The organism is Kribbella koreensis (assembly GCF_039525325.1).
In the GTDB taxonomy this organism is placed as follows: Bacteria; Actinomycetota; Actinomycetes; order Propionibacteriales; family Kribbellaceae; genus Kribbella; species Kribbella koreensis.
This window is the reverse complement of record NZ_BAAAHK010000012.1, coordinates 79534-136991: the sequence shown is the minus strand read 5'-3', so window position 1 is coordinate 136991 and position 57458 is coordinate 79534. Positions and strand designations below refer to the sequence as shown.

Annotated in this window: 48 protein-coding genes (1 of these 48 running past the window's edge); 13 read left to right on the top strand and 35 right to left on the bottom strand. The window is 68.0% G+C overall.

What is annotated here, in order from left to right:
* The 6 genes in view from ABD116_RS23895 to ABD116_RS23870 are tightly spaced (at most 39 nt apart) and all read right to left on the bottom strand, a layout consistent with a single transcriptional unit that may run on beyond the window.
* Window positions 1-1087: the 5' portion of a glycoside hydrolase family 43 protein gene (locus tag ABD116_RS23895; RefSeq protein WP_343974290.1), read on the bottom strand. 845 nt of this gene lie to the left of the window's left edge; the window shows 1087 of its 1932 coding nt (coding positions 1-1087); the start codon lies at window positions 1085-1087; the stop codon falls past the left edge of the window.
* A 10-nt stretch (window positions 1088-1097) separates the two neighbouring features.
* On the bottom strand, window positions 1098-1769 hold the full coding sequence (locus tag ABD116_RS23890; protein WP_343974287.1) for a hypothetical protein: 672 nt from the start codon (window positions 1767-1769) through the stop codon (window positions 1098-1100).
* Window positions 1769-2584 (bottom strand): carbohydrate ABC transporter permease, encoded by an 816-nt coding sequence (locus tag ABD116_RS23885; RefSeq protein WP_343974284.1) that lies wholly within the window; start codon window positions 2582-2584, stop codon window positions 1769-1771. Before ABD116_RS23885 ends, ABD116_RS23890 begins: the two co-directional genes overlap by 1 nt.
* Complete coding sequence (locus tag ABD116_RS23880) at window positions 2581-3510, bottom strand: carbohydrate ABC transporter permease (protein WP_343974281.1); 930 nt, start codon at window positions 3508-3510, stop codon at window positions 2581-2583. The genes ABD116_RS23885 and ABD116_RS23880 overlap by 4 nt, the downstream gene beginning before the upstream one ends.
* Before the next feature lie 3 nt (window positions 3511-3513).
* Window positions 3514-4782: an ABC transporter substrate-binding protein gene (locus ABD116_RS23875; protein WP_343974278.1), complete on the bottom strand. Its 1269-nt coding sequence runs from the start codon at window positions 4780-4782 to the stop codon at window positions 3514-3516.
* 39 nt (window positions 4783-4821) lie between these two features.
* Window positions 4822-5850 (bottom strand): hydroxyacid dehydrogenase, encoded by a 1029-nt coding sequence (locus ABD116_RS23870; RefSeq protein ID WP_343974275.1) that lies wholly within the window; start codon window positions 5848-5850, stop codon window positions 4822-4824.
* Between the two features lie 91 nt (window positions 5851-5941).
* Between ABD116_RS23870 and ABD116_RS23865 the strand changes: the two genes are divergently transcribed.
* Window positions 5942-7030 (top strand): substrate-binding domain-containing protein, encoded by a 1089-nt coding sequence (locus tag ABD116_RS23865; protein WP_343974272.1) that lies wholly within the window; start codon window positions 5942-5944, stop codon window positions 7028-7030.
* Window positions 7031-7051: 21 nt separating this feature from the next.
* Here the strand turns inward: ABD116_RS23865 and ABD116_RS23860 are convergent, their stop codons facing one another.
* The 8 genes from ABD116_RS23860 to ABD116_RS23825 form a co-directional block, all read right to left on the bottom strand.
* The gene (locus tag ABD116_RS23860; protein WP_343974269.1) at window positions 7052-7801 is read right to left on the bottom strand and encodes a class I SAM-dependent methyltransferase; all 750 of its coding nucleotides are present in this window, start codon (window positions 7799-7801) and stop codon (window positions 7052-7054) included.
* A 12-nt stretch (window positions 7802-7813) separates the two neighbouring features.
* Window positions 7814-9712: a DUF2264 domain-containing protein gene (locus tag ABD116_RS23855; RefSeq protein ID WP_343974266.1), complete on the bottom strand. Its 1899-nt coding sequence runs from the start codon at window positions 9710-9712 to the stop codon at window positions 7814-7816.
* Window positions 9712-11553, bottom strand: a complete 1842-nt coding sequence (locus tag ABD116_RS23850) for a heparinase II/III domain-containing protein (protein WP_343974263.1) — start codon at window positions 11551-11553, stop codon at window positions 9712-9714. Before ABD116_RS23850 ends, ABD116_RS23855 begins: the two co-directional genes overlap by 1 nt.
* A gap of 86 nt (window positions 11554-11639) precedes the next feature.
* Window positions 11640-14804, bottom strand: a complete 3165-nt coding sequence (locus ABD116_RS23845) for a family 43 glycosylhydrolase (protein ID WP_343974260.1) — start codon at window positions 14802-14804, stop codon at window positions 11640-11642.
* A gap of 173 nt (window positions 14805-14977) precedes the next feature.
* Entirely contained in the window at window positions 14978-15547 is a 570-nt protein-coding gene (locus ABD116_RS23840; RefSeq protein ID WP_343974257.1) for a hypothetical protein, read from the bottom strand.
* Window positions 15548-15724: 177 nt separating this feature from the next.
* Window positions 15725-16540: a carbohydrate ABC transporter permease gene (locus tag ABD116_RS23835; protein WP_343974254.1), complete on the bottom strand. Its 816-nt coding sequence runs from the start codon at window positions 16538-16540 to the stop codon at window positions 15725-15727.
* The gene (locus tag ABD116_RS23830) at window positions 16537-17469 is read right to left on the bottom strand and encodes a carbohydrate ABC transporter permease (RefSeq protein ID WP_343974251.1); all 933 of its coding nucleotides are present in this window, start codon (window positions 17467-17469) and stop codon (window positions 16537-16539) included. The genes ABD116_RS23835 and ABD116_RS23830 overlap by 4 nt, the downstream gene beginning before the upstream one ends.
* Window positions 17470-17518: 49 nt before the next feature.
* Window positions 17519-18880, bottom strand: coding sequence for an ABC transporter substrate-binding protein (locus ABD116_RS23825; RefSeq protein WP_343974248.1), 1362 nt, complete (start codon window positions 18878-18880; stop codon window positions 17519-17521).
* A gap of 257 nt (window positions 18881-19137) precedes the next feature.
* Here ABD116_RS23825 and ABD116_RS23820 point away from each other — a divergent pair, with 257 nt between their 5' ends.
* Window positions 19138-20169 (top strand): helix-turn-helix domain-containing protein, encoded by a 1032-nt coding sequence (locus ABD116_RS23820; RefSeq protein ID WP_343974245.1) that lies wholly within the window; start codon window positions 19138-19140, stop codon window positions 20167-20169.
* A gap of 258 nt (window positions 20170-20427) precedes the next feature.
* On the opposite strand, the gene ABD116_RS23815 is transcribed toward ABD116_RS23820, so the two are convergent.
* The 8 genes from ABD116_RS23815 to ABD116_RS23780 all read right to left on the bottom strand — a co-directional run bounded on the left by ABD116_RS23815 (window position 20428) and on the right by ABD116_RS23780 (window position 32669).
* Window positions 20428-21486 (bottom strand): hypothetical protein, encoded by a 1059-nt coding sequence (locus tag ABD116_RS23815; RefSeq protein WP_343974242.1) that lies wholly within the window; start codon window positions 21484-21486, stop codon window positions 20428-20430.
* A gap of 11 nt (window positions 21487-21497) precedes the next feature.
* Window positions 21498-22004: a SigE family RNA polymerase sigma factor gene (locus ABD116_RS23810; RefSeq protein WP_343974239.1), complete on the bottom strand. Its 507-nt coding sequence runs from the start codon at window positions 22002-22004 to the stop codon at window positions 21498-21500.
* 68 nt (window positions 22005-22072) lie between these two features.
* The gene (locus ABD116_RS23805; RefSeq protein WP_343974236.1) at window positions 22073-25480 is read right to left on the bottom strand and encodes a sugar-binding protein; all 3408 of its coding nucleotides are present in this window, start codon (window positions 25478-25480) and stop codon (window positions 22073-22075) included.
* A gap of 11 nt (window positions 25481-25491) precedes the next feature.
* Window positions 25492-26556 carry a LacI family DNA-binding transcriptional regulator gene (locus ABD116_RS23800; RefSeq protein ID WP_343974234.1) on the bottom strand — a complete coding sequence of 355 codons (1065 nt, stop codon included), beginning with the start codon at window positions 26554-26556 and terminating at the stop codon, window positions 25492-25494.
* Window positions 26557-26662: 106 nt separating this feature from the next.
* The gene (locus ABD116_RS23795) at window positions 26663-28348 is read right to left on the bottom strand and encodes a type 2 periplasmic-binding domain-containing protein (RefSeq protein ID WP_343974232.1); all 1686 of its coding nucleotides are present in this window, start codon (window positions 28346-28348) and stop codon (window positions 26663-26665) included.
* 33 nt (window positions 28349-28381) lie between these two features.
* A complete protein-coding gene (locus ABD116_RS23790) occupies window positions 28382-29278 on the bottom strand; it encodes a carbohydrate ABC transporter permease (RefSeq protein WP_343974229.1) in 897 nt (298 codons plus the stop codon).
* The gene (locus tag ABD116_RS23785) at window positions 29275-30267 is read right to left on the bottom strand and encodes an ABC transporter permease (protein WP_343974226.1); all 993 of its coding nucleotides are present in this window, start codon (window positions 30265-30267) and stop codon (window positions 29275-29277) included. The genes ABD116_RS23790 and ABD116_RS23785 overlap by 4 nt, the downstream gene beginning before the upstream one ends.
* A 26-nt stretch (window positions 30268-30293) precedes the next feature.
* Entirely contained in the window at window positions 30294-32669 is a 2376-nt protein-coding gene (locus tag ABD116_RS23780) for a glycoside hydrolase family 95 protein (RefSeq protein WP_343974223.1), read from the bottom strand.
* Window positions 32670-32812: 143 nt separating this feature from the next.
* Here ABD116_RS23780 and ABD116_RS23775 point away from each other — a divergent pair, with 143 nt between their 5' ends.
* Together ABD116_RS23775 and ABD116_RS23770 are read left to right on the top strand one after the other, a co-directional pair.
* A complete protein-coding gene (locus ABD116_RS23775; protein WP_343974220.1) occupies window positions 32813-34132 on the top strand; it encodes an L-fuconate dehydratase in 1320 nt (439 codons plus the stop codon).
* Entirely contained in the window at window positions 34129-34908 is a 780-nt protein-coding gene (locus tag ABD116_RS23770; RefSeq protein ID WP_343974218.1) for a FadR/GntR family transcriptional regulator, read from the top strand. Before ABD116_RS23775 ends, ABD116_RS23770 begins: the two co-directional genes overlap by 4 nt.
* Before the next feature lie 126 nt (window positions 34909-35034).
* Here the strand turns inward: ABD116_RS23770 and ABD116_RS23765 are convergent, their stop codons facing one another.
* Window positions 35035-35553 carry a winged helix-turn-helix transcriptional regulator gene (locus ABD116_RS23765; RefSeq protein WP_343974215.1) on the bottom strand — a complete coding sequence of 173 codons (519 nt, stop codon included), beginning with the start codon at window positions 35551-35553 and terminating at the stop codon, window positions 35035-35037.
* A 79-nt stretch (window positions 35554-35632) separates the two neighbouring features.
* On the opposite strand from ABD116_RS23765, the gene ABD116_RS23760 reads away from it, so the two are divergent.
* The gene (locus tag ABD116_RS23760) at window positions 35633-37120 is read left to right on the top strand and encodes an MFS transporter (RefSeq protein WP_343974212.1); all 1488 of its coding nucleotides are present in this window, start codon (window positions 35633-35635) and stop codon (window positions 37118-37120) included.
* Between the two features lie 254 nt (window positions 37121-37374).
* Here ABD116_RS23760 and ABD116_RS23755 read toward each other — a convergent pair whose 3' ends face one another.
* The 4 genes from ABD116_RS23755 to ABD116_RS23740 are packed head-to-tail and all read right to left on the bottom strand — an operon-like array spanning window position 37375 to window position 39982.
* Window positions 37375-38322 (bottom strand): metallophosphoesterase family protein, encoded by a 948-nt coding sequence (locus ABD116_RS23755; protein ID WP_343974209.1) that lies wholly within the window; start codon window positions 38320-38322, stop codon window positions 37375-37377.
* Complete coding sequence (locus tag ABD116_RS23750; protein ID WP_343974207.1) at window positions 38319-38744, bottom strand: cupredoxin domain-containing protein; 426 nt, start codon at window positions 38742-38744, stop codon at window positions 38319-38321. The genes ABD116_RS23755 and ABD116_RS23750 overlap by 4 nt, the downstream gene beginning before the upstream one ends.
* 21 nt (window positions 38745-38765) lie before the next feature.
* Window positions 38766-39479 (bottom strand): Rieske (2Fe-2S) protein, encoded by a 714-nt coding sequence (locus tag ABD116_RS23745; protein WP_343974419.1) that lies wholly within the window; start codon window positions 39477-39479, stop codon window positions 38766-38768.
* Between the two features lie 2 nt (window positions 39480-39481).
* Entirely contained in the window at window positions 39482-39982 is a 501-nt protein-coding gene (locus ABD116_RS23740; protein WP_343974204.1) for an RNA polymerase sigma factor, read from the bottom strand.
* Between the two features lie 207 nt (window positions 39983-40189).
* On the opposite strand from ABD116_RS23740, the gene ABD116_RS23735 reads away from it, so the two are divergent.
* Window positions 40190-41494: a vanadium-dependent haloperoxidase gene (locus ABD116_RS23735; protein WP_343974201.1), complete on the top strand. Its 1305-nt coding sequence runs from the start codon at window positions 40190-40192 to the stop codon at window positions 41492-41494.
* 9 nt (window positions 41495-41503) lie between these two features.
* Here the strand turns inward: ABD116_RS23735 and ABD116_RS23730 are convergent, their stop codons facing one another.
* On the bottom strand, window positions 41504-41968 hold the full coding sequence (locus ABD116_RS23730) for a VOC family protein (protein ID WP_343974198.1): 465 nt from the start codon (window positions 41966-41968) through the stop codon (window positions 41504-41506).
* Window positions 41969-42073: 105 nt separating this feature from the next.
* Between ABD116_RS23730 and ABD116_RS23725 the strand changes: the two genes are divergently transcribed.
* Window positions 42074-43111, top strand: a complete 1038-nt coding sequence (locus ABD116_RS23725; RefSeq protein WP_343974195.1) for a helix-turn-helix transcriptional regulator — start codon at window positions 42074-42076, stop codon at window positions 43109-43111.
* A gap of 13 nt (window positions 43112-43124) precedes the next feature.
* Window positions 43125-43748, top strand: coding sequence for a TMEM175 family protein (locus ABD116_RS23720; RefSeq protein WP_343974192.1), 624 nt, complete (start codon window positions 43125-43127; stop codon window positions 43746-43748).
* Here the strand turns inward: ABD116_RS23720 and ABD116_RS23715 are convergent, their stop codons facing one another.
* Window positions 43749-45344, bottom strand: coding sequence for a molybdopterin-dependent oxidoreductase (locus ABD116_RS23715; RefSeq protein ID WP_343974190.1), 1596 nt, complete (start codon window positions 45342-45344; stop codon window positions 43749-43751).
* 65 nt (window positions 45345-45409) lie between these two features.
* Here ABD116_RS23715 and ABD116_RS23710 point away from each other — a divergent pair, with 65 nt between their 5' ends.
* Complete coding sequence (locus ABD116_RS23710; RefSeq protein ID WP_343974187.1) at window positions 45410-46402, top strand: DNA glycosylase AlkZ-like family protein; 993 nt, start codon at window positions 45410-45412, stop codon at window positions 46400-46402.
* A 47-nt stretch (window positions 46403-46449) separates the two neighbouring features.
* On the opposite strand, the gene ABD116_RS23705 is transcribed toward ABD116_RS23710, so the two are convergent.
* From ABD116_RS23705 to ABD116_RS23690, 4 genes are read right to left on the bottom strand one after another with little or no spacing between them, the layout of a single operon-like run.
* Window positions 46450-47142: a response regulator transcription factor gene (locus tag ABD116_RS23705; RefSeq protein ID WP_343974185.1), complete on the bottom strand. Its 693-nt coding sequence runs from the start codon at window positions 47140-47142 to the stop codon at window positions 46450-46452.
* Entirely contained in the window at window positions 47139-48422 is a 1284-nt protein-coding gene (locus tag ABD116_RS23700) for a sensor histidine kinase (RefSeq protein ID WP_343974182.1), read from the bottom strand. Before ABD116_RS23700 ends, ABD116_RS23705 begins: the two co-directional genes overlap by 4 nt.
* Window positions 48419-50605, bottom strand: coding sequence for an MMPL family transporter (locus ABD116_RS23695; RefSeq protein WP_343974179.1), 2187 nt, complete (start codon window positions 50603-50605; stop codon window positions 48419-48421). Before ABD116_RS23695 ends, ABD116_RS23700 begins: the two co-directional genes overlap by 4 nt.
* 49 nt (window positions 50606-50654) lie before the next feature.
* On the bottom strand, window positions 50655-52883 hold the full coding sequence (locus ABD116_RS23690; protein WP_343974176.1) for a carbohydrate-binding protein: 2229 nt from the start codon (window positions 52881-52883) through the stop codon (window positions 50655-50657).
* A 153-nt stretch (window positions 52884-53036) separates the two neighbouring features.
* Between ABD116_RS23690 and ABD116_RS23685 the strand changes: the two genes are divergently transcribed.
* Together ABD116_RS23685 and ABD116_RS23680 are read left to right on the top strand one after the other, a co-directional pair.
* The gene (locus tag ABD116_RS23685) at window positions 53037-53927 is read left to right on the top strand and encodes an endo alpha-1,4 polygalactosaminidase (protein ID WP_343974174.1); all 891 of its coding nucleotides are present in this window, start codon (window positions 53037-53039) and stop codon (window positions 53925-53927) included.
* Window positions 53928-53968: 41 nt separating this feature from the next.
* Window positions 53969-54580: a SecDF P1 head subdomain-containing protein gene (locus tag ABD116_RS23680; protein WP_343974171.1), complete on the top strand. Its 612-nt coding sequence runs from the start codon at window positions 53969-53971 to the stop codon at window positions 54578-54580.
* A gap of 13 nt (window positions 54581-54593) precedes the next feature.
* Here the strand turns inward: ABD116_RS23680 and ABD116_RS23675 are convergent, their stop codons facing one another.
* Window positions 54594-54926, bottom strand: a complete 333-nt coding sequence (locus tag ABD116_RS23675) for a MarR family winged helix-turn-helix transcriptional regulator (protein WP_343974417.1) — start codon at window positions 54924-54926, stop codon at window positions 54594-54596.
* On the opposite strand from ABD116_RS23675, the gene ABD116_RS23670 reads away from it, so the two are divergent.
* Window positions 54808-55242, top strand: a complete 435-nt coding sequence (locus ABD116_RS23670) for an SRPBCC family protein (protein ID WP_343974415.1) — start codon at window positions 54808-54810, stop codon at window positions 55240-55242. The genes ABD116_RS23675 and ABD116_RS23670 overlap by 119 nt on opposite strands.
* On the opposite strand, the gene ABD116_RS23665 is transcribed toward ABD116_RS23670, so the two are convergent.
* A complete protein-coding gene (locus tag ABD116_RS23665) occupies window positions 55162-56184 on the bottom strand; it encodes a WxL protein peptidoglycan domain-containing protein (protein WP_343974168.1) in 1023 nt (340 codons plus the stop codon). The two genes, ABD116_RS23670 and ABD116_RS23665, sit on opposite strands and share 81 nt — an antisense overlap.
* A 245-nt stretch (window positions 56185-56429) precedes the next feature.
* Between ABD116_RS23665 and ABD116_RS23660 the strand changes: the two genes are divergently transcribed.
* The gene (locus ABD116_RS23660) at window positions 56430-57395 is read left to right on the top strand and encodes a hypothetical protein (protein WP_343974165.1); all 966 of its coding nucleotides are present in this window, start codon (window positions 56430-56432) and stop codon (window positions 57393-57395) included.
* Window positions 57396-57458: the final 63 nt, after the last annotated feature.

Genomic DNA, 57458 nt, shown 5'->3' with positions numbered 1-57458 from the left:
TGTTCTCCTGGTCGTACGGGATCACGTTGGTGCTCTGCGAGCCGAAGGTGGTCGCCGCGCCCGGGCCGCTGATCGGGCTGCCCTGGTCGGTGAACTGACCGAGGACATTGTCCGAGGTCGCGTACCTGGCCGGGTTCGGGTCCCAGCCGGTCGCACCCGAAGTGAGCAGGTAGTACCGGCCCTCGGACTTGAACATGGCCGGCGCCTCCCGCTGGTTGCAGGCCAGTGTGCGGACGAAGTCCTTGCCCTGTACGGCGTTCTCTGGCCGCGCCGACAGATAGGTGTAGTCCCGGTCGAGCTTGGAGATGTACATCGACCGGTTCTCCTCCGACGAGTAGATGATGTAGGCCGTGCCGTCGTCGTCCACGAACAGGTTCATGTCCCGCGCCATCCCGCCGGCCGGGTCGAACGAGGACCCGGTGCCGCACCAGGGCACGGAATCGCTCGGCACATGGTTCAGCCGGTACGAGTCGATCCAGCGGAACGGTCCCATCGGCGAGTCCGCGATCGCCACACCGGCTTCGGCCCGCGCGTACGTCGACGTACTGGCCGGCGACGAGGGCCCGTCGGAGTGCACCCACATCACCCACTTGCGCGTGGACTTGTTGTAGATCACCTTCGGCCGCTCGAGGATCGACGGCCGCGCCCAACCGTCCGTGCGCACGCTGTTGGTCGACAGGTCGCGCCAGACGACCTCCTTCTGCGCCGGGGTGTAGTGCTTGTAGACCTTGGCGAAGTACCGGTCGCTCTCGAACTGGCCGGGCGAGCTCATCGCCCGCAACGCGAGCCCGCGGTCCTTCCAGTTGTAGAGGTCGTACGACGAGTACACGTGCACGCCAGGGCTGTCGTAGTAGCCGTTGCTGCGGTCCTCGCCGTACCAGTACCAGACCCGCTTCCCGCCGCCATCGGTCGAGGCGACGATCTGCCCACCATGGGCCTGGATCACCTGCCCGTTGTTGTCGAGCCATTGAGCACCTGGGCGGAACGACGTGTACCGCTCGGTGTGTGCCGCGACCGCGGTGGGAGCCAGCAGGGTGAGCGCGGCGGTCAGGACGGCAAGGATTCGAACTGGTCTGAGCAGCCTCATCGGATTCTCCTCATCGGGCGGGCGGATTCCTGATTCGAGCGAGCTGGGCATTGGTGTTCGTGTGCACGACCCACAAGGCACACCCCGGGACGGTGGCCAGGCCCGCCACCGGCACCTGGCTGACGATGATCAGTACGGCCGTCAGGACACCGAGTGAGAGCAGGCTGAGCGGCCAGGCGCGGACGCCGGTGTAGACAGCGAGCCGCAGCAGCGCTCGCAGACCTAGCGCCGGCTCGGTGCCGGCCAGCACCAAACCGGTGAGGCCTGCGTTGAGTACCAGCACCAGAAGCACCACCAGCAGGGGTGCAGCGACCGGAAATGCACCGGCCAGCACCTTGAGGTCGGCCAGCAGAACTCCCGCCAGGCCTGCCGTGAGCGAGGCAACGACGAGCGACCGACGACCGGTGGCCCGCACCAATCGGATCAGGTCACCCATCGGAGGACGGGCGTCGTCGATGGCGAGATAGCCGAACGCGGCGGCCGCTGCCGGGCCGAGTGGGAGGACGAGCAGGCCGAAGAAGAACGGGTAGCGCCACGGCGTGGCGACGGTGCCGAGGGCAAGCATCAGCGGCGTCCCGGCGACGGCCAGTACGAGGTTGACCGCCAGAACCCGATGGGCGAAGGACCAGAGCAGTTCCCAGGCGTCCGCCCGGACGTTCACCCGGGACAGTGGCGACGCCATCACTTCATCCCGCTCGTCGCGATGCCCTGCACGAAGTACTTCTGGCCGAGCAGGAAGATCACCAGGATGGGTAGTACGGACAGTACCGAGCCGGTCATGATCATCGCGTACTCCGCGTCGTACAGGCCGACGAACGAGCGCAGTCCCAGCTGGATCGTCCACAGGTTGTTGTCGGTCAGGTAGATGAACGGACCCATGTAGTCGTTCCAGGTGTTGACGAAGGTGAGCAAGGCGAGACTCGCCAGCGCGGGCTTCGACAACGGCAGGATGATCCGGGCCCAGATGCCGTACTCGCTCAGCCCGTCCAGCCGGGCGGCCTCGCTGAGCTCGTCGGGGATGGTCAGGTAGTACTGCCGCATCAGGAACACCCCGAAGGCGCTGAACGCCTGCAGCAGGATCAGCGACAAGTGCGTGTTCACCAGGCCGGCCTTCTGCATGATCACGTACTGCGGCACCATGTACGCCTGCCAGGGCACCGCGATCGTCGCGATGTAGGCGAGGAACAACGCGTCCCGGCCGGGGAACCGCACCTTGGCGAACCCATACGCCGCGAAGCTGCCCGTGAGCACCTGCAGGGCGGTGATCGTGACGCTGAGGAACACCGAGTTGCGCAGGTAGGTGAGTAGCGGGATCCGGCCCCAGATCGCGCTGAAGTTGCCCCAGTGGAACTCGGCCGGGATCCACCGGACCGGCACGCTGAAGACGTCCGCGTCGGCCTTCAGCGACGACGAGACCATCCAGGCGAACGGCACCAGCACCGCCACCGAGAGCAGCCCCAGCAGCAGGTACGCCGACGTGCGGCGTACCCGGATCATCGCTCGCTCCTTCGCTGCAACCGGAACTGGACCACGGTGATCGTCAGCACGATGACGAACAGCACCATCGACACGGCCGAGGAGTAGCCGAACCGGCCCTGGACGATGCCCTCGCGGTAAATGACCTGGGACAGCACCAGCGTCGCGCGCCCCGGGCCGCCCTCGGTCATCACCTGGATCAGGTCGAACACCTTGAAGCTGGAGATGGTCAGCATGATCAGCACGAAGAAGGTGGTCGGCCGCAGCCCCGGAACGGTGATGTGCCGGAACCGCTGCCAGCCGCTCGCCCCATCCACCTGGGCAGCCTCGTACAGCTCGGCCGGGATCGTCTGCAGGCCGGCGAGATAGAGGATCATGTAGTAGCCGAGATCACGCCACACGCTGGCCACGATCACAGCGGGCATCGCCCAGGTGGTCGACGTGGTCCAGCCCGGCGGGTGGTCGATGCCGACGGCCCGCAGGAACTGGTTCACCGGGCCCGACTCCGGGCTGAGCAACATGTTCCAGACGACGGCGACCGCGACCAGCGAGGTGATGTACGGGAAGAACAGCGCGGTCCGGAAGAACCGCGCTCCCTTCAGTTTCTGGTTCAGCAGCACCGCGAAGCCGAGTGCGGCACACAGCGTCAGCGGTACGTGCCCGACGGCGTAGTACGCGGTGTTCTTCAGTGCGGTCCAGAAGGTGTCGTTGTGGATCATCCGCTCGAAGTTGTCCAGGCCGACCCAGCGAGGGGTGCTGTAGGAGTCCCAGTCGAGGAAGGACAACGCGAGTGAGGCGATCACCGGCACCAGCGTGAGCGCGGCGAAGCCGATGAAGTTCGGCAGGATGAAGCTCCAGCCGACCCAGGTCCGGCTGCGGCGCCGGACCGGCCGCGGCGCGGGCACAGGCGGCCGGACCTGCCGCGGTGCGGACACGGTGGCGGTCATCGGTCAGCGGACCTCGTTCTTGACCCGCTTGGCCATCTCGGCCAGGCCGTCGTCGAGCGACTTCTGCCCGGTCATGATCAGCTCGTGCTCCTCGGTCAGGATCTGGTCGACGTCGGAGGACTTGTCGCCGACCGGCATCTCGAGCACCACGGTGTCGGGCTTGAAGGCCTTCTTCGCCACCGCGTCGCCGGGCACCCCCGGCAGGGCGAAGTACGTGTCGAGGATCTGCTGGCTCTGCAGCGACGGCGTGACGCCGGCCTTGGCGACCGTGGTGGCCCCTGCTTCGCTCGAGGCCCACTCGACGAACTTCTTCGCCGCGTCGGCATGCTTGGAGTTCTTGTTCACCGCGAACGCGGTCGGCGAACCGAAGGTGGTCACCTTGCCGTCCGCGGTGCGCTGCGGGAGCGGCGCCATTCCCCACGCCACCTTGGTCTTGCCCGACTTCGTGTCGGCCAGCAGCGTCGAGGCGTACCAGGTGCCCATCGGCATCAGAGCGGCCTTACCGGTGGAGAACATCGTGTTGTACGTGACCTTCTGGCTCCTGGCGGTTGCCCAGGGCAACAGCGCACCGTCCTTCTGCAGATCCAGCGTCATCGTGTACTGGTCCTTGAAGAAGCCGTAGTCGCCACCGAGCAGGTCACCGCCGGTCTGGGCCGCCGCGGTGGCCTCGACCACCGAGCGCCAGGTGTGCTGGTACGCGCCGTACACCTTGGCCGGGCCATCGCCCTTGGTCAGGCTCTTCGCCAGCGTGGCGTAGTCGGCCCAGGTCAGGTTCTGCAGCTTCGACTCCGGCACGCCGGCCTGCTCGAGCAGCGTCTTGTTGTAGTAGAGCACCCAGAAGTCCTGGCGATACGGCAGGGCGAAGTACTTGCCGTCGAGTTCGTAGGCCTTCAGGCCCGAGTACTTCGCGGGGTCGAGTGCCTTGGCCTGGTCGGTCAGCGGCAGCAACTGCCCGCGGGTGCCGAACCGGGCGTAGTCGATGACGTTCTTCATCGTCAGCACGTCGGTCGAATCACCGCCGGCCAGCATCGTGGTGACCTTCTCGGCGTAGTCGTCGGCCAGGATGTCGACCGGCTCGACCTTGATCTGCGGGTTGGCCTGCTGGAAGCCGTCGATGATCGCCTTGAACTCCGGTGTGGTGGCGTAGTTCCAGAGCGCGACCTTGATGGTCTGCGGCCCGTCGGCGGCCGGACCGTTCGAACTGCCTCCGCAGCCGGCCAGCAGGGCCAGCGCGGACGCACCGGCCAGGATGCTCACGAGGTGTCGCTTCACGGGCGTTTCTCCTTGTACTTCGTACTGCGTGGGTGGCGGTCAGGCGGTGAGCGGGAAGAGGTCGGCCGTGATCCGGTGCCGCAGCGGTTCGCCGGCCAGCCACCGGGTGAGCTCGGCCAGCATGTGATCGGTGAGCCGATGGATCTCGGTGCCGAGGGACCCGGCGATGTGCGGCGTGATCATGACGTTGGGGGTCGAACGCAGCGGCGAATCGGCCGGCAGCGGCTCCGGATCGGTGACGTCGAGGATCGCGAACAGCCGTCCGGCCCGGCACTCGGCAGCGAGGGCGGCCGAATCGATCAGGCTTCCCCGCGCGGTGTTGATCACGGTGGCGCGGTCGGGCAGGCCGGCCAGTTCCCGGGCGCCGATCATCTGGTACGTGCTCGGCAGTGCCGGCGCATGCAGGGAGAGCACGTCGACGCGGGGCAGCAGTTCGTCGAGACCGACCAGTCGCGCACCCGCCGCTTCCACCTCCGCCGGGTCAGCATGCGGATCGGCCACCAGCACGGACGGGCCGTCGAGCACGCGGAGCAGGTCGACGACCCGGCGCCCGATCCGGGAGAAGCCGACCACACCGATCGTGCGCCGGAAGTTCGACAGGTCGCCGAAACCTTGCGACTGACCCCAGCCCCGGTACGCCGTCGCGGCGTCCGCGGCCAGGAACGGCGCCTTCTTCCCGGCCAGGATGATCGCGGCCAGCGTGTACTCGGCGACCGGGATCGCGTTGGCGTCGGCCGCGCTGGTGAGCACGATGTCGCGGGCCCACAGGACGCCGTCGGCCACCGAACGGACGCTTCCGGCCGCATGGAAGACGGCCTTGAGCCGCGGCGCGGCGGCCAACCGGTCGGCTGTCAGCCGGGGCACACCCCAGGAGCTGACGATCAGGTCGGCGGTGGCGAGGCGGGCCCGGGCCCGCGCGGAGTCGAGCTCGTCGGTCCAGATCGGATCGGGCAGCGCCACCAGCGAGCGGAGCCGATCGAGCCGGGGCCGATCGAAGTGAGCGTCGAACGACTCGCGGTTCATCACGAGCAGCGCCTCACTGCAGTAAGCGGTTACCGTTGCGGTCATGTGAACATGAGATGACGCAGACGTTCAGACCATCTACGGCTCATCCGTGATCATTCACAAACGTTCAGACTCGAACAACGGAGGTTGGCGGATGCCGGACGACCGGCTGTTCGGCCTGCAGCGGCACGAACGCGTGATGGACGAGCTGCGCCGCGAAGGCGCCGTCCGGGTCAAGGACCTGGCCGAACTGCTCGGCGTCAGCGAGCTGACCGTCCGGCGCGACATCGCCGCGCTCGCCTCACAGAACCTGCTCACCAAGGTCCACGGCGGCGCGACTCTGCCGACCGACCTGGCGCCTCCGGCGCGACGACGCGGCCCGGCCGCGCCCCGGTTCACCATCGGGATGGTGGTCCCCTCGCTCGACTACTACTGGCCGCCGATCGTCTCCGGGGCACGGACGACCGCCGCCGCACTGGGAGTGGCGATCCAGCTGCGCGGATCGAGCTACGACTGGGCCGAGGACCGCCGGCAGATCACCCGGTTGATCGAGGCGCAGCAGGTCCAGGGTCTGCTGCTCGCGCCGAATCTGGAGGGAGCCGCCGTCGACGAGATGATCGACTGGATGGCCCGGCTCCCGGTACCGGTGATCCTGGTCGAGCGGCAGCCGCCGCGCTGGACACCCACGAAGTACCAGGTCGAATGGGTCCGCAGTGATCACGCCCTGGGGGTCGAGCTGGCCGTCCGCCACCTGCACGCCCAGGGCCATCGCAACCTGGCGCTACTGCTGTCGAAAGGAAGTCCGACCTCGGCCCATCTGGCGGCCGGCTGGAATCTCGTGTGTGCCGATCTCGCGATCCCGGCAGGCCTGGTGATTCGCGAGTCCGTGAACATGGACCAGCCGGGGCACCGCGACATCATCGCCCAGGTACTCGACCGCTGCCGGACCGCCGGCACGACGGCGCTCGTCGTGCACTCCGACCCCGACGCGATGGCAGTCGCCCAGTACTGCGCCGAGCAGGACATCGCGATCCCGGACCAACTGGCGATCGTCGCCTACGACGACGAGATCGCCCACCTGGCCGAGCCGGCCCTGACCGCGATCCGTCCGCCGAAGTCCATGGTCGGCCGGACCGCGGTCGAGCAGATGGTCGCCCGCCTCACCGAAGGCCGCCGGCGGCCGCCACAACGCGTCCTGATCGTGCCCGAGCTGGTCATCCGCGATTCATCGATGCCGCACTGACCGCCCTGCCGCCTACGGCACTTACTTGTGAGCCAGTAGGGCATAGGCGTTCGGCAGGCGACCGGACCAGGCGGCAGCCTCGTATCCGTCGTCGGGACGCCAGAACGGCTCGGCGTACTCCTCCAGCACGTCGAGTCGCAGCCCCGCGCGCATGACGGCAGTCACGAGTTGGCCGAGCGTCCACTGCCATTCGCGCGCGCCGTTGCCGGGGAAGCTGTCGTTGACGTGCGACTCGGCGAAGTAGCTACGGTCCGCACGGATCCGCGGCTCGTCCTCGTCCCAGGTCCACAGCGGTACCGCCGGATGTGCTTCGTACACGAAGAGACTGCCGCCCGGCCGCAGTACTCGCGCCGCATCCCGCGCCCACGCGTCGATGTCGCGCATCCAGATCACTGCGCCTTTGCCGGTGTACACAAGGTCCACACACCCGTCGCGCACGGGCACGGCAGGCACCTCGGCCGCAACGTACCGACACGGTGCGCCGACCTCGACGGCCCGCCGCTGTGCCGCAGCCGCGGTGACCACGCTGTAGTCGATCCCCAGTACAGTCCGCGCCCCAGCCCGGACAAGTGCAGTGTCGTCCAATCCATGCCCACTCTGGAAATGCACGACGGTCGGAGCAGCCGCGAGCACCGGACCCAACAGTTCCAGCTCCCGAGGGAACAGTTCCCACTCACCGCGAGCCTGCTCCAGGAGTTCGTCGTACTCGTCAACGTACTTCGTCGCCGCCTGGTCCCAGACCGCCTGGTTGGTCCGCACCGACTCGTCCATCCGGCAAGTCTGTCAGCACGCCGAACAGGGGCGCGAACGAAATTCGCACAAGATCTCGTCGATGCCGTCCGACCAGGTGACCCGGATACAGCCGCCATCCACCGCAAGGCTCGGAACAGGCTCGGGGCGACCGCCGGACAGGGAGACGATGGCCACTAAGATCTGACCCGGTACGGCGGCCGCGCGCACGACGGGTATCGCGGTGTGGTTGCCCAGGGCCTCCGATTCGTCGGATCGGCGGACGTCGACCGCGTCGAAGCCGATGCGGCCTTCGACGGAGGACAGCAACTCGGCGGCACGGACGTCGGCCCGCGCTTCGAGTACGGCCGACGGCGGGGTGTCGGAAGTGAGCGGCCAGCCGGACATCTCGAGCAGCAGGCCGGGCTCGACGACTGCGTCCGGATCGATGCGTGCGGCCCGCACTTCGTGGCTTCCGCGCAGCGAGGACACCATCGCGACCGTCGGCCCGGTGACGACCGCTCCGCCGCGGCCCGATCCGTGCTCCGGTCCGGTGTCATCGGTCGTCCGCACCCAGTGCGTCACCGCGATCGATGCGTTCGAACCGGTCGTCGTGAAGCCGTTGCGATGCGACCGGCCGAGCTCGGGGTGCACGATGCTGACGCTGTTCTCGAGCGGTTGCGCCCAGTACGGCGTACTCAGCGGTGGCATGGTGTGGGTCGAATACCCCAGCCGGGCGTACAACGGTGAGTCGGCGCGTTCGTCGCCCGGGACCGAGTGGTCGGTGCCGTGGTTGACGACGCGGACGATCCCGTCGGCCCGGGTTCCGCTGATCAGCCAGCCGGGCTCTGCGAGTTCGCGGACGAAGTCGGAACGCTCGACAGGCAAGGGCTCCTCGGCCGCGGTCCAGACCGGATGGCTCGCCGGCAGCATCAGCCCGAGCATGCCTTTCACCGCCCAGTACGGCGATCCCGGTCCGGAGTACGACTGGGCGATCGCCGGCCATTCGCCGTGCCAGCCGAGGGTGAGCAGACCGCGCCGATCGGGGGCGCCGTGGTCGAGGAAGTACTTCAGCATTCCCGACGTCGTCCGCCGCAGCAGGCCAGGGGCGAGATCGGTGGCACCGGTGATCGCACCGATCCAGAACGGCGCGGCGGCGGCGAACCGGTAGGTCAGGCTCCGGCCCTGGATCAGCGGTGCGCCGTTGCCGCCGACCAGGTGGACCGCCGAATCCAGGAAGGCCGTCAGCCGTTCGCGCCATCGGGTCACCAGCGCGGGATCACACAACCCGGCGTCCATCGATGCCCACAGCAACGGATAGACATGCAGCGCCCAGCCGTTGTAGTGGTCAAACGCGCGCTCCGGGCCGTCGGCGTACCAGCCGTGTCCGCGATACAACGACTCGTGCACCGCGAGGCCGCTGTCGATGTCGTCGCGGGACCACGGTCCGCCGACCGACTTGAGGAACGTCTCCACGACGATCTGGAACCAGACCCAGTTGATCGGTGGATACTTCTCGCCGACCACGGTCGCCAGCCAGGCGACGATCTGCTCGCGATCACGGTCGTCGAGCCGGTCCCACAACCACTGCCTGCTCAGCTGCAGCCCGAGCGCGATCGAGCAGGCCTCGACCTTGGCCTGCCCGAGCTGGTCCGGGCGCGGCCAGGCGTGCGGTGACCTCGGATCGGTCCCGGCCCGCAGGCCCTCGGCGTACCACCCGGCGAGATCGTGTGGGTCGTTGCCATCGTCACCTTTCAGCCGGATCGCTGCCAGCAGGAAAGACCGGGCGAAGGCCTCCAAGGAGTCGCTGGCGGGTCCATACGCACTCTGTTGTCCAGGCAGGTCGATCCGGGCGTGCCCGGGCGAGGCCCAGCCACGCAGCGAGAGCAGCAGGTGGTCGGCGACCGCCGCCCAGGAGTCGCGGCTGAGGCCGGTGAAGCGGGCGTCGTTCATCAGCGAGGTCCTCGGGTCAGGGTGAGTTCGAAATGATTGTTGCCCGCTGCAAGGATCAGGCGGTGGACGGCCGATCCCCAGACCCGCTGGAGCAGTTCGTCGTCGACGGATCGCTGCTCCAGCCGACCGGTGCCGAGGCCGGCATCCCACCGCAGCTCCGCGACGCTGCAGCCAAGGGTCTCGACCACGAGGCGGCCGGGCTGGTGAGCAACAGGTCGTCCGGCGATCACGAAGTGCTCGGCGATCTCGGTCCCCCGCGGCCACGTGTCGACGATGCGGACGGTCTGACCGATCCGGTCCAAGGTCGCCGTCCGGCGCAGGTTCCCGCCGGGATAGGCGCCCGACAGATCGAGCTCGGCCCGGTCGGTATCGCCAGGACTGTGGACGGCGAAGTCTGTCGCCCGCCACTGCCGACCTGCTTGCTGTTCGCGACCGTTGACGACGGGGACGTTGTGCCACTCGCTGCGGACCACCCACTGCTCGTACCGGCGATCGGAGAACGAGATCGCCGTGTACGTCGACTGCCCCAGGTCCACCAGCACCGGCGTCGCGTCGAGTGCGGCGACGAACGAGCCGACATCGTTGTGATTGTGGTTCTCGTCGTTGTGCCCGCCCTTCACGGCCAGCGCCCAGCCCGCGGTGGAGCCGCCGTCTTGCCGGGCTACCAGCAACTGCACCTCGGGCAGCCAACTCGATCGAGGCAACGGCAGCGGTACGGCGGTCGCCCGCCACCAGTCGTCGTCGGCGAGTGCGACCAACGCTCGTCCCAGACCGGCGACGAACCCCAGCGCCTCACGGTGTGCCGCCGCCTGGGCCATGACGTCCCCGTCACCGATCCGGCGGCCCCAGCGGTGCAACACGTCCCACGGCTGGTCAGGTGCGGGCCTGGCCGGTCCGTCGCCGACGTTCACGAACCAGCCGGAGCCCAACGTCATCCGCTGGGGGTACCGGGCCAGTTCCTCTAGCGGCGCGCACTGCCAAGGATCGAAGGCGCCGAGGGTGATCCGGTCGAGGAGCTCCAGCGCGGCGGCAAGTCGCGCCGGCCCGTTCCACCAGTATGCGTAGCCCTCATCGCACCCGCCGTCGGCCGGGAGCGCGCGGAGGTAGCGGTCGAGACCGTCGACGACGAGCTCGACCACCTGCGTACGGCGTACCGGATCGGTCTCCAGGAACAGCGCGGCGACCAGTACATGCCCGTGAATCCACGGGTTCCAGTTGTGCAGGTGACCGTCGAGTCCGAGCCAGTGCCAGCGACGGTCCTCGACGAACGGCCGCAGTACCCGCCGCTCGGCCTCCTCCCGCAGGCGTCGGCGAAGACCCGGCACGCGTGCATCCAGTGCCGGGCCGAGCACGAGATCGGCCCACGCCAGGATCTCCACGGTCTCGGCGGCGCCCAGATCGAGGTACGGCGTACCGGGATCCGCCACGACCTCTCCTCGCGCTGCCGCGAACGACTCGTGAGCTGCCCAGCACCAGGTCGTCTGCTCGCAGAGCAGCAACAGTCCGTCGGCGGCCTCGTCGACATCCTGCTGGTCTCCGGTCAGGACAGCCGCGAGCACCGCCGTACTGGTTCGCTGCCGCAACTCCCCCGCCGGACCTTCGTACGCCGTCCGTACGCCGTCACGCCAGTACCGGGCGAAGTCCGACAGCAGCAGCCGGGGCCACGGCCGCGAACGATCCCCCGCGGCACGGTCCAGCACCGCGGCCGAGGCAGTCGGGGGCCGTGATTCCCAGACCCCGCGCTGCCCGAGGTCGGGGACACCTGCACGATCCCGTGCCAGGTCGAGAGCCTCCCTCTTGGTCGCCGGGTCGAGTGCGTGCCAGCGCTCGGCAAGGGTCATCCGGCCATGCTCCCGCGTGCCTCGGCAGGCCACCAGACAGCGATCACATTCGTACAGATCCGCAACGATCCGGAACCTCCCCCGGTTCAGCGATGGGGATGGATCCGGAGTGGGGCGACGCTGCTCAGGGTCGGCTTGACCTTCGTGATCGTGCCGTCGGCGGCGAAGTACAGGCGGTCGATCGTGGTCTCGCGATGGGTACCGTCACCACCGGGCATACCGAAGCGGTGGTACGCGATGTACCAGTCGTCCGTGCCCGGTACCTGGATGATCGACTGATGGCCGGTCGCCAGAATGCCCTGCGCCGGATCCTTCTCGAGGATGACGCCACGGTAGGTCCACGGTCCGTTGACGCTGCTCGCCGTCGCGTAGCCCACCCGATAGTCGGGCGAACCGGTGTCGTCGATCGAGTACGTCAGGTAGTACGTCCCCTTGCGGTAGTTGACGAAGGACCCCTCGCGGAAACTCGTCAGCCCGCTGATCGGCTTCAGTGTCTCCGGCTTGATCGTCAGCATGTCGTCGCTCAGCTCGGCGTACACCGGCGAACCGTTGCCCCAGAACAGGTAGTACCGCCCGGTCACCGGATCGCGGAACGCGGCCGGATCGATCGCCTGGCCGGACGTGACCGCCTCGTTGTTGAGGATCATCGCGGCCGGCTGCGCGGTGAACGGGCCCTCGGGGCTGTTCGCCACCGCGACGCCGATCGTCTTGCGGTTGTAGGCCGGGTTGTGCCCGGAGAAGTAGAAGTAGTACTTGCCGGCCCGTTCGATGATGGTCGGCGCCCAGGCGTTGCCGCTCGCCCAGGGCACGGTGCCGTTCGCGCCGTCGAGCGTCAGGAAGGGCTTGGCCGATCGCTGCCAGTCCACCAGGTTCTTCGACTTCCAGACGTAGAAGTCCTTGCCGCCCCAGCCGGCGGTTCCGTCGGTCGTCACGTAGAGGTAGTAGGTGTCGCCGAACCGGGCGATGTTCGGATCGGCGTTGTACCCCGGCAGCACCGGCGATCGCATCTCGACGGCCTTGACCGTCCACGCCCGTTCGGTTCCGTCCTGGGCGGTCACGGTGTAGGTCCTGGGCTTCGAGAGGTTGACCCGCCCGGCCGGCGACACCTTGGAGGTGGAGACGACCTTCAGTACCGGCGCCAGCTTCTTCAGATCGGTGCCGGGGACAACCGGCAGGGTGATGGTCGAGGAGGCGTCGTCGATGATCGCCGGCACCTTCAGACTCGCCAACTCGACGCCGATGACCGCTCTCGGGTCGGCGTCCTGGTCGCTTACCTCACCGGCTGACAAGGCCCGGTTGTACAGCCTGAAGTCGCGCACTTTGCCTTTCAGGTACTTGTCAGAGGTGTACGTCGAACGCCCGATGTAGTTGGCCGTCGTACGGCCGCCGCCGATATCTCCAGGGTCGATCGTGACACCGGCCTTCCGGCCGACCTGCACGCCGTCGAGGTAGATCGTCGCGATGCCGTCGGGGGTCAGGGTGTAGGTGAGCGCCTTCCAGACACCACGCGGTACGGGGCTGCCCGAGGTGGCTGTCTGCTCGGTCGACCAGTTGCCGGTGGCAATCGACGTTCGGTAGGCGTCGCCGGTGGTGAACAGGTAGCCGTTGCCGATATCGCTCGCGGTGTTGCCGAGTCCCCAGATGAAGTACGGCGTCGCCTGGCCGGCATCGATCCAGACATCGGCCGAGACGGTGATCGCGTCGAGTCCGGTCATCAGGTTGTCGGGCAGCTTCACGTGACCATTTGTGCCCCCGAGGTCGAGTGCACCGTCGGCCCAGGACGCGTCACCGGTGACGACACCGTCGTACCCGTGACCGGTGACGTCGGTCGCCGTACCGCCGGTGGTCTGGTTCAACGGATAGTGCGCGACCAGCCCGTTCGCATCCGCCTTCACCGGAGGTGGCAGCACCAGACCGTTACGCAGCCGGTCGAGCTCGGCCTGGGTCACTGGGAGCACCGTGCCATGGCGCGGGCTGGCCGGCAGCGAGTACGTCGCCGGCACCTGCCAGTTCGGCGCCTCGAGATCATTCGTGCCGAGCGGGATGTACCCGCGGCCGCCGTACTCGTCGACGAAGAGGTTGTACCTGGAGCCGGACGTGTCGCCCGGGTTGGACTTGAAGACGGTCGGTCCTTCGACCGCGGACGTACCGGCGTCGCGGCCGATGCACGAGTCCTGCATCGCCCACGCCGGTTGGCCGGGCAGGTCGACCGCGGTCAGCGACGAGGACTTCTCCTGGATGATGTCCGAGCAGCCGGTGCCGCCGCCACCCTCGTCCTTGGTGAAGCGGTAGTACGCGCCGTTCTCCTTGATCACCGTCGAGTCGATCCGCGACTCGCCCCGGTCCTGCCAGATGGCCGGCGCGCTGAAGGTCCGGAAGTCGCGAGTCGTTGCATAGAGCATCCGGTTGTACGTCGAACCGGTGTGTCCCGGATCGTCGGCGGCGTACAGCTTCGACGCCCAGAACACGACGTAGGACTGAAGTTCGTCATCCCAGTAGGCCTCGGGCGCCCAGGTGTTGCCGGCTGTCTCGGGCGATACCAGGACATGGCGCTGCTCCGACCAGGTCACCAGGTCGGTGGACTCCCAGACCTCCAGATAGCGGCTTCCCTGGCGTTGCGCGGCATCCCAGTCACCGTTGCGGCCGATGGACAGGTCGGTCGCGATCAGGAAGAACCGGTCACCCTCAGGCGAGCGGATCAGGAACGGGTCCCGCAGACCGAGAGTGCCCTTGATGGACTCGAGCACGGGCCGGCCGTTGTTGAGCTCGTCCCACTTGAGTGCCGTGTTGCCACGGCTGGCGGCGAAGTAGATCTTCTCCCCGGCGATCGAGTTGCCGGTGAAATAGCTGAACGCATATCCGGTGTACGGCTCGGCCGCCGGGAGTTCGCGCACGGTGAGGCCGATCTCCCGGCTGGCCTCGGCCATTCCGACCTCGGTCGTGGCGGTGAGCGTGACGCCGGCATCGCCACTTCCGTGCGCGGGCCGGTGGACCACGCCGCCGCTGTCGACCACCGCCGGGGCCGATGACACCCAACTGACCGCGGCGCCGTGCTCACCAACCGCCGGCAAGCTCAGGTTGCCGCGAACATCGTCGGCGTGCACGACGGCCAGCGCCGCCGCGGCGTCGTCAGCCTTCACCTGGTCGGTCAACGTGACGCCGGCGACTGCTGTCGCCGGCACGATCTGCCCACCAAGCACGGCGAAGAGCGCCGCGGCGACCACCAGGAACGAGCGCATACTGATCTGCATCGCAACCTCACCAGGATTGTTAGCGCTAACAGTCCCGATAGTCTGACCAGGCCAACACGGTCCGTCAAGAGCAGTCGCCATCGACACAGCAGCGCCTTCGCGGCAAACGGCGATGGCACGCAGCACGGGTGACCAGATCCTGAAGATCGGACCCCGACTGGTTCATGTCGTCGTCAGGTGAATTTCACTCCCTTGAGCATCGTCTCGAACTCGGTGAAGAAGGTCGCCACGTCGACGGCGCCCTTCTCCGCCCGAGCCCACGCGAGCAAGGTCTTCCCGCTGACGTCGATCACGGCGATGCGCAGGGTGAGATCAGGCTGGAGTCCGAAACAGTCGTCGGCCGGCATGTTGGCCTCCGGGCACCCGAGGACCCCGTCGAGCGGCCCCGCGGCATCGCCCGTCATGACGGTTGCGTTGTGGCCGTCGACGGTTGTCGTCACCTCGTCCGTAAATGTCGCGCCTTGCGCGGTGAGTCCCCGAAGGTAGGTCAGGTAGTCCTGAGGAGGCGCGGCCGGCTTGAGCTGTTTCGGCTTGTACAAGTTGACCGGCAGCACGAAGCGGACCTTGTTGTTCTCGGCGAGATTCGAGTCCCAACTCAGCAGCGTGGCGCTGTCCGGATCCGCCTCGACCTTGAGGTCATCGGGCAGCGTGGCGATGAGCGGTATCGAGAAGGCGTGGCTCGTATAGGTCCGAGCGCTGACAGTCGGGCTCGGAGGCGGGGTCGTCCTCGACCCTGCGCCCATATCGCACGGACTGCACGGCCCGGGCCCTCGCTCGTTCCGTGAACATGTACGAACCGGCGGCGCACCGCCCAGTCCCGCAGACTCCGGGCCGGCTGATCGGCAGGCCGTCTGCCTGGGCCCGGAGCACGAGACCACCGCAGCATGGTCAGCCGCCCTGTCCGCATCGTCGTCAGGGCGCTATTTGATGGCCCCCATCGACAGCCCACGGACGAGCTGTTTCTGCGCGATCCAGCCGGCCAGGATCACCGGCAGTGCGGCGATCGTCGCCGCCGCCGACAGGACGGCGAGGAACTGGCCCCTCCCGTCGACGAAGCTGCCAAGGAACGGCGGAGTGGTCCGCGCAGCGTTGCTCGTCAGAAGGGTGGCGAAGAAGTACTCGTTCCAGCTGAAGATGAAGCTGATCAGAGCCGCGGCCGCGACGCCCGGCAGCACGAGCGGCAGGACGACCCGCACGATCTCATGGAACAACCCGGCCCCGTCGACCCGCGCCGCCTCGACGATCTCGAACGGCACCTCGAGGAAGAACGACCGCATCATCCACACCGTCACCGGCAGGTTCACCGCACCGTAGACGATGGCCAGCATGTAGATGTTGTCGAGCAGGCCGAAGCTCTTGAGGATCATGTACAGCGGCAGGACGACCGCGGCCATCGGCATGAACCGCGTCGAGATGAAGAACGACAACGCCCCTTGGACGTTCTTCACCCGGCGGATGCTCAGGGCGTACGCCGCCGGGATGGCCAGGACCACCGAGATGACGGTCGCTGTCACCGCGGCCGTGAGGGAGTTGATCAGGTACCCCTGCATCCCACGGTCCATCGCCAACTGGTAGCCGGTGGTCACCGGCTTGAAGAACACTCTGGGATTGATCGACGACGCAATCGACTCCGGCTTGAAGCCGTTGATGACCATCCAGAAGACGGGGAAGAAGAAGAGCAGGACGAGCACCCAGGTGAGAGCGGTCACCAGGCTTGTCTTGACAGTGCGACTCATCGGCTTCCTCCGGCCATGAACACTTTGAACAGGGTCCGCAGCGCGACGGTCGCCACGATGATGGTCAGTACGACGGTGATCACGCCGTACGCCGCGGCCTGGCCGACGTCGAGCCCGATGAACGCCCGCTCGTACAGCAGATACGCAAGCGTCTTGGTGCCGCCGGTGCCCTTGGTCAGGATCGCGATCGGGTCGAAGACCTGGATGATGATGACCGCGCCGAGCAGGACGCCGATCTCCACGTACATCCGCAGGTGCGGCAACGTGATCCAGGTGAAGGTGCGCCACGAGCCGGCGCCGTCGACCTGCGCCGCCTCGAGGACGCCGCGGTCCTGGCCCTGCAGGCCGGCCAGCAGGATCAGCATCATGAACGGGGTGAACTGCCACGTCAGCACGATGACGACCGCCATCAGGGGATGCTCGGTACTCCACGAGACGACCGGCAGGTGCAGCGTCCGCGAGAGCCAGTTGAGCATGCCGATGTTGGTGTCGAACATCGAGTACTTCCAGATCAGTGCCGAAGCCGCGGGCATGATGAGAAACGGCGTGATCATCAGAGTTCGCGCTACCGCCCGGCCGCGGAAGTTGCGGTCGAGCAGCAGCGCGAACAGGAGTCCCAACAGTAGCGACAGCACCACGGCCAGCGCGGTGATCACGACGGTGGCGACGACGGACGGCCACAGGTCGCCCGACGACAGTGCCGAGAGGTAGTTCCTGAAACCGGTGAAGCCACGATCCGCCGGGTAGAGCAGGTTCCACTTGATCGTCGAGTAGCCGACGGTGACGAGGAACGGGACCTGGGTCAGCAGAATGAGGAACAGCACCGCCGGCAGCAGCAGCCACCGCGCGGTCCAGACGTCATTGCTCCTGACCCGACGCGGGTCGCTCGCCGTCGCGGCGTCGACGGTGTCGAGTTCGGTGACAGCCATGAGGGGACTTTCCTGATTGGTGGGGTTGCGGACGCGGAGGCGACGGTCGCTACTTGTGCGCCTCGCCGGCCTTCTTCGCAAGGCTCTGACACTTGCCGAGGGCATCGTCGACCGAGCCACGGTTGGCCAGGTAGTTCGCGATGAGTTGCGCACACTGGTTGCCGACGTCCTGGAACTCGGGGATGGAGACGTACTGGATACCGACCCACGGCTGCGGATTCACCCCTGGCTGCTGGGGCTTGACCGAGGTCATGGCGTCCAAGGTGATCTGCGCGTAGGCCGCAGCGGCCTTCTTGTACTCCGGCAGGTCGTACGTCGACTGGCGCGTCCCCGGCGGAACGAGGGACCAGCCCAGCTTCTCGCCGACGAGCTTGTGGTAGTCCTTGCTCGTAGCCCATTTCACGAAGTCGATCGCGGCGTCCTTGCTCTTCGTGGTGGCAGGGATCGCGAGGTTCCAGCTCCACAGCCAGCCCGACTCCTTGGTCTTCTCGACCGGCATGTGGGCGTAGCCCATCTTTCCCTTCACCGGGGAGTCGTCCGCCTCGAGCATCGAAGCCGCTACCGAGGCGTCGGCCCACATGGCCGCCTTGCCCTCTTTGAGAGCGGTCAGGCACTCGTTGAAGGAGTAGGAGACCGGGTCTTTCTCACCGGAGGTGTCGAGCAGGGTCTTGTAGAACGTGACTGCCTGCTTCCACTCTGCCGAGTCGACCGTGGCGTTCCAGTTGTTGTCGTACCAGTTGCCCCCGAAGGTCTGCACCACCGTTGTCAACGGGGCGAAGAGATCACCCCAGCCGGGCTTACCGCGCATGCAGATTCCGGCCCTGGTGGAGGTGTTCACCTTCTTCGCCGCGTCGGCGACCTGCTGCCAAGTCGGGTTCGAAGAGAGAGTGACGCCGGCCTTGCCGAGGATGTCCTTGTTGTACATGAGGATCGAGGACTCACCGTAGAACGGCACTGCATACTGCTTGCCGCTGTTGGAGATCGCCTCACGCACCGGCGGCAGCAGGTCGTCGACGTCGTAGTTGGCGTCCGACTTCAGCGGTTCGGTGAGGTCGACGAGCCAGCCGTTGGCGCCCCACTGGGGCGTCTCGTACGCACCGATCGTGACGATGTCGTACTGGCCGGCCTTGCTGGCGACGTCGGCGGTGACCGCCGCGCGCAGGTCTCCCTCTTCCATGACCTGGAAGTTGATCATGGTGCCGGGGTGCGCCGTCTCGTACTCCCCCTTGAGCTTCTCCATGTCCTTCATCTGGCCGTTGTTCACGGTAGCCAGGTTGAGCGTGACGTTCTTACCGTCGCCACCGTTGCCGGCGGTGCCGCTGGATACGTTGCCCGACGAGCAGGCCGCCACGGCGAGCGCGGTTGCCACCACGCCGGCTGCGGCGGTCAAGGCGCGCTTCGAACAGAGCATGCCTAACTCCCTAGATAGTTTGTTGCCGGAATGTCGGACAGCGTGTCCCTGTCGGTGTCGGCCGGACAATGACGTCTTCGCCAGCCTTTCGATACTTTTCTCTTCCGCTCATTCGAGCGCTCCGCACGGTCGGAATCCCTGAACATCTCCCGGGCCGCTCATCTGAGCGAAGGTCTTCACGCCTGAGCGTCGGTGTGACACACTTGAGCGTCACCGCGGTCTGACCTACGACCCAGCCGGTGGAGGTGAGGACTTCGATGCCAACAACGAGCACTGCCCACGGTCGCCTCGCGGGGTTCCCATCGACCAAGATCGGTCGGCTTCCGACCGGCCGCCTCCCGGGCATTCCGGACCTGCCTGCTCCCCGCCGTGAGGTGATCCCGCCGCACCCCCAGCACGCGTTTCGTGCCCTCACCCACGACTTCCCCAGCGAGATCTGCGGCTGGGGCGCGCACCCCGAATACGAGATCCACCTCATCACCAAGACCCACGGCAGCTTCATCGCCGGCGACCACGTCGGCACCTTCGCCCCCGGCCAGGTCAGCCTCATCGGCCCGTTCCTGCCGCACGACTGGGTCAGCGAGCTACCTCCGGGACAGATCGCAGTCGACCGCGACGCGGTCATCCAGTTCACCGACGAGTGGATCCGCGACTGCATGCGGCTGATCCCGGAACTCCAGGAGCTCGACGACGTTCTGACCCAATCGGCCCGAGGGATCGTCTTCTACGGAACGACCGCCTGGCAGGCCGCGGAGACCATCCTCGACGTTGTCCGCGGCGATGGTGCCGAACAGGTCGCCGGCCTCTTCCGTCTGCTGGGCATCTTCGCCCGAGCCCCTCGAGACGAGCGTGAGATCGTCGCGAGCGAATGGCTCGGCCGGCCGGCCGACGGCAATTCGCAGAACGCCGTCGAGCTGGGTCTGGCGTACATCTTCGAAAACCTCACCGACGACATCCGGCTGTCGACCGCCGCCCGGCTTGCGCACATGTCCGAATCGACCTTCTCCAAGTACTTCCGCAGTGCCGCCGGCATGACCTTCAGCGCGATGGTCAAGAAGCTGCGCATCGCCCACGCACGCCGCCTTCTCGACACCACCGACGCCTCCATCGGCCAAGTGGGCCAGCGGAGCGGTTACCGGAACATGGCCAACTTCAACCGCCAGTTCCTGGCCGAGGTCGGGGTCACACCGACCGCCTACCGCAAACTCGAGTCATCACAAAAGCCGAAGGCAGACCTCTTCAGCCTCGGCCTCCGCGCACGAGCCACGGCATCCACCACCCACAGTTGACCGCGGGTGGTCGCCCATGGGAGGGCACCGCCGATGGACTCGTAGGTGGGCCAGCTGGGCCCGCTGGCCTTGGCGGTGACGGATACGTCGGCGGTATTGCTCGGGGAAGTAGTGCCCCTGGTGAGGAGCACAGCGGCCAGGCATACCACTAGGCCGACAGCCCCCGACGCTGTGCCGCTTGCGAGTACTGAGGACCAGATACGGTGTCAGTGTCTTGAAGAAGGGGCCGGCCCGGGTGGTCCCGGGCCGGCTGCTGGATCACTTCTCGGGGTAGAGCTTGGCGAGGAGCTTGCCGGTTTGGTCGTAGGCCCTGACCTTCAGGGGGTCGGCGGCGGAGTGGGGGGTTTTGTCCAGGGCGGTGAAGGCGAACCAGCCGTCTGCGAGGGGCGCCTCGTAGGTCGGGCCGGAGCCGATCTGTACTACGATCTTCGCGGTGTTGGCCGGTGCCCGGCCCCAACCGGTCGGGAGCGAGCGGCCGCAGGCCGTGCCTTGGCAATCGGTGCCCGCGGGGTGGATCGCGGCGATGTCCTTGCCGCGGGTGCCGTCAGGCCAGGGGACTCGCGGGTAGTCCGTGCCCAGGTCGCCGAGGCGTAGGGCGGTGACGCCCCAGCCGTAGCCGCCGCCCCGGATCTCGTCGATCGGCAGCTGGCAGGCGATCACTGTCTTGCCGGACGGTGAGGTCGCGATCAGCAGGGCGCCGCTGAAACCGGTGTAGTTCTTCTCGGTCAGGCTCAAGCGGTCGGAGACCTGGATGTGCCAGTTGGTCATGTCGACCCAGGCGTTCACCGAGCAGTTGCGCAGCTGGCCGGCCGGGTTGTCCGGGAACGGATCCGCCTTCGCGGCGGCCACCAGTGCGGCCGACGGCTTGTCCCCGCCGGGAATGATGCAGAAGAAGGGGCCCGTGGAACCGTTCTTCAGTGCGTAGGCGCGCGAGCTCACGGACCGGAAGCCGGACGTCTTCATCAGCGGCTTCTTCGCGCCGGGGTACCGGAGCGCGCAGCGGCGTTCGGCCTCCTGCTTGGAGATCCGCTGGGCGGCGCCGTCCTCGCCACGAGGTACGCCGGGGACCGGGCTGAACTGGGAGTTCTCGGCCGCGGCCACACCGGGATTGTTGCCGGTGGTGCCCGGATTCGGGATGAGGGTGACGGCGAGGGCTGCCGCGGCGACGCCGGCGACGGCACCGCCGGCACCCAGCAGACGCCGGCGGCGCAGGCCGCGGTGGCCCCGGGTGACGACCGTCGCGGTGTCGAAGTGGTCCAGTGATTCGGCGTCGGCCAGGCGGCGTAGTTCAGCGCTGACCTCGCGGGTGTCTTCCATCTCGTTCTCCTTCACAGCGCCGGGCTCCGGCGCCGATCGATGGCCTTGCGGAGAGTGTCGAGGCCACGCGCGGCCTGGCTTTTCACCGTGCCTTCCGAGCAGCCGAGGATCTCCGCGGTCTGCTCGATCGAGAGGTCCTCGTAGTACCGCAGGACGACGCAGGCACGCTGGCGTGGCGCGAGTGCTCGCAGCGCTTCGAGCACTTCGTCACGCTCGGCGTGCCCGGTCGCGAAGTCGCCGCTCTCGACGGCGCGCTCCGGGACCTCGGCGCTGGTGACCTCCCGGCGCCAGGGCCGCCGGCCACCGTCGTACGCGACGTTGACCAGCGTCCGGCGGGCGTAGGCGAACGGGTTGCCGGCCCGTTGCACCTTCGGCCAGGCGAGGTACAGCCGGTAGAGCGTCTCCTGGACGACGTCGTCCGCCTTGTGCCGGTCGCCGCCGATCAGGTACGCCGTCCTCCGTAGCGACGGACTCGCCGCCTCCACGAACTCGACGAACGCCTTGTCACGCTCCGCCATCCTCGCCTCCGCTCTCCATGTCTCCCCCAAGACGGAAAGCCCGCTCCTTCAGGTTGCACCCGATGCGGTCAGGGGCGTTGCAAGGTGATTGTCGCGTAGGTCGTGCCGGCCGGGAGGACGACGGTGCCCGCGGACTGGTCGACCACGGCGCCCTTGATCGAGACGGTGGCGATGTTGTTGCGCAGCGCCGGGAGTTCGATGCTGTACGCCGTAGCGGAAGCGCCGGTCAGTTCGAGCGACAGGTACTTGCCGTTGGTGGTCAGCCGGAAGCCGGCGCGTTTGCCGTCGGAGGTCGGGTAGTTGTCGACGGCGATCTTCTGGCGGCCGGCGAGCCATTCGCCCGGTACGCCGCGGCCGATGATCAGCGTGCCATCGGACTTCTCCGCGATCAGCGAGTCGAACAGCACCTTGGTCGCCGTCGACTGCCCCCACATGTGCTGGTTCGAGCCACCGCCGCCGAACGCGTGGTCGATGTCCCACGGCGAGTTCGCGCTCGGATAACCGACACCTTCCCACCAGCCGAAGGGCCCGCTCTGCGACTTGGAGATCATGAACTGGTACGCCTTGATCCCCAGATCGCGGTACTGCTCACCCCGCAGCGCGGAGCTCCCGTACCCGGCGTTGTACGCGCTCGAGTAGTAGCCGTGCGGATAGCCGCCGAAGTTGTAGATGGTGTCCGAGATGTCCTTGCGACGGTCGAAGCCGTGCGTGTAGGTGTCGTCGATCTTGTCGAGCATCACCCCGCTCTGCTCCGCGCCGAACAGATACCCGTCCCAGGCCCACCGGCCGAACAGGAACATCGACGCCCAGTTCGCGTCCCGGGGATCCTTGCGCGGCCCGGTCTCGTTGGGTTCGACCATCGAGATCGGGATGTAGTCCAGGTTGTGCTCCTGCATCGTCTGGGTGATCCGGGCCGTCGCGACCCGCAGCAGATCGTCGTACTCCGCCTTGGCCCACGCCGCCTCAGCCGTCTCACCGAGTGCCGTGGCCAGGTACCGGTACGTCGTGAGCCCGGCCAGCGCCGACCAGTTGTCGATCGTCCAGTAGCCGAGCGAGTCGATCGCCAAGGTCTGCTTGATGATGCCGGTACCGCCGTCGATCCGGTCCGTCTCGACCATGTGGGTGTTCTTCTTGATCGTCTCGAACTGGCTGCGCACGAAGGCCTTGTCGCCGGTCCGCTGCAGGTACAGCGCGTACGGCCAGCTGTACTTCCACTTGGCGTCGTCGTACTGGAGCTGGGCCGGCAGCGTGGCGAGATAGTCGCGGGCGTAGGTGAAGTCGCCGATCGTCAGCAGCGTCGCCACGATGCCGATCGTGTCGTGGTCGAACATCTCGTCGTACCCGTTCTCGCCGACGTGCAACTGCTTCGCGCCGTCGATGTCGTCCCGGATGATCAGCGTGTAGATGTAGCCGGCCTTGTACGCGTTGACGAGCCGCTGATCCGGCAGGTCGGTGATCTGCGCGATCGCCGCCAGCCGCGTGTTCCAGTACTTCCGCATGTCCTTGTAGTGCTTGCTGAACGATCCCGCCTGCTGCAACTGCAGCGCGGACGGCCAGTCGTAGCTCGCCCCGAACCGATCAGCGGCGACCGCATAGTCGCGCACCACGGTCTCCCCCGCGCCGATCGTCGTCGACGCGGCGGTAGCGGTGAGCGGCGTCAACAGGCCCGACACCCGCGGCAACCGGGCGGTAGCCGCGGTCGTGTTCGTGACGGTCATCCGCGAGTACGCGACCTCGAACCGGTTCCCGCCGATCACGACCAGATCCGCGAAGTTCTCGACCTGGATCTGCAGCCCGTCCTTGGCGTACTCACTGATGAACGCCGGCAGATACCCCTCGGCGTTCGTCCACTTGATCTTGCCGGGAATGTTCGGCACCCCGAACGTCACCATCGCGTCGCCCCGGCTCCGCAGCTTGTAACTCCCGTCGATGAAGGCGATCGGCGCGTTCAGGTCGCCCTCCCATCCGAACGACGAGGTGAGCCCCGGATTCGTGACGTTCGTGTACTCCGCTCCAGCCGCCGCCACCCCAGCCTCGTCGAAAGCAGCCTTGAGCAGCAGGTAGGACAGCCGCAGCTCGTCCCGTTGAGCTGAGGCATCCCCGATCACCGCTGTCGCCGAGGTGATCTCGCCGTCGAGTTGCTGCTGCGCCGCCTCGCTGGCTGCGTTGAAGTCAGCCGACGCGGCCCGGGCGAGCAGCGTCCGGGTGAGCGAACGGTACCCATCGGCCGACGTCTCCGACTGAGTCACGCCGGCCAGCGTCACGTTGCCGGAGGCATGCGTCTTGCGGAGCAGCTGCGCGCTGATCCGGGCCGAGTCGCCGGCGGCGATGGTGAGCTCGTACAGCCGGGTGACCGCGTCGTTGGTACTGACCAGATCGCTACTGACGAAGCTCGGCGTCGCAGCGCCGTTGAGGTAGACGGACACGGTCGCGGCCGCACGCCAGGCGCCGGACACGAACCGTACGGTCCGTCCGCTCGCCGCCGCCGGGACCGTGAGGTCGTAGCCGTACGACCCGCCAAGATCCACGCCCGTGTCGGCTCCATCGGCGAAGAAGATGCCGCCCTGCCGAGTGCCCGCCTGGGCCCCGGTCGGCGTGCCGTTGGTCCATGAGTACGTCACCGGGTTGTCGTTCTGCGCACCGATCGCTGCGCCGGCCTGCCGGTTCGCGACAGCAAGCCGAGCCGTCCCAGCCGGTACGCCGGAGCTGCGGTTGATCGTCGAGCCATCGAGATGCAGCCAGTCGCTCGGCCCCTCACCGGTCAGATCCATCGAGACCGGCGGCGCCGTCGCCGTGAAGCTCGGCCCGGCCGCCGACGCGACCCGCGAAAGCGCGACCGCGGACAGCGACACGTTCCCGGCCGGCTGGACCTTCTCGGTGAACTTGCCCGTCACGACCACGCCCTCCCCCGGCCGGATCGTCACCGTGTAGCGCTTGGCAACCGCAGCGTCGGTGGCGCTGATCGGAGTCGTGTACGCCGTACCGCTCCCGTCCGCCGCCGCGACGCTGACCGTGCCACGGGCTTGCCAGATCCCGCCCACGAACACCAACCGCCGGGCCGAATCCGCCGGCGCGACCGTGATCCGGTAGCCGCCCGCCGCGCCGGCCGAGTTGAAAACCCCGCCCGTGGTGATCCCCGTGCTCGATGCCGTCGAGGTCCCGTCCGACCACCGGAACGACAGCGGGCTGTCGTCGAGGGTGGTCGGCGCAGCGGCCGGATCGAGGTTGTCGACCGTGATCGACGGCGCGACCCCGGCCTTGCGCTCGGTACCCGTACCAGCCGGATGGACCCAGTCGAGGTCACCGTAGGCGGTCAGATCCAGCACGCCGGCCACCCCGGTACCACCCGCGAGTCTCTCCGTGTTGACCACGAACGCGTTGGACGGTGTCGCCGATGCCGCCGGCAAGGAAGTCAGCGCCGGCAGCAGGAGCGCCCCGGCGGTGACTGCTGCGAGCAACTTCGTTCGGGTCCTCATCGGGTATCCCCTCACTGCCTCGGTGGTCCTGGAAGGCTGGAGCCGCGGACGATCAGCTCGGGCTCCAGCAGCACGTGCTGCGGATCCCGGGGATCGCCGGCGAGCAGGTTGTCGATCGACTGGATCAGCTGCCGGCCGACGACGTCGATCGGCTGATGCAAGGTGGTGAGCCCGGGGCTCACGAGCGCGGCGGTCGGTGAGTCGTCGAACCCGGTGACCGCCACGTCGGCCCCTGGACGCAGCCCCCGCTCGTGCAGCGCACGGAGTACGCCGAGGGCGAGCGTGTCGGACGCACAGACGAGCGCCGTGGCAGGGCGGGACGAATCGAGCATCCGGTGCGCGGCCTGCCGCCCCGCCTCCAGGGTGTCGGCGACCGCCGCCTGGAGATCCGTCTCCAGCTCGCGCCCCCGGCATCCCTCGAGCCAGCCTTCGCGACGTTCGGAGCCGATCTCGGACTCGGCCGGCCAGCCGATATGACCGATCCGGCGGTGCCCTTGCGCCGCGACATGCTCGGTCGCCGCCCGGGTGCCCGCGCGGCCGTCGACATCGACCCAGGACGTGGCCTCGTCACCGTCCCAGGACCGGCCGAACGACGCGAACGGCACGCCCCACGACCGCAGCGCCGAGACCCGGTCGTCGTTGCGATGCGTCTCGGCCAGTACGAACGCGTCGACCGACGTCTTCTTCAGCAGGTCCCGGTAGGCCTTGATCTCGTTCGCCGAGCCGTCCTCGGCGTGGCACAGGATCAGGTGGTAGCCGGCCTCGGCCGCGGCGGCGTTCAGCGCGTACAGGAACTCGTCCATCAGCAGCGAGGCCTTGTCGGTCCGGGCCGGCCGGGTCTTGAACGCGATCAGCGACGAGCTGCGGTTGCGCAGCGCCCGCGCCGACAGGTTCGGCTCGTAGCCCAGCTCCTCGACCGCCGCCAGGATCCGCTCCCGCGTCGCCGGCGCCACCCGCTCGGGATTGTTGACCGCGTTCGACACCGTCTGAGCCGACACCCCTGCCCAGCGAGCCACCTGCACCAACGTCACATGCCCATGCGGCACCGGCGCCATCCCGGCCTCCCTGACCTGCATCTTATTAACGTCAAAATCCGTGACCCGCACGCTAGTGAGCCGCGCGGGTCACGTCAAGATGCAGTCAGGCTGGATCTGGTTTTAACGCTAACCGCCAGTCAGCCGGCTATTTGCCGGGCACTTTGTCGTAGGCGGTCTGCTGGATCTCCAGGTAGCGCTTCAGCCCGAGGCCGTCGAGGCCCTTGACGTAGGCGTCCCAGTCGGTGTCGATGTTCTTCGAGCCGGTGATGAACTGCAGGGCGTTCTGCTGGACGTAGTTCTCGAGGTTCGTCTGCAGTGTCGCGACCTCGCTCGCCAGGGACGGGTCGATCCACACCTTCCAGAACGGGTAGATCTGGGCCTTGTCCTCCTTGCCGGCGTACAACTTGGTTGCCTCGAACAACCGGCGCTCATAGCCCGGCTGCGAGTTGATGTCGGGGGCGATCGCCTCGGAGTTGCGGAACTGGGCCGTGTTGTTGTACTGGGCGAGCGCGCCCCAGCCCGAGTTCAACGGCTTCGAGCCCGGCTTCAGCGGGATCTGCTTGAACACCGGCTTCAGCGACTGGTCGAGGGCGACGTCCCCGGGTCCGGGCTTGGTCCAGCCCTTGCCCTCCATGCCGAACTGCCCGTTGATCTGGCCGGCGTCGGTGAAGATGTAGTCGAGCATCTTGATCGCCTGGATCTGCTCCTCCGGGGTCGCCTTGCTGGTCAGCACGAACGTCGCTCCGGGCACGCTCGGGAAGTTGTAGCCGGTGAAGTTCGCGCCGCTCGGCCCGGTCAGCGGCGGGACGGCGTAGTACTGCTTGTCCCGCCCGTCCGCCTGCCCGATGGTGACGAACTCTCCCGAGTGCAGCACGGTAGCCGCGCCGAGCGCGGGTACGCTGCCCGAGTCGCCCTGCCGGATCAGCGCGTCCGGGTTCTGGGTGAAGGCGCCCTTGTCGATCAGGCCTTCCTTGACCAGCGAGTTGAGGTACTTCAGACCGTCGCGCCAGCCGTCCTTGTTGGCCTGGATGTCGACCTTGCCGTCGTTCAGCACCAGGGTGGAGTTGTTGTTGCCGCTGGTGCCCTGCGGATCGTAGATGAAGGCGTTCATGAAGTACGGGATCAAGCTGTCGCGGACATCGGCGCTGAGCGGGACCTCGTCGGCCTTGCCGTTGCCGTTCGGGTCCTGCGTCTTGAACGCCTGCAGGACCTTGCGCATGTCCTCGGTCGTCTTCGGCTGCTCCAGCCCGAGTTTCTTCAGCCAGGTCGTGTTCATCCAGAGCTTGTCCTGGTACGAGCAGTGGAAACAGTCCACCCACTGCGGCATCCCGTAGATCTTCCCGTCCGGCGCCGTCGCCATCTCCTTGTAGCCCGGCGAGGCGTCCAGCGCCTTCTTGATGTTCGGCGCGTACTGGTCGATCAGCTGGTTCAGCGCGACGACGACGCCCTGGTTCGACAGCCTCAGCAGATCCGCCTGGCTGAACTGGTCGACCCACGGGATCAGCAGGTAAAGGTCCGGATAGTCGCCACTGGCCAGCGAGATCTGCCGCTTCTCCTTGGCGGGCCCGCCGTCGAACGTCGTGGTCTGCCACTTGATGCTGAGGTTGAACTTCTGCTTCACCAGCTTGGTGAAGTCGTTGGTGGCCAGGTTCCAGTCGGCCGACTGCGGCGCGAACACGTCGAGAGTGACCGCGGGATTCCCGGTGATGGTCGGCAATGGCTTGCCCGCGGTCGTCGACGATCCGCCTCCTGAGCAAGCGGCCAGGGCGAGTGCCAGGAGACTCGCACCGGCAACCGCGGCACGCCTCCGCTTTCCGAACTGTCCAGACATGGTTCCCTCACAGGGTAGAGATGGTGCCGAGGATCAGCCCTTCACGGCGCCGATCAGGATTCCCTTGGTGAAATAGCGCGCGACGAACGGATAGATCAGCAGCACGGGAACGCTCGCGACCACGATCAGCGAGTACTTCAGCAGGTCGGCCATTTCCCGCCGCTGCAGCGCGACGGACGCGTCGACCGCTCCCCCGCCGGTGGTGTTGAGGATCAGGATGTTGCGCAGTACCAGCTGCAGCGGGAACAGGTCCGGGTTCTTCAGGTAGATCAGCGCGTCGAAGTACGAGTTCCATTGCATGATCGCGTACATCAGCGCGACCACCGCGATCATCGGTTTGGCCAGCGGGATGACCACCGACCAGAGGAACCGCAGGTCGCCACAACCGTCGAGCTGCGAGGCCTCCACCAGCTCCTCGGGGATCGCCGTGCGGAAGTAGGTGCGGGCGATGATCACCTGCCAGACCCCGATCGCCTGCGGGATGATCAGCGCCCACCGGGTGTCCAGCAGGCCGGCCTGCTGGACCACCAGGTACGTCGGGATCAGGCCGCCGGTGAACAGCATCGTGAACAGGATCAGGGTCATCACCAGGTTGCGGCCGACCAGCGTCCGGCGCGACAGCGGATAGGCGATCGCGATCGTCATCGTGACGCTGACGATCGTGCCGACGACCGTGTAGAACAACGAGTTCGCGTACCCCTGGACGACCTGCGGATTCTCGAACACCGCGTGGTACCCGCGCAGCGAGAAGTCCACCGGCCAGAGCAGCACCCGGCCCGACGACACCGCCTGCGGGCTGCTGAAGGAACTGGCCACGATGTACAGCAGCGGCAGTAGCACGACCAGCAGGAAGACGGTCAGCAACAGGTAGACGCAGAACATGAACATCCGGTCCGAGCGCGACTCCCGGATCCGCTGGGCCGTGCTCATGACCACAGTCCGTTGCCGGTGACTCGCTTGGCGATCGCGTTGACGATCAGCAGCAGGACCAGGTTGATCACCGAGTTGAACAGGCCGATCGCGGTCGCCATGCTGAAGTCGGCGTTCAGCAGACCGGTCTTGTAGACGTAGGTGGCGATGATCTCGGACTGGCTCAGGTTCAGCGGGTTCTGCAGCAGGAAGGCCTTCTCGAAGCCGATCGCCATGATGTTGCCGACGGCGAGCACGAGGATGATCACCGCGGTCGGCATGATCCCGGGCAGGTCGACGTGGATGATCCGGCGCAGCCGCCCGGCGCCGTCCACCTTCGCCGCCTCGTGCAACGCCGGGTCGATCCCCGCCAGCGCCGCCAGATAGATCACCGCCGAGTATCCGGTGGTCTGCCAGACGTCCGACCACACGTAGATGTGCCGGAAGTAGTCGGGATTGCCCAGGAAGTCGACGGCGGGAACCCCGAAGAATCCCAGTCCCTCGTTGACGATGCCCAACCGCGGCGACAGCACCAGGATGGTCATCGAGACGACCACCACGGTCGAGATGAAGTACGGCGCGTAGGTGACCATCTGCACGGTTCGCTGGAAGAAGCCGGTACGGACCTCGTTCAGCGCCAGTGCCAGGACGATCGCCAGCGGGAAGCCGGCCGCGACCGTGTAGACCGACAGCAGGAAGGTGTTCTTCACCAGGGTCGAGAACACCGGGTTCTGGAAGAACACCTCGAAGTTCTGCCAGCCGATCCAGGTGCTTCCCCAGATGCCCTGGATCACGTTGTAGTTCTTGAAGGCGAGCACGGCGTTCGACATCGGGATGTACTTGAAGACCGCGAACCAGACCAGCGGGACAACCATCAGCAGGTACAGCGTCCAGTGCCGCCGCAGACTGCGGCGCAGGCCGGCGACCGTGGTGCGTTCGCGCCGGCGTCGCCGCGGCCGCGGCGGTGCTTCGCCGATGGGTGGCGGGATGGTGGTGGGGATTGCTGCCATCGGGGCCTCCTCCTGCCTGGGCGTCGTCAGCTCAAGCTGAGACGGTGGGCTGTGCCGGCGCTCAGCCGGACGGTGATCCGTTCGTCGCCAGAGCGGATGACGCGCTCCTGGTTCCGATCCGCGGTCAGGGTCACGTCCACTCCGTCCGTGGACCAGGCGAGGTCGACCGAGACGCCGCCTCGCGCACGCAGACCGGTCACCCGACCGGAAGGCCAGTCGACCGGCAGTGCGGGCAGTACCTCGATCTCGCCGGTATGGCTCTGCAGCAGCATCTCCGCGATCCCTGCGGTCGCGCCGAAGTTGCCGTCGATCTGGAACGGGGGGTGTGCGCAGAAGAGGTTCGGGTAGACACCCGCGCCGCTGCCAGGCCGCCCTGTCGCGGTGTCGTCCGCAGGCCTGAGGAATGCCCGGACCAGGCGGTGCGCGGCGACCGCGTCGCGGAGCCGGGCCCGCAGGTTGATCTTCCAGGCCAGCGACCAGCCAGTGGCCTCGTCGCCCCGCAGGTCCAGCGTGCGCGCTGCCGCGGCTGCCAGGACCGGCGTACTGTCCGGCGTGATCGCATTGCCGGGATGGACGCCGACGAGGTGCGACATGTGCCGGTGATGGGGGTCCTCTTCGGGGAGGTCGGCCGCCCACTCCTGCAGTTGTCCGCGAGCACCGATCGATGGCTCGGGCAGCCGTTTGCGGGCAGCGGACAGCTCATCGACAAGGGCGTCGACGATCTCGAGCAGTCCGGCGGCTTGCGCTACCCGCTGGAAGAGATCCGCGATGAGGGCCAGGTCCATCGTCGCCGACCGGGTCACCGATGCGGGCTGTCCGTCGTCGGCGAGGTAGTCGTTCTCCGGTGACGTCGACGGCGCCGTACCAAGGGTGCCGTCCGGCATCTCCACCAGCCAGTCGAGGCAGAACTCCGCGGCGCCGAGCAGCACGGGCCACGACTCGCGGAGGAACTCCAGATCGCCGGTGAACTCGTAGTGGTCCCACAGATGACGGGCCAGCCAGGCGCCTGCCATCGGCCAGTTCGACCAGCGCGGATCTCCTTCGACCGGGAACGACCAGCACCAGGCGTCGGCGTTGTGATGCGCGGTCCAGCCACCACAGCCGTACCGCTCCCTGGCCGTCGTACTCCCGGCCTGGGCGAGCTGACCGATGTAGCGCAGCAGCGGTTCGTGGCACTCGGACAGACTGGTCGTCTCCGCCGGCCAGTAGTTCATCTCGGTGTTGATGTTGACCGTGTAGTTGCTGCTCCACGGCGGCCGGAGGATGTCGTTCCAGATCCCCTGCAGATTGGTCGGCAGGCCGCCCGGCCGCGAGCCCGCGATCATCAGGTAGCGGCCGTAGTTGAACAGCAGCGCTGCCAGCGCGGGATCCTCCGCGTCGGTCTCGCGCGCGATCCGCAGGTCTGTCGGCAGGTCGGCCTGCCCGGCCGGACCGGCCAGCTCGAGCGCCGACCGACGGAACAGCCGTTGGTGATCCTCGCGATGATCGGCCAGGAGTTCGGCGTACGGACGGGCTCGCGCGGCGAGTGCCGTCGCGTCCGCGCCCGCCCAGCACTCCGCCGCCGACCGGGTCGGCGCGGTCGACGGCCCGGCGTACCCGGTGGCCGTGGAGAGGATCAGCGTGACTTCGCTCGCGCCCTCGACGCTGAGCTCGGTTTCATCGGCCCGGATCTCGCCGTCGCTCGCGGCCCGCAGCGCAATGGCTGCTGCCATGCCGCGATCAGAGCCTTCGGAGTACCGGACCGGCTCCGGGACGTCGCGATGCGGAGGAGCGACATCAGCAGGGGCCTGCAGCAACAACCCGAGCCCATCGGCAGCGGCCTGAGCTTGCGACGGCAACTGCGAGGTCAGCCGGCATGTCAGCGCCAGCACCGGATCGGACGCGGTCATTCGCACGACCAGCACACCGTCCGGCGCACTGACGAAGACTTCTTGCCGCACCACGACCCCGCCGAGCTCGTACTCCGCCGTTGCCGTCGCCGCATCGAGATCGAGTTCCCGCCGGTACTGCGCAACGTCGCCCGCGGCCGGAGTGGCGCCACCGACCCGTGCCTCCAGCAGGAGGTCGCCCAACGGTAGGTACGCCTGGCTGTAGCCGGAATGGAACCCCCGGGCCAACTCATGCGCTCGGCGAACATCGCCGGCCTCGAGCGCGTCGCGCACAGCCACGACCGCCTCGGCGCCGGTCGCACCCAGCGGAGTGGACAGCAGCCGCGCGGTCTCCGGACTGCCCGACCACAGCGTCTCGTCGTTCAGTCCGATCCGATCCGTGCCGACACCGCCGAAGCACATCGCGCCGATGCGGCCGTTGCCGAGCGGCAACGCCTCCAGCCAGCTGCCGGCCGGGCGGTCGTAGAACAGCCGCTGCGTCGCGGCGCGGTCCGAGCTCACCAGGTTGCTCATACCACTGTCCTCCGTCGAGATGACGAGGTATTAATCCTATGAATTTCCGGGATCGTAGCGCTGCTGCACCGCATGGTCCATACTGAAAGCCGTTGAATCGGAAGAAAGATCCCATCTATAGGGATCGGACCTGAGGGGCCGCCATGCCACGCATCACCTCGGTGGAGGTCGTCGACGTCCGCTTCCCGACCTCGCTGACCCGCGACGGTTCGGACGCGATGAACAAGGACGGCGACTACTCGGCGGCGTACGTCGTCCTGCACACCGACGACCCGGACCTCGCCGGGCACGGCTTCACCTTCACCATCGGGCGCGGCAACGACCTGTGCGTCGCGGCCGCCGCTCAGCGCGCCGAGCCACTGGTCGGCCGGGATGTCGACGGGCTGTGCGATCGCCCCGGCGAGATCTACCGGGAACTCCAGTCGGACAGCCAGTTGCGCTGGCTCGGCCCGGACAAAGGCGTCATCCACCTGGCGCTCGCGGCAGTCATGAACGCGGTCTGGGATCTGGCCGCCCGGCGGGCCGGCGTACCGCTGTGGCGGCTACTGAGCGGCATGTCCGCCGAGCAGCTCGTCGACGCCGCGGATCTGCGGTACCTCGCGGACGTACTGACCCCCGAGCAAGCCGTTGCCCTGCTGGAGCGGCAAGAACCGGGCCGCAGGCAACGAATCGAGGAGCTCGAGGCCTCCGGCTACCCGTGCTACACGACCTCGGCCGGATGGCTGGGGTACTCCGATGCCAAGCTGCGCAGGCTCTGCGAGGAAGCCGTTGCCTCAGGCTACAAACACGTCAAGCTCAAGGTCGGCGCCGACCTGGACGACGACATCCGGCGCTGCGGCATCGCCCGCGAGGTGCTCGGCCCGGACGGTCACCTGATGATCGACGCCAACCAGGTCTGGGAGGTCCCGCAGGCGATCGAGTGGATCAAGGCATTGGCCGAGTTCGATCCGCTGTGGGTCGAGGAGCCCACCAGCCCCGACGACATCCTCGGCCATGCCGCGATCCGCAAGGCGGTCGCACCCATCGGCATCGCCAGCGGCGAGCACGGCATGAACCGGGTGCTGTTCAAGCAGATGTTCCAGGCCGGCGCGATCGACTTCTGCCAGCTCGACGCGGCTCGCCTCGGCAGCGTCAACGAAGTACTCGCGGTCTACCTGCTCGCGGCCTGCTTCGACGTACCGGTCTGCCCGCACGCAGGTGGTGTCGGTCTGTGCGAGCTCGTCCAGCACCTCGCGATCTTCGACTACGTCGCAGTGTCCGGAAGCCTCGAGGGCCGCGTCACCGAGTACGTCGACCACCTGCACGAACACTTCGTCGACCCCTGTGTGGTCCAGAGCGGAGCGTACGTGCCGCCGACCGCTCCCGGCTACAGTGCCGAGATGCACAGGGAGTCAGTTCAGACCTACCGGTTTCCGGACGGCGCCTACTGGTCGTCCGCCCCGGCACGGGACCCACAGCAATGACGCCGGGCAAGGTGGTCGACAAAGCGCCCGGTACCTCCCAGACCGATGTCGTCATCGAGAGCATCCGGCAGATGATCATCGACGGCCGGCTCCGGTCCGGTGACCGGCTCCCGGTCGAGAAGGACCTCGCGACGGCGCTCGGCGTCTCCAGGAACCCGCTGCGTGAGGGAGTCCGGGCGCTGTCGATGATGGGAGTTCTCGAGACCCGGCAAGGAGACGGCACCTACGTCACCAAGCTGGAGCCGTCGATGCTGCTCGCACCGATCGGGTTCGTCGTCGACCTGCAGGACGGCAGCGGAACGCACCATCTGCACGCGGTCCGGCGGATGCTCGAGACCGAGGCGGCCGCCATCGCGGCCCAGCAGATCGCGCCGGCCGACCTCGACGCCGCTGCCGAATTGCTGCGCCACAACGAGGCGGAACTGCGGCTCGACGAGCCCGATCACGAGACGGTGATCGAGAACGACATCGCCTTTCACCGGATCATCGCGGACGCGGCCGGAAATCCGGTGCTGGCGGCACTGATCAACGCGCTGGGTGGACGGACGATGCGCGACCGGCTCCGCCGATCGATCACCCAACCGGGCGCCGACGAGACCGCCCACACCGAACACCTCGCGATCCTCGCCGCGCTGACCGCGCACGACCCCGACCGCGCCCGGATCCGGATGGCGGTCCACCTGTTCACGGTCGAGGACGACCTGCTCGAGACCCGCCGCCGGACCGACGGCGAAACGAGACCCGTGGAGGAACCTCCTGCGCTGGAGCAGCCCTGAGCTGACCCTGACCTTCGTTCTCGACGACGGTCCGGTGCGGCTGATCGGCGTACGCAAAGCCTCGCTGCCGGACCACGTCGAGTCCCCCGAAGCATCCGCCCGGGTACTGCGCCTGACGCGATCGGCTTAAGGCTCCACCGGCTGCAGCAGCGGCCGTCGTTCGGCTAGGGCCGCGCTGATGGGATCGGCCTTCGGCGACGTCACCATGCCGGGGCCCGGTTCCATCAGCATCGCCGCGACCGGGACCGTTTCGCCGCAGCGGGAGCATCGTCTGGTTGCGTCGGGCTGGCCGCCGCAGTCGGCGTGGGTGAAGACCCGGCGCGGGCCTTGGGGCGCGTAGTGGGCATCGCCCCATTCGGTGAGGGATCGGACTACCGGCCACAGATCCAGGCCCTTTGCGGTCAGCTCGTATTCGAATCTGCGCCCCGATCCCGGCGTACGAGCCAGTACGTCCTCACTGACCAGGAACTCCAGGCGTTCGGTCAGCACTGCGCGCGGGATGCCCAGATGGGACGAGAAGTCGGTGAACCGCCGGATGCCGAAGAACGCGTCGCGGATGATCAGCAGCGACCAGCGCTCGCCGACGATCTCCAGCGCCCGGACCATCGAGCACGGCTGATCGAGGTATTCGCGGGGAAGAGCCATTCCCCCAGGATAGTTCATTCACCGAACCAACCGTGCTAACCTCAGATCGGTTCGCTGACCGAACCATTCTGGAGGATCCATGGACACGCCCGCCCCGCACCGGCCGGGTCTCGCGATCACGGCCGGGGGCACGTTGCTCGCCCTCAGCGTCTTCACCGCGCCGCTGTCGATCGTTCCCTCGGTCGCCGCCGGGCTGCAGGCGAGCACGATCGCGACCTCGTGGATCCTCAGCTCGATGAGCCTCGGACTCGCGATCACCCTGCTGACCGCAGGCGCGATCGGGGACGACTTCGGCCGGCGGCGCGTCTTCACCGCCGGTGCGCTGGTACTAGGCATTGGCTCGGCGGTTGCGGGCCTGGCGCCGAACGCGCTGGTCTTCGTGCTCGGCCGAGTCCTGGAAGGGATCGGCGCGGCAGCGGTCATCGCGTGCGGCCTGGCGATCATCAGTCACACGTCGCCGCCAGGTCCGGCCCGCGCTCGCGCGACCGGCATCTGGGGAGCCAGCCTCGGCGCCGGCATCGCTCTCGGCCCGCTGGCAGGTTCCCTCATCGATACTGCCGCCGACTGGCGGTACAGCTATCTACTGTTCACAGTGCTCGCCCTCGGCCTCGCCCTGGTCGGCCGCTTCCGGCTCGAAGAGTCCCGCTCCGGCCGAGCCCGCACGATCGACGTCATCGGCGCACTCCTGCTCGGCGTCGGCCTGGCCTGCCTCCTTGCCGCGCTGACCGAAGGCCGCCAGGACTGGACCAGCCTGCTCGAGTTGAGCTTGATGGCCGGCGCGGTCGTCTTCCTCACCGGCTTCGTCACGCATCAGCGGCGGGCGAGTGGCGCGATGCTCGACCTGACGCTGTTCCGGCGCCCGGCCCTGAGTGCAGCAACGCTCGCCGCGTTCATCTCCGGCGCCGGAATCACCGCACTGCTGTCCTTCTTCTGTACGGTCCTCGAACGCGGAATGGCCCGCTCCCCCGTCTTCGCCTCCGTCCTGCTCCTGTCCTGGTCCGCGATCAGCGTCGCCGCCGCCCTACTCACCCGCCATCTGCCTCCACGCCTGTCCGGCGGCGCGAAGATGGCCGGCGGGCTCGTAGTCATCACCATCGGCCTCATCCCCATGACCCTGCTCACCCCGACGTCCGCACCCTGGCACCTCATCGGCGGCCTGGTCGTAGCTGGTGTCGGCACCGGAGTCGTCAACGCAACCCTCGCGCGGGAGGCCGTCGCAAGCGTTCCCCCGGACCGAGCCGGCACGGGCAGCGGCATCAACAACACCAGCCGGTACGTCGGTGCGGCCATCGGCGTCACCGTCGTCACGATCATCGCCGTCCACCCGGCCGGCACGCCCGCAACCCTCGTCGCAGGCTGGAACACCGCCACCCTCACCGGCATGGCCTTCTCAGTGGTCGGTGCGGCCGCGGTCTATCTCCTCCACCGCGCCGACACCCCATGGATGGCGGCCCGCGAATTGCTGCGCGAAGGGGATCAGGAGCACGACCAGCGCGACAACCCAGGCCAGCACGCTGAGCAGGGCTTGGGGAGCCGGTTGCCAGCCGCGTTCGGTGAAGCCGAATAGGCCGATCGTCCGGGACCCGATGAAGCCGCCCAGGCCACTGAGACAAAGGGCTATGGCGGCGATTCGGAGTACAGGCGCGTTCCGGAGGAGCAGGAGCGCGGCGATGGCGAAGGAGGCGGTGGCGTCCCAGCGGAAGGACGTGCCGATGTACGGAATCGCGTGGTAGCTGCGGACGTACAGCTGGGCGTGGATGTAGCCGGCGATCGCCAGGCAGACGGAGATCGGCAGGGCGGTGAGGGTGGGGCGGAAGGTCCTCATGCGAGCTCCACGTCCTTGATCGCGAGGCGTTCGGTGCCTTCGACGTACTGGACCTCGCGGATGCCGAGCGCGGCCTTGAGCTTCCCGGCCGGCAAGGTGACCGGGCTCGGCGCCGGCCGCTCGCCGGGGCGCGGCAGCGGGTACGCCGTGGTGGTCGCGCTGTGGAAGGTGATGTTGCCCTCGGTCTTGGTGAAGAGCTGGTGGATGTGGCCGTTGAGGCAGGTCACCGAGGAGAACCTCTTGAGGTGGCTGAGCGCTTGAGTGGCATCGTCTGTTCCCCAGCCCCACTTGGGATACAGGGCGAACAGCGGGATGTGGCTGAAGACGACGATCGGGGTGTCGGAGGACAGCTTCGCGACATCCTGGCGGACGAACTCGATCTGATCCGCGCCGAGATGCCCGAGGCTTTCGAGGCTCAGCGTGTTCACCAGCGAGATGAAGTGCACGCCCCGCAGGTCGAAGCTGTACCACCCGTCGCCGACCGTCCCCTTGCCGAACGCCTTGCGGTACTTCTGCCCGTGATCGTCGATCGAATCGTGCTCGCCCGGCACGGTGAACACGTGGCCGGTGTTCAGGCCACTCATCATCTGCTTGACCTGGTCGAACTGGGCCGGCGTCGACAGATGGGTCAGATCGCCGGTGTGCATGACGAAATCCGATCGGTACGGCAGCTCGTTGATCTGCTGGATCGCTTCGGCGAAGGACTGCTCGACGGCCGTGTTCGCTGTCCCTTCGAAGCCGAGGTGGCTGTCGCTGATCTGGAGGAACCGCAACGCGTTCGGATCCTTCGCCAGCGCCGCCGGCTGCTCGTCCGCGCGGGCGATCTGGCTGATCACCTCGCCTCCGGTGACTGTCAGTACGACGGCCGCGCCGAACCAGGCGGTGTGCCGCATCAACTGCCGGCGGGTCATGCCTTCCGGGCTGTGATCGTCGGCGGGGCTCATGCCGTGACCACCACCGTGCCGGTCATGAACGGGTGGATCGTGCACAGGTAGCCGAACGTGCCTACCTTGGTGAACTTGTACTCGTACTTGTCGCCCTTCTGCAGGGTGCTCGACTTCAGCGGACCGTCGCCGTTCTGACTGGTCACCGTGTGCGGATCCTGGTCGTCGTTGGTCCACGTCACGGTGGTACCGACCTTGACGGTGATGTCCTGCGGGCCGAACGCGAACTCCTTGATGTCCACGGCATCGGCCGCGACCGCGGGGCCGGCGGCCGGCGCCGGCGACATCGACATCCCTGGCATCTCGGAGCCGGAGGCAGCGGGCTTGGCGGCTGGCTGAGCCTGGTTATCAGTACCGCACGCGGCGACGGTCGTGAGGCAACCGACCGTCGCGAGCGCGATGACGAAACGTCGTATTCTCATGCCCCTTGATAGGGGCCGGGGTTACGCCTGGCGGGGTGGCACGAAGACCTGGACGACTCCGTCGGATTCGCGAACGTTCAGTTTCGGCAACGGTGGCAGGGCGATCGGCAGCCGGTGATGCAGCACCGCACCGTCGACGCCGAACGCGGCGTTGTGGCACGGACAGTTCAGCTGTCGCGCGGGTCCGTCCAGAGCGAGCTTGCAACCCAGGTGGGTGCATACCCCGGACACGGCGTTCAGTTGGTCGCCGGAGCGGTGGACGAATCCGGAGATGCTGCCGGTGTCGAACGGCCGTACCGCGCCGTCCGGCAGGTCCTTCGCGGCGACGATCCCCCGCCACTCGCCGTTGTCGGGCGTGATCGTTTGCTCGCCCGGCTCCGCCGTCACTGCCTCGCCGCCACCGCCCAGCGCCTCCCCGGCAGCCACCCCGATGGCGACCGATGCCGCGGAGGCCGCCGCGATCGACGCGACGAACCGCCGACGGCTGCTGCCGCGCAGTTCGCGCACCGGCGTGCCGTCGGCCGGCTCGTGCGCAGCTGACGTGTCGTCGTCCAGTTCGGTCCGGAGGCGTTCGCGCAGCGAGTTGACGAAGTCGTCGGTCGGGGTGCTGTCCGGGCCGGCGGCGCGCAGGGTGACGGCGGTCCGGATCTGTGACTCGTCGGCCTCGTCGACGGCAGCGGGTCTGGTCCGCCGGCGGTTCAGCAGGTCGTCGACGAATCGGCGTACTCCGCGCATCGTCACCCCTCCATTCTGTCTGCGACGGCCGCGGCCTGGCGAAGCGCCCGATGCTGCAGCACCTTCGCGTTGCCCACGGTCACTCCCAGCTCGATCGCGGCCTCCTTCAACGAACAGGCGTCGATGAACCGCAACCGCAGGATGCGCTGGTACCGATCCGGCAACTCGGCCAGGATCGCCGCCGCCCGGGCGACCGCGCCGCTGTCCCCGGCATCGTTCACCGGCTCGGTCAGCGCCCAGTCCTCCTCGAGCCGGGTGATCTGGCGCCCCAGCGTCCGTCGCCAGTACCCCGCGAGCACCGTCCGTGCCGTCGCGAGCAGGTACGCCCGGACCTCACCGATGCTCGCCGTCAGCCGCAACGGCTTCAGCGCGGTCACGAACACCTCCGCCGTCAGATCCTCGGCGTCCGGCCGGTTGCCGACCTTGATGTACATGAGCCGGTACACCCGGTCCACGTTGTCGTTGTAGACGGCCTCCCAGTCGGAGTAGCTGTCGTCGCTCACCACGTGCAGCTGAACCGGCGCGTCCGGTCTCCGTTCGGGCGGCTGCCGCCCCCACGATCTCTGTCCCGCCACCCGCCACCGTCACCTTCGCCCGTCAGGACCGACACGACACCACACCAGTAATAGGTGCGGGGGTTACACGGGTCCTGTTCGTAACCCGGCCGGCTATCCCCATGGCGTCCATCGAATCCTCTCCCTGGAGTCATCGTGACATCTCCAATCTCCCGCCGCGGCCTGCTGATCGCCGGTGGCACGACCGCCGCGGCCGTCGCCGTCGCAGCGACCAGCACCGGCTTCGCCGCCGCTCATACCGCTGCCCGCATCCCGTCCCTCGAACTGACCCGGCAGGTGCGGGCGGGCGCCGACGTGGTGATCGCCTGGAATCAGGCCCTGCTCCGGATCGTCCGCACGCCAGGCCTGCAACCGCCAACGATCCACCCGACCCGAAGCTTCGCGATCCTGCACGCCGCGATCCACAACGCGGTGGTCGCCACGACCGGGAAAGGCACGCCGTACCTCTTCGCCGTCCATGCGGCCTCGGGGGCGTCGCCGATCGCCGCGGCCGCCCAAGCCGGGCACGACGTTCTCATTGCCCTGTACCCGACCGAGGCCGCAAGTCTGAGCCGCCAACTCGAGGCGTCGCTGGTCGGTGCCGGCCCTGCGCAGGCTCGGGAATCGGGTATCGCCGCCGGCCGCCTGACGGCTCGGCTGCTGCTCGACCTGCGCGACCACGACGGCTCATCGGCCGTACCACCGCCGCTGGCCCCAGGTACCGAGCCCGGCCAGTACCGGCCTACGCCGCCCGCCAACGCCGCGCCGGTGTTCACGCACTGGTCCGGCGTGACGCCGTTCCTCATCAAGCGCGCCGACCGTTTCCGCCCCGAGGCGTACCCCGACCTCGCCGGCCGCCGGTACGCCGCCGCGATCAACGAAGTCCGGCGACTGGGCCGGAACAACAGCACCACCCGCACGGCCGACCAGACCGTACAGGCGAACTTCTGGGCGGCCCCGATCTGGAACTACTGGAACGAGATCACCCAAACCGCCTTGCGGACCCAGCACCACGACCTGTCCCGCGCCGCCGCCGTCTTCGCCCAGCTCACCCTGGCGCTGGCCGACGCCGTGATCGCGTTCTACGACGCCAAGTACCACTTCCGGATCTGGCGGCCGATCACCGCGATCCGCCTGGCCGATGCCGACGGCAACCATTCCATCGCCGCGGACCCCACCTGGACCCCGCTGGCCAAAACCCCGCCCGACCCGTCCTATCCCGGCGCCCACAGCGTCATCTCCCAAACAGCCGCCACCCTGCTGTCCCAGCATTTCGACCCCCGCCTCCACCTCACCGTCACCTCCGAACTCCTCCCCGGCGCAACACGCACCTTCCGCTCCCTACAAGCAATAGCCGACGAGGCCGGCCTCAGCCGCCTCTACGCCGGCATCCACACCCGCCTGGACCACTACACCGGCCAAACCCTCGGCCACGACCTGGCCCACAGAACCTTGGCGTGACGGCGCCGATCAGCCTTGGCGGTTCGTCGCGGCGACGTCGATGATCCAGGTGATGCCGAAGCGGTCGGTGAGCATGCCGAAGGCGGGGGCCCATTGGGCGGGGGCGAGGTTCTCGATCACGGTGGCGCCTTCGGAGAGGGCCTTCCAGTACGCGGTGACCTCGTCGATCCTGTCGCCACGCACCGAGAGGAAGAACTTCTCGGTGGTGATCGTGGTGCCGTTCGCCCGGTGGGTGCTGGGCGCCGGGGTGACCGGCGTGGTCTCGCCCGGTACGTCGTACGCCATCAGCTGGAATCCGTTGCCGCCGGCAACCTGGCCGAACACGACCTTGCCGGCGTCGGGCAGCTCCTTCGGCAGCCCGAAGTCGCCGTAGGTGGCGATGGTGAGGTCCCCACCGAACACCGACGCGTAGAACTCCAGCGCCTCCCGTGCCTCGCCGTGGAAGTTGAGGTGAGCGACCGTCTGCACAGACATGCGTTGTCTCCTGTTCGTTGTCCACCGGACCGTTTCCGGCGACAACCGAACAATCGCAGCAGTAGCGGACAGAGAACGTCCACTACTTGATGCATGATGAGATCCATGCCGATCAATTCCGCGCCGTCCGCCTCGCGACGCCTGCTGTCCTTGCTGTCCCTGCTGCAAGTACGCCGGGACTGGCCGGGCGACCTGCTGGCCGCCCGCCTCGGGGTGACCTCGCGGACGGTACGCCGGGACATCGACCGGCTCCGCGAACTCGGCTACCCGGTCCGCGCAATCAAGGGGCCGGATGGTGGCTACCGGTTGGACGCGGGCGCCCACCTCCCTCCGCTGCTGTTCGACGACGAGCAAGCCGTCGCGCTGGCCGTGGCGCTCCGGACTGCGGCGCTCGTCGGCGCAGGGATCGAGGAGGCGGCGGCTCGGGCGCTCACTACGGTGACTCAACTGATGCCCAAGCGACTGCGGGCCCGACTCGACGCCTTGGACACGGCCATCGTCAAGCAGCCGGAGGAAGGCGATCCGCAGGCGGACATCGAAGTACTGATCGCGATCGGCGCCGCGATCCGCAGCCGGGAAGAACTCCGCTTCGACTACCGATCCCCGACCGATCGCGACGACGGCCCGCTGGTGGCACCACGCCGGGTCCACCCGCACCACCTGCTGGCCCAGGCCGGCCGCTGGTACTTACTCGCCTGGGACCCCGCACGCGAAGACTGGCGCATCTACCGCGCGGACCGGATGACCCCTCGCATCCCCACCGGCCCCCGCTTCACCCCGCGCGAAGTCCCCGGCGGCGACCCCGCCACCTTCCTGGCCGCCCGCTTCAAAGGCTCACCCGGCCCCAACACCTGGCCCTGCCAAGGAGAAGTCATCCTGGCCGCTCCGGCAGCCGACGTCATCCCCTTCGCCCGCGACGGCATCGTCGAGTCCTTGGACGACAACAGTTGCCGGGTCCGCCTCGGCGCCTGGTCGTGGGCCGGCTTGGCAGCGACCCTCAGCCGATGGGACGTCGACATCGAGGTGGTCGATCCCCCGGAGCTGCGGAACGCGTTCGCCGACCTCGCCCGGCGGGCAGCCCGCGCTGCTCGGGCGGCTGACGGTGGTACGGAAAACCAGGCGGTCCTGCCCCACCCGCGCTGATAGCGTCGGCCGGGTGAAAACTGCGCGTCTGGAGGCCTTCAGCGACGGCGTGTTCGCGATCGCCATCACCTTGCTGGTGATCGAGATCAAGGTGCCCGAAGACACCCACGATCTGGCCCACAAGCTGCTGGAGCTCTGGCCGTCCTACCTCGGCTACACGATCAGCTTCCTGGTGATCGGCCTGGTCTGGGCGAACCATCACGCGATGTTCGACCACATCGCGGTGGCCGACCGGATGCTGCTCTTCCTCAACACCCTGCTGTTGTTGCTGGTCGCCCTCATCCCGTTCACCGCCGGCGTCCTGGCGTCCGCCCTCCGCAACGGCGAGTCCGAGCGAACGGCCGTCGTCCTGTACGGCGTCGTCCTGGTGGCCGGCGGCTTCCCCTTCAACGCCATCTGGGAATACGCCCGCCGAGACCACCGCCTACTAGGCCCCACCATCACCCCGAAGGAAGCCCAGGCAATCAGCCGCCGCTTCCTCCTAGGCCCGGTCCTCTACGGCATCGGCACCGCCCTAGGCGCCCTCCTCCCCGTCCTAGGCATCATCACCTTCGCCCTACTGATCCCCTTCTACTGGCTCCCACCCTTGCTGACCCGGTCCCGCCGCGGTGTAGCTGCCTCAGATCGTCCGGACTGACTACTCGACCATCACCACCGTGTTGTGGAGGCCGCTGGAGCCGTTGGGGCGAGGGGCTGCGCGGTCGGCGGTCTGGACCTCGCCGGTGGTATCGGTGGCCCGGACGGTCAGTGTGTGGTTGCCGGGGGTTGCGTTCCAGCGGAAGGTCCATTGGCGCCAGGTGTCGATGGAGTCTTCGGCGGCGAGCTTCGCGGGTTGCCATTCGCCGTCGTCGACCTGTACTTCGACCTTGGCGATGCCGCGTTGTTGCGCCCACGCGACGCCGGCCGCGACGGCTGGGCCGGCCTTGATCCGGGCGAAACCCTTCGGTACGTCGATCCGGGACGAGGTCTTGATCGGCGCCTCGACGGCCCAGCCGCGGTCGGTCCAGTACGCGCTGAAGTCGGCGAACTTGGTGACCTCGAGGTCGACGACCCATTTGGTCGCGGACACGTAGCCGTACAGGCCCGGTACCACCATGCGGACCGGGAAGCCGTGCTCGAAGGGGAGCGGCTCACCGTTCATCCCGACGGCGAGGATCGCGTCCCGGCCGTCGGTGAGCGCCTTGAGCGGCGTACCGATGGTGAGGCCGTCGACGCTGGTCGACTTGATCGCGTCAGCGTCGCCCTGGACACCGGCTTCGCGGAGCAGCTCGGCGATCGGTACGCCGATCCAGCGGGCGTTGCCGACGTACGGGCCGCCGACCTCGTTGGAGACGCAGGTGAGGGTGATGTCGCGCTCGATCAGCCGCCGGTCGAGCAGGTCGGCGAAGCTCAGCTCGAGCTCGCGATCGACCATGCCGTGGATCCGCAGGCTCCAGGTCCGCGGATCGACCTTCGGGACGGTCAACAACGTGTCGACGCGGTAGAAGCTCGGATTCGGCGTGACGAACCGGCTCACCCCGGGCACGTCGGCCATCACCCCCGCCGGCATCGCCCGGGCCCGGCTGGCCGGCACCGGAATCCTGATCCCCCGCCGCGTCGCCTCACTCACCCCGGCCGGAATCACCAAGGAGGCACCCAATCCGCCCGCGCCGGCAACGCCGAGCGCCATCGCAGTCCCAAGAAACCTCCGCCGATCAAACCCAGCCGGTGCCTCAGCCGGCCCGGCCGCCGCTCCGGCGGACTCGGGCGACGCCTTGGCGGCAGGCTTGCCGGGCTGGCTGGTCCTGCTCCCGGGGTGAAGGATCCGTAGGACGAGCAGGATGCCGATTGTTGCTACAAGCAACGTGATGATTCCGGGGAGCACCCGGACGAAATGGTTCGGAGCGAGCGTCCGGCCCGTGGCGGCGGCCAGGATAGCCAGTACTCCGAGCAGGGCGGTCAGCGCAACGGCCACGCGAGGTCTCGTCGCTCCGATCGCGCCCGCCAGCAAGGCGAAAACGGTCACCGCGAGCAGCACCACGCCGATCAGGACCGGCTTGTCGGCAGTACCGAGGTTCTTGACCGCGAAGTCCTTGGCAGCACCCGGCGCCAGGTCGATCAACTGGGTGCCGACGCCGACCACCGGCGACGTACCACCCGCCAGCGCCGCCGTCAGCTCACCAAGCCCCAGTCCGGCACCCGCGGCGAGCACTCCTCCAACGGCTGCCAGCGCACGGCGTCTCTTCGAGGTCATATCGGTACTTCGGACCGGCACCCGCCGCGGATCGGTCAGACCCCGACATTCCTTACGATCACCCCATGGACCCCGAGCCGCCCAGCGCCCTCCCGTGGTCAGGCCAGTCCCTCGACGAGCCGTTCCCAGGTGACCTCGTCGCACTCGTCGAACAACTCGCCGGCATCAACGCGCAAACCGCACGCGCGATCCCGGTAGCGATCTGGACCCGCTGCGGCGAGAAGAGCGACCTCGAAGAGTTGACCGCCCGGATGCAGTCGTACGACCTGGTGAAGTCGAACGTGATGCGAGGCACCGTCCACCTCCTCACCCTCCGCCAGTACTGGCTCTGGCGCACGGCCCTCGAACCAGCCCTGAAGCGACTCGTCGCCGGCTTCTGCCGCGGAATCTGGACCTCCGTCGACTACCAAGCACTCCACGACTTCGGCCTCGACCTCATGTCCGACGACCACCCGCGAACCCGCGCAGACCTCGGATCCGCAGCCGCCAAACACTTCCCCGACGCCGAACCCCGCCACCTGGGCTTCGCCCTCCGCATGATCCTCCCGGTCGTCGAAGTAGCCCCGGACAACGCCTGGCACCCACCCCGTACGACGTACCGCCTCGCCCCCGCACCCCCACAACCGGCCGACGCCCGGTCCGGATTGCGCGACCTCGCCCGGTCGTTCGCAACCGCGTTCGGCCCGGCAACCGTCGACGACTTCGCCTACTGGTCCGGCCTCAAGAAATCCGAAGCCCAAACCGTCGCAGACCAACTCGAAATGCCAGCCCCGACAGCAACGCGCCCCGGCCTCCACGTCCTACCGGAGTTCGACAACCTCTACTACTGCAGGCACTCGACGACCGACCCTCTGTACGAGGCGAAGCGCGACCCCCGCTTCAACCCACAACGCATGCCCGGCAGCCTGATCCAGCGCGGCCGGGTCGTCGCCCACTGGACCTACCGCAAGAACGAGCCGCCAACGCTGTCCCCCTGGGAGCCGCTGACCACGGAGGCGGAAGCCAAGTGGTCAAGCTTCGTCAACTGGTGGACCCACTGCGAGACGGCCGCCGGCTGACCTGGCGAGAAGTCCGTCGCCGGGTCCGTTGCGCCGCGCAGTGAGTCTCAGCCGGGCTCGGTGACCTCTCGTGGAGGCGGTCGGACCAGGCCGGTTTGGTAGGCGATCACTACCAGCTGGGCGCGGTCGCGGGCGTGGAGTTTGGTGAGGGCGCGCTGGATGTGGGTGCGGACGGTGAACACGCTGACCACCAACTGGTCGGCGATCTCGGAGTTGGACTTGCCCTCGGCGGCCAGCGCCATGACCTCGCGTTCGCGGGCGGTGAGGGCGCTCAGCACGTCGAGACCGGCAGTACCGGCCTTCGGTTCGTCGGTGGTGAGGAATCGGGCGATCAACGCCCGGGTCGCCGTCGGGGACAGCAGCGCTTCGCCGGCCGCAACGGTGCGGATACCGTCGAGCAGCCCGTCGGCCGAGACGTCCTTCCCGAGGAACCCGCTGGCGCCGGCACGGAGAGCTTCGGCAACATACTCGTCCGTCTCGAAGGTCGTGAGGATCAGGACCCGGGTCGCCGCCAGCTCCGGGTCGGCGCAGATCGCCGCGGTGGCAGCAAGCCCGTTGGTGCCAGGCATCCGGATATCCATCAGCACGACGTCCGGCTGGTGCGCACGAGTCAGCGCAACCGCTTCCTCCCCGTCGGCCGCCTCCCCGACCACCTCCATCTCCGGCGTCGCCTCGATCAGCATCCGAAAGGTTGCCCGCAGCAACGCCTGGTCATCGGCCAGCAGCACCCGGATCGTCATCGCACCGGCAAGGTAGTCGTCACGACGAACCCACCCTCAGCCCGCCTCCCAGCATGAAACCGCCCTCCCACCGCCACCACCCGCTCCCGCATTCCCACCAACCCAAACCCACCCTCCACCCCACCCGCCGCCACGCGTTCTGCCGCCGCTCCACCCCGTACCGCGCGCCCCGCCACCCCACCCGGCGCCGAGTGCCCCGCGGTCACCTCACCCCGTGCCGGGTGATCCAGGGTCGAAGCGTCTGTTGGGGAGTCTGTGTTGGAGATGGTGATGGTGAGGTGGTCGTTCCGGTACGTCAACTGCACCTGCGCGGTGTCGGTGGTCGCATGCTTGGTGACGTTGGAGAGTGCCTCCTGGATGATTCGGAACGCGGTCAGGTCGACGCCGGCCGACAGCGGTTGCTGCTGACCCTCGACGGTGACCTCGACCTCGAGCCCGGAGGCTGCGAAGGCGGCGGTCAGCTCGGGGAGGCGGGCAAGGCCGGGCGCCGGTTCGAGTGGAGAGGTCGTGTCGTCGGGCCGGCGCAGGAGGCCGACGGTGGCTTTCAATTCGCGGAGGGCGGCGGTCGTAGTACCGGTTAGTTGTTCGAGGATCGGCTCGACCTGGTCAGGGTGGCTGCGGGCCAGATAGGCGGCGGTGCCGGCCTGGGCGTTGGCCAGGGCCAGGTGGTGGGCGACCACATCATGCAGTTCGCGAGCGATCCGCACCCGCTCCTCGGCGACCCGATGCCGTGCGTCCTCCTCGCGAGTCTGCTCGGCATGCTCAGCGCGAGCCTGGACGGCTGCCAAGTAGTTGCGCCTGAGCCGGGTAGCTTCCGCGACGGCCACCGGCAGTACGAGGTACAGAACGGCATTGACGATCACGAAGACCCACGGATAGCGGTGGCGATCGCCGACCAGTGCCGATGCACCGATTGCCAGCGTGACACCAAGCCAGTACCACCGCGTGGTCCGCCCCGGAGCCCGCAAGGCCAGTTCGTAGAGCGCCACCATCAGCGGAGCCAGCGTCTGCGGCGTGATCAGATACCCGAAACCGCCCGCAGCGCATCCGCACAGCGCTGTCACCACGACCACCGTGCGCGGGTGGCCGCGCCGCCACAAGACAGCCAGCGAGCCGATCAGCGCCAGTGGCACGGCAGACCGCCAGCTCAGCTTGTCGGTGGCGGACAGCTCGCTGTTGAGCATCGCCGGCCCGGACGCCGCGAGAAACAGCAAGGCGACGAGCGCGACGTCGACGACATGCGGGTACTTCCTGAGGTACTCACGCCAGTTGATCGTCAAGCGCCCACTCCCATGGTCGTCTCCACCACTTTAGGCACCCGATCGCGAAGAGCCGCGCCTTCCACGTCGACCTGCGGCAGGATGCGGTCCAGCCGGCGCGGCAACGACCACGCGATCTCACCCGTGAGCTTGAGCAGGGCGGGTACCAGCGTCATCCGGACCACGAACGCGTCCAGCAGGACGGCGACCGCCAGCGCGAAGCCGATCATCGTGATCATCGGCAGGTCGGCGCCGACGAAGCCGGAGAACACCGCGACCATGATCAGCGCGGCGGCCACCACGATCCGGGCGCTGTGCCGGAAGCCGGTGACGACGGACTCGCTCGCCGGCTCGCCGCTCGAGTGCGCCTCCCGCATCCGGGACACGAAGAACACCTCGTAGTCCATCGCCAGGCCGAAGATGATGCCCACCAGCACGACCGGCATCATCGAGATGATCGGGCCGGTCTGCTGCAGGCCGATCAGCTCGGCACCCCAACCCCACTGGAAGACGGCGACCACCGCACCCAGCGCTGCGCCGGTGGACAACAGGAACCCGAAGACCGCCTCCAGCGGCACGATCGGCGACCGGAAGATGGTCAGCAGGAGCAGGAAGGCCAGGCTCAGCACGATCGCGAGGTAGGGGCCCAGGGCACCCATCACCTGATCGGCCAGATCGATGTCGGCCGCCGTGAGGCCGGCGACCAGGAAGGTAGCGCCGGTACCAGCCTCGGTGACAGCGCGGTTGTCCCGGATCAGGTGAACCAGGTCCTTCGTCTGCTGGCTGGCGGGAGCGGTCGACGGGGTGGCCATGAACAGCGCGGTACTCCGTGCCGGGTCGAACCGCGGCGGCGAGACCGACACCACGCCAGGCGTCTCGGCAATCCTCGCTGCGATGGTCGCGACCGCAGCCTTCGGGTCGCTCACCCCGCCCGTGTCCACCACGATGGTCAGCGGCCCGTTGAAGCCAGGCCCGAAGGCGGTGGCGAGAGCGTCATAGGCACGCCGCTCGGTGGTCGCGGTGGACCTGCTCTCGTCGCCTGGCGCGCCCAACTGCAGGTCCAGTACCGGGATCGCGAGCACCACCAAGGCGGCGATCGTGGCAAGCAGTACCGGCAGCGGACGACGCAGCACGAGCCGCGCCCACCGCGTCCCGCGATTCTCGGTTTCCTCTGCGGACCTACCGTTGCGAACTCGCCGCGACAGCACGGCATCCGGCCAGAAGCCCAGCAGAGCCGGTACCAACGTCAGCGCGATGAAGACCGCCACAACGACCGCGCCGGCCGCCGCCAGGCCCATCTTGCCCGCCGACGGGATGCCGAGCACCGTGAGCCCGGCCAGCGTGATGACGACGGTGAGCCCCGCGAAGACCACAGCCGAACCGGCCGTGCCGACCGCCAGCCCGACGGCCTCCTGGGCCGGCCGGCCCTTGGCCCGTTCCTCGCGATAGCGCGAGACCACGAACAGCGCATAGTCGACGCCGACCGCCAGCCCCAGCATCGAGGCGAGGACGGTAGTGGTCGTGGACAACCCGAAGGCGTTGCCGACGGCAAGGATCGTCAGCGTACTGATCCCGACTCCGAGCAGAGCCGTCAGCAACGGAAGCCCCGCGGCCACCAGCGAACCGAACGTCACCACCAGGATCACGGCCGCCAGCGCGACGGCGACCAATTCACTCGCTCCACCGACCTTGGGCTTGTCGGCCAGCACCGGTCCCCCGACCTCGACCGTCAAGCCGGACGTCTCGGCCCGGTCGATCGCGGCCCGCAACTGGTTCCTGGTGTCCTCGGTGAGCTCGTCGGAGCCCCCTGCGTAGCCGACGACCACATAGGCAACCGACTCGTCCCGACTCACCGCCCGGGCCGCGAACGGATTGGCCGCACTGGCGACCTGACTCCCCCGCGACACCTCGGCGACGAACCCTTCGATCGCGGCCCGATTGCCTGCATCGGTGACCTTCTGCCCGGCCGGCGCGATGAACACGACTCGCGCGCTGTCGCCACCCGGCGTCGACTTCGTATCTGACGGCAGGCCGGTCGCGGCGCCGGCCGCCAGACCGGCAACCGCGAGGACAGCACCCCAGATCAGTACGACGTACCAACGCCGGCGAAAGGCCAGACGACCCAAACGGTAGAGAAACAGCGCCACGACACAGGCCTCCAGATCGAGATCGGCTATCCGTCCAGCCTCGATCCGAAGGGCCACTGTGTCGTCGTGCTCCTGCAGACACCTACCTACTGAAATTGCAGTACAGCTAGGCGGTCAGGCGTAGATAGTCGACGTTGAAACCGCCCGTCTCGCAGAACAAGGTGATCAGCTGGTCGCCCGCGGGCAGCGTCACCTGGGTGTGGATCGACTGGTACGTCCCCCAGCCACCCGTACTCGGTACGGACACCTTCGCCAGTACTGCGCCTGACGCGTCCCGCAGCGAGATCGCGTCCGGAGCAGTCGCGCCGGTGCCGTTCGCGACGCGGAGCTCCACGTCGTACGTCCCTGCGTTGGTGAGGTCCAGCCGGTACTGCAGCCAGTTGCCCGCCGCCGTCCAGCCGACGTTCTTGCCACCACTCGCGGCCGCATTGTTCTCGATGAAGTTGGCGCCACCGTCGGTCCAGCCGTGCTGGGCGACGTACGCCTCCGCCTCGACCTTCTCACCGACCGGCGTACCGTGCGGCGTCACCGTCACATGGACGGTCACCTCATCACTCGCAGCCCCATCGGTGACCCGGAACTTCAGGTCCTGCTTGCCCGCGGAGGTCGGATGCAGCGTCACCAGGCCGCTGCGTCCGTCGACGGTCACGCCGGCGGGCAGGTCGACGGCGTAGTAGGCGAGCCGATCGCGATCCCGGTCGGTCGCGGACAGTTGCACCTGGGTGGTGGCGTACTGGTCGGCGACTACGTCCCCGACGGGGCGTAGTACCGGTGCGTGGTTGTGGTGCTGGGACGGGAGGTCGCCCTTCCAGCGGTACGTCGCGTAGGAGTTGGCCGGGACCGTCGCCGTGAACGACTTGCCGGCGAGCACGACCCGGACCGTCGACGGGGTGGCGTTGCTGTTGCCGACGATGGCGACGAAGTTGTCGCCGCGGTCCTTGTAGACCACGTTGGCGATGCCGTTCGAGGTCGCGCTCGACTCGACCCGGGTGTGCTCCTTGCCCAGGTACTTCGCGAACTGGCCCATCGCGTAGAGCTCGTCGCGAACCGTGAAGGTCTGCGTCGCGGTGTTGACCTTGACCAGCCGGTTGGGCCATTTGGTGGTGCGGCCGACCTCTTCCCAGTCGACGTTGTTGTCGCGCAGCGGCGTCCAGTGCAGGGTGCCGCCGTCCTGGTCGGTGGTCTGCGCCCACATCACGTACGACGAGGCGTCCAGCCGGAAGTAGTTCAGGATCGTGGCCGGGCTGAGGTCGCTCGTCTCGGTCATGTGCACCGGCTTGCCGGTCTGCTCGTAGGCGTCGCGCATGACGGCCGGGGCACCCCAGTACGGGTGGAACGCGATCGCGTCCGCGGCCTTAGCGGCCAACGGGTCGTTGAGGATCCGGTAGTAGTTCTTCGTCTCGGTGCTGTTCGGGTCGCGCCAGTCCCAGAAGTTGAAGTCGTGCACGTAGAGATCGGTGCCGAGGCCGGCCCGCTTCACCTCGCGCTTGATCGCGATCGCCAGCTTCTGCTGCTGCTCGACGCTGATGTCCATCGCGGGATAGACCACGTCGATGCCCGGTTCGTTGAGCAGGGTCAGCGCGTCGACCTTGATGCCCTGCTTGGCGTAGGCCTGGATGTACTTGACGTAGTACCGGGCGAAGACGTCGATGCAGTCGTCGCGCAGTTTGCCGACCTGGTAGTACGACGTGCTGCCGGGCTTGAGGGCTACCTCGCCGGTGAACCGGTTGTTGGTCTTCATCCAGGCCGGCGCGCTCCACGCCGAGGCGAAGAAGGTGGCGCGCGGGTTGTAGCGCTTGATCAGCTTGGCGGTCTCGACGATGTGCAGGTCGACGTCGCGCTTGATCGAGAAGTGCTTGAGGGCGAAGTCGTCGGCCACGCCGGCCGGCAGTTCGTCGTACGACCAGAACGGCAGGTGCTCGATCAGGTCCGGGCTGCCGATGGTCAGCCGGAACCGGTCCAGCCCGGCGCCGGTCAACGGGTCGACGAGCAGCCGGATCGCGCGGTCGCGTTCGGCGGGCGTCAGCTTCCACAGGTTGGAGACGCTGGTCTCGTCGAGCGAGAAGCCGATCCCGGAGTACTGCTGCCGCAGCGTGCTCGGGTCGACGACGACGGTGGCGTCCGTCGTACCGCCCTGGTCGCTGGTCACATAGCTGGTGGGCAGCGGCTGCCAGGCTTGCGCCGGTCCGCTGGAGTAGGTGCCGGTGACGGCGGTACCGCGGTCAGGCCGGCCGCTCGTCGCGGGCAGGCCCGCGGTCGCCGGCAGCCCGGCCGCTGCGAGCATGCTCCCGGCGGCCGCGGCAACCAGGACCGCCGCACTGATGGATCGCCTCACGATGTCTCCTCGATAGACGGGGAAAGCGCTTGCTTCGGCGGCGACTCTACTGTCCGGCCAGGCATTGCACACCCCTCTCCCGGTTCCGGAACTTCTCGCAGGCGAGAATGCGTCGTACCAGGTCCCGAGCGGTTGGAATCACCCTTGTCTGCTGTGCCCGCGCGCGTCCGCCGGCTCCTGCTCGCCCTGCTCGGCGGCGTCCTCCTCCTCGCCGGACTCGCCTACCTACTCAACCGGCCGTCGACTCCGGACGAACCGGCCGCGGCCGGCACACCGACCGCCAGTCCGCCGACCGCCGGCACCTCGAGTCCCGCGCCGACCTCACCGGGACCGGCGGTCAGGCTTCCGCCCCTGCATGCCGGGTTCGACTATCAGCTGGGTGGCCCGTATCCGCCGGCTGCTGGGGTGGAGATCGTGGTGCGCGACCGGACCGCGCCGGCAGTCAACGGGCTCTACAACGTCTGTTACGTCAACGCCTTCCAGGCCCAGCCCGGCGAGCAGGACCAGTGGGACCAGGACCTGCTGCTCAAGGACAAGGCCGGCAAGACGGTCATCGACGAGGACTGGGACGAACCGCTGCTCGACCTGCGTACCGCCGGCAAACGGCAACGGATCGCGACCAAGGTCAACGCCTGGATCGACGGCTGCGCGGCGAGCGGCTACCAAGCCATCGAGCCGGACAACTACGACAGCTACACCCGCTCGAAGAACCTCCTGACCGCTGATCAAGCGAAGGAGTTCCTCACGCTCCTGGCGACTCACGCACACCGGCGCAACCTCGCGATCGGCCAGAAGAACAGTGCCGACCTCGTCGCCGACCGCAAGTCGGTAGGACTCGACTTCGCCGTCTCCGAGGAGTGCGGGCAGTACGACGAATGCGCCGCCTATGCCGATGCCTTCGGCAACCATGTGCTGGTGATCGAGTACACCGCCGCCGGCCTGCGCAAGGCCTGCGATGCCTTCGGCAACAAACTCTCCATCGTCCGCCGCGACCTGGACGTCACCCCGCCCGGCACCCCCGACCACCTCCGCGAGACCTGCTGACACTCAGTGCCTGACACTCGTGACGCGTAGTATCTGAAGGCATGTCCCAGCAGACGCCGCAGTACAGCGGTCAGCAGTACAGCGGTCAGCCGAGCCGGAACCAGACGCCACTGATCGTGATGTTCGTCGTGCTCGGACTGCTGCTGGTCGGCATCCTCGTCACGGGTGGCGTCCTGCTACTGCGCAACAACAACGACGACGGCAAGCCCGCCGTCGAGAAGGTCGCCACCCGGCCGTCGACGCCGGAGGCCGTACAGTTCCGCCCGGTCGTCAAGGCCGAGCCCAACGGCTGCGGCGCCTCGACGACGACCGCCTCCGCGGACACCGCCTGCGGCTCGGACGGGATCCGCTACACCCTCGGCAAGGCCAGGCTCGACGGCACCCACGTCACCGAGGTGGTCGCCGCCCAATCGCCCGACAAGGTCGCCTGGGTCGTCAACCTGAGACTGGACGACGAAGGCTCGAAGGCGTTCGCGCAGCTCACCGCCGGACTCGCCACCAGGACCCCGCCGGAGAACCAGCTCGCGATCGTCGTCCGCGGCAAGGTCGTCACCGCCCCCACGGTGATGTCCGAGATCACCGGCGGCAAGGTCCAGATCAGCGCCAAGACCCGCGCCGAAGCCGAGAAGACCGCCGCCGACATCACCGGCTAGAACTCATGGCGAGCTAGTCCGCGAGGCGGGTCAGCATCCCGATCAGCGACCGCCGCTCGGCCGCGCTGAACTCACCGAGCAACTCCTCCTCCATCGCCCGGATCTCGGCCCGTACGGCGACCAGCCGCGCCTCGCCCGCCGGCGTCAGCCGGACCAGCCGGTTGCGCCGGTCCGCCGGATCCTGCTCGCGCACGACCAGCCCGTCCTCGACCAGCCCGTCGAGCAACATCGCCATCGCGGCCTCGCCGGAGACGGTCTTCGAGCTCGTCTCCGACCCGACCGCGTTCCCCCGCTGGGCCCCCGGCTTCGCCCGCTCGGCCCGTCCGGCCGGCCAGCACTGGATCATCGAGAACGAACAGGGCGAGGCGAGGATCGTGGTCCGCTCGTCACGCGAGCACGGCACCGTCGACATCCTCTCGGCCGACGATCCGAGCCAAGGCGCCTACAGCCGGGTACTGCCGAACGGCGACGGCAGCGAGTACCAGTTCACGCTGCAGTTCCCCTTGGACGCGCCGGACGACGCCGTCACCGCGCAGATGGCCGTCGTGGAGGCTGAGCTCGAAGCAGTCCGGGCCTTGTGCTCATCTGGCGTGGGCGGGGCGCTTCCGGTTGCGGCGGCTGAGGATGGCGAGGGCGAGGACGCCTGCGCAGCCGATCAGTAGGAGCAGGAGTGTCCACGGGATGGTGAGGACGTGAGCGGTGGCGGCGCTGGTGGGTTGAGGGGCCGATTTCGCGACCGGTACGACGCGGACTGTGCCGGTCAGGCGGAGGGCCGGCGGTACGCCGGGGATCGAGGCGGCGACCTTCCACGTCTCACCGGGGAGCAGCTGGGGTGAATCGGCGAGTTGCCCGGGACCGGCGGTGAAGACGCCGAACGGGCCGGTGACGGCGGCCGCCTGGCGGGCCGCGACGATGGTGTTGCCGGTGTTGCGGACGGTGTAGGTGACGGCGACACTGCCTTCGCCGAAGGGGTTCGGAGTACCGGAGTAGTGCACCTTCAGGTCCTCGACGGCGAGGGCCGGTTTGAGTTCGCCGCTGACTTGGAGGCGGATTCTGGTGGTGGTCAGGCGGTCCGTAGTACCGGCCTGCTGCACCAGTGCGACGATGCCGCCCAGGTGGTCGCCGGGTGTGGCGCTGTCGGGGAGCGCAAGGCGGAACGGTACGTCGACGGAGCGGCCGGGCGGGACCCGCACAGTGGTCTCATCCAACTCGATCCAGGCGCCGACGTCGCGCGGCTTGGCCTCCGTGCTCCGAAGCTCGATGCTGCCGTCGTCGGTGGTGAAGGCGTCGGCGCCGTGCAGCGTCACTGTCAGCGCGGTCCGGCCGCGGTTGACGATCAGCAGGCCGTCGCGCAGCTGGCCGCCGCGCGGCAGGGCGTAGCTGAAGCTCGGGCGCTTCGCCCCGAAGATGTTGGCGGCAGGCTTGATCTCCCAGGGCGGGTTGTCGGCCGCGAACGCCCGCTGCGGCTGACCGGCGCCAGGCAAGACGAGGTCAGGCAGCACGACGCCAGACAGCACGACCCCGGGCAGGGCGAGCAGCAGGACGGCGAGGACACGGGTCACGGCGTGCAGGACCGTTGACCCGCGGAGTACCGGCGGGTGCATCAGGTGTCCCTCGGACGATCGGACGGGAGACGTGCCGATGGGGCGGATTGCAGCGTCCGACGCCCGGATGGAGCGCAGGTGAACAGCGGCTGGCGGAGCGGCCGACCGGGCCGCAACAGTCGAGGCGGGTTGCAGCTACCTGCAACCCCGAACTGGTGTAGACCTCTGGCTCGATAGGGTGTGGCGACATTCGTCGGTGCGAGAGGCCCTCGGGGGGCATCGAGTACTAAGGGAGATCTTTGCAGATGAGAATTCGTCGTTTTGCTCTTGCGGTCGCCGGGCTCAGCCTGGTGACGGGGGCCGCCGCGGCCGGCCAGGCCTCGGCGGGCGTACAGAGCGACCCCCGGCCGAGCACCACGCTCGGCCACTCCGCGGCTCAGACCCCGCAGACCAAGGCCGCCGCGGCCGCCTGCGGTGTCGAGGTCGGCGCGATCACCGCCGCGGGGATCAACTCCGGCTACGGGATCACCGCGACCAAGCCGCTGACGGTCAGCAACTTCGCGCCGTTCAAGCTGTTCGCCGCCCGGACCAGCTCGACCTGGTACGGGTGGCGCACCCCGGCCAACATCTACTACTACGCGGGCTTCGTGCTGCAGGGCAGCAACCTGTACGCCGGCGCCGAGACGTACAAGAACGGCACCACCAACCCGCCGACCACGAGCTCGAAGAAGCTCGGCGCCGGCTGGGGCGGCTTCACCGCCCTGACCAGCTCCAACTACTACGTGCCGGGCACGACGCGGCCGCACCTGTTCCTCTACGGCCTGCACACCAACGGCTCGCTCTACCGCTACAGCGTGAACGGCCCGACCGGTCCGATCACCAGCTACGGCAGCGCGGCCGGCTACGGCTCGTTCAAGTCGATCACCGTGATCTCCGAGACGGTCGGCTACGACACCATCCTGGCCACCACCAAGGCCGGCGCCCTGTGGACGATCCACCTCCCGGTGACCGCTCCGCTGAAGGGCACCCTGAAGGCGGTCCGCACGACCGGCTTCAAGCAGTACGACAAGCTCGTCGCGTCGCGCTGCGGTAGCAGCACGCTGCTCACCGGCTTCGACCCCACGGCGAAGACGCTCACGGTGTACGCCATGAGCAAGGCGAACGGCTCGAAGACCGTCATCAACACCATCGGCAGCGCGCCGGCCAGCCACAACGGGGTGACGCACTTCCTGTACACCGGCAGCGGCAGCCCGTCGCTGATCGGCGAGTAGTAAAGGGAGACACCGCAGAATGAGATTTCGTCGTTTCGCTGCCGTGGTGGCCGGGCTCAGCCT

What these genes read in the sequence shown, in the direction of transcription:
- ABD116_RS23890 (WP_343974287.1), bottom strand. Translation starts at nt 1,769, where the DNA reads ATGGCGTCGCCACTGTCCCGGGTGAACGTCCGGGCGGACGCCTGGGAA.
- ABD116_RS23885 (WP_343974284.1), bottom strand. Translation starts at nt 2,584, where the DNA reads ATGATCCGGGTACGCCGCACGTCGGCGTACCTGCTGCTGGGGCTGCTC.
- ABD116_RS23880 (WP_343974281.1), bottom strand. Translation starts at nt 3,510, where the DNA reads ATGACCGCCACCGTGTCCGCACCGCGGCAGGTCCGGCCGCCTGTGCCC.
- ABD116_RS23870 (WP_343974275.1), bottom strand. Translation starts at nt 5,850, where the DNA reads ATGACCGCAACGGTAACCGCTTACTGCAGTGAGGCGCTGCTCGTGATG.
- ABD116_RS23865 (WP_343974272.1), top strand. Translation starts at nt 5,942, where the DNA reads ATGCCGGACGACCGGCTGTTCGGCCTGCAGCGGCACGAACGCGTGATG.
- ABD116_RS23860 (WP_343974269.1), bottom strand. Translation starts at nt 7,801, where the DNA reads ATGGACGAGTCGGTGCGGACCAACCAGGCGGTCTGGGACCAGGCGGCG.
- ABD116_RS23855 (WP_343974266.1), bottom strand. Translation starts at nt 9,712, where the DNA reads ATGAACGACGCCCGCTTCACCGGCCTCAGCCGCGACTCCTGGGCGGCG.
- ABD116_RS23850 (WP_343974263.1), bottom strand. Translation starts at nt 11,553, where the DNA reads ATGACCCTTGCCGAGCGCTGGCACGCACTCGACCCGGCGACCAAGAGG.
- ABD116_RS23845 (WP_343974260.1), bottom strand. Translation starts at nt 14,804, where the DNA reads ATGCAGATCAGTATGCGCTCGTTCCTGGTGGTCGCCGCGGCGCTCTTC.
- ABD116_RS23840 (WP_343974257.1), bottom strand. Translation starts at nt 15,547, where the DNA reads ATGGGCGCAGGGTCGAGGACGACCCCGCCTCCGAGCCCGACTGTCAGC.
- ABD116_RS23835 (WP_343974254.1), bottom strand. Translation starts at nt 16,540, where the DNA reads ATGAGTCGCACTGTCAAGACAAGCCTGGTGACCGCTCTCACCTGGGTG.
- ABD116_RS23830 (WP_343974251.1), bottom strand. Translation starts at nt 17,469, where the DNA reads ATGGCTGTCACCGAACTCGACACCGTCGACGCCGCGACGGCGAGCGAC.
- ABD116_RS23825 (WP_343974248.1), bottom strand. Translation starts at nt 18,880, where the DNA reads ATGCTCTGTTCGAAGCGCGCCTTGACCGCCGCAGCCGGCGTGGTGGCA.
- ABD116_RS23820 (WP_343974245.1), top strand. Translation starts at nt 19,138, where the DNA reads ATGCCAACAACGAGCACTGCCCACGGTCGCCTCGCGGGGTTCCCATCG.
- ABD116_RS23815 (WP_343974242.1), bottom strand. Translation starts at nt 21,486, where the DNA reads ATGGAAGACACCCGCGAGGTCAGCGCTGAACTACGCCGCCTGGCCGAC.
- ABD116_RS23810 (WP_343974239.1), bottom strand. Translation starts at nt 22,004, where the DNA reads ATGGCGGAGCGTGACAAGGCGTTCGTCGAGTTCGTGGAGGCGGCGAGT.
- ABD116_RS23805 (WP_343974236.1), bottom strand. Translation starts at nt 25,480, where the DNA reads ATGAGGACCCGAACGAAGTTGCTCGCAGCAGTCACCGCCGGGGCGCTC.
- ABD116_RS23800 (WP_343974234.1), bottom strand. Translation starts at nt 26,556, where the DNA reads ATGCAGGTCAGGGAGGCCGGGATGGCGCCGGTGCCGCATGGGCATGTG.
- ABD116_RS23795 (WP_343974232.1), bottom strand. Translation starts at nt 28,348, where the DNA reads ATGTCTGGACAGTTCGGAAAGCGGAGGCGTGCCGCGGTTGCCGGTGCG.
- ABD116_RS23790 (WP_343974229.1), bottom strand. Translation starts at nt 29,278, where the DNA reads ATGAGCACGGCCCAGCGGATCCGGGAGTCGCGCTCGGACCGGATGTTC.
- ABD116_RS23785 (WP_343974226.1), bottom strand. Translation starts at nt 30,267, where the DNA reads ATGGCAGCAATCCCCACCACCATCCCGCCACCCATCGGCGAAGCACCG.
- ABD116_RS23780 (WP_343974223.1), bottom strand. Translation starts at nt 32,669, where the DNA reads ATGAGCAACCTGGTGAGCTCGGACCGCGCCGCGACGCAGCGGCTGTTC.
- ABD116_RS23775 (WP_343974220.1), top strand. Translation starts at nt 32,813, where the DNA reads ATGCCACGCATCACCTCGGTGGAGGTCGTCGACGTCCGCTTCCCGACC.
- ABD116_RS23770 (WP_343974218.1), top strand. Translation starts at nt 34,129, where the DNA reads ATGACGCCGGGCAAGGTGGTCGACAAAGCGCCCGGTACCTCCCAGACC.
- ABD116_RS23765 (WP_343974215.1), bottom strand. Translation starts at nt 35,553, where the DNA reads ATGGCTCTTCCCCGCGAATACCTCGATCAGCCGTGCTCGATGGTCCGG.
- ABD116_RS23760 (WP_343974212.1), top strand. Translation starts at nt 35,633, where the DNA reads ATGGACACGCCCGCCCCGCACCGGCCGGGTCTCGCGATCACGGCCGGG.
- ABD116_RS23755 (WP_343974209.1), bottom strand. Translation starts at nt 38,322, where the DNA reads ATGAGCCCCGCCGACGATCACAGCCCGGAAGGCATGACCCGCCGGCAG.
- ABD116_RS23750 (WP_343974207.1), bottom strand. Translation starts at nt 38,744, where the DNA reads ATGAGAATACGACGTTTCGTCATCGCGCTCGCGACGGTCGGTTGCCTC.
- ABD116_RS23745 (WP_343974419.1), bottom strand. Translation starts at nt 39,479, where the DNA reads ATGCGCGGAGTACGCCGATTCGTCGACGACCTGCTGAACCGCCGGCGG.
- ABD116_RS23730 (WP_343974198.1), bottom strand. Translation starts at nt 41,968, where the DNA reads ATGTCTGTGCAGACGGTCGCTCACCTCAACTTCCACGGCGAGGCACGG.
- ABD116_RS23725 (WP_343974195.1), top strand. Translation starts at nt 42,074, where the DNA reads ATGCCGATCAATTCCGCGCCGTCCGCCTCGCGACGCCTGCTGTCCTTG.
- ABD116_RS23715 (WP_343974190.1), bottom strand. Translation starts at nt 45,344, where the DNA reads ATGACCTCGAAGAGACGCCGTGCGCTGGCAGCCGTTGGAGGAGTGCTC.
- ABD116_RS23710 (WP_343974187.1), top strand. Translation starts at nt 45,410, where the DNA reads ATGGACCCCGAGCCGCCCAGCGCCCTCCCGTGGTCAGGCCAGTCCCTC.
- ABD116_RS23705 (WP_343974185.1), bottom strand. Translation starts at nt 47,142, where the DNA reads ATGACGATCCGGGTGCTGCTGGCCGATGACCAGGCGTTGCTGCGGGCA.
- ABD116_RS23680 (WP_343974171.1), top strand. Translation starts at nt 53,969, where the DNA reads ATGTCCCAGCAGACGCCGCAGTACAGCGGTCAGCAGTACAGCGGTCAG.
- ABD116_RS23675 (WP_343974417.1), bottom strand. Translation starts at nt 54,926, where the DNA reads ATGATCCAGTGCTGGCCGGCCGGACGGGCCGAGCGGGCGAAGCCGGGG.
- ABD116_RS23665 (WP_343974168.1), bottom strand. Translation starts at nt 56,184, where the DNA reads ATGCACCCGCCGGTACTCCGCGGGTCAACGGTCCTGCACGCCGTGACC.
- ABD116_RS23660 (WP_343974165.1), top strand. Translation starts at nt 56,430, where the DNA reads ATGAGAATTCGTCGTTTTGCTCTTGCGGTCGCCGGGCTCAGCCTGGTG.